The following is a 57382-nucleotide window of genomic DNA, read 5'->3' as shown; positions in this document are numbered from 1 at the left end:
TACATCGCCAGAACCCTCTACCGCCAACTCAACGCCCTTTACGCCGCTGCGGAACCCCCCATTCCACGTTGTTGGAATGGTCGGCCTTTGGGGACCGGACCCTCCGAACTTTCAGGCTTTGCTTTGAGAGGACCGGGCGCGCCTGCCTGAAAGTTATGCATGGTCCTCAGAAACGTGGTGGGCCTTTCCGCAGGTTTGTCTAAGGTTTTGATCAAGATCCTTGCAGGTAAACGACAGGGAGGTCTAAGGTCGGCGCATCACTCGTTGGGGGTTCGGGCTTTCGGCAACTGGGAATTGCCGCGGATCATTTTCGTAGAAAGTTCTTGGGGGATGTCTACTGCTCGGAGTCTGGTTCGGTCTGCCCTTTTCACCCTGTCCCTGTGCTGAGGCTGTGGCTTAGCGTACTGCTGGTCCTGGCGGTGGGGCCTGTCGGTCTTCTGGGCATTGCTGGCCCTCTACCGTCTGCGCATGCTGCCGGTACGGTGATCACCAACCAGACAATTAGCGCGGACGCAGTGTGGACGGCGGCGGCATCGCCGTATTGGGTTCAGGGCACGCTGAGAATCAACGCCGGGGTGCGTTTGACCATGGAGCCCGGCGTCATCGTGAAGATCGGGAACACTTCCAGCAGTAATGGTCAGATCATCGTCGACGGGCAGCTGACCGTGCGTGGATCTTCAGCTGCCCCGGTGATCTTTGCTTCATACCGTGATGACTCTGTTGGTGGTGATACCAATGGGGACGGCGCTGCATCGTCACCCCAGCGGGGGGATTGGTATCACATTTATTTCAGCGATTCTGCGAGGTCCCAGTCGGTGATGGACCGCGCTGTCGTCCAGTATGGTGGCTACGGGTCGGGGGGCCTCTGCGGGCCCTATGCAGAACTACGGGTAGCTGCGGGTGCTGTCTTGTCATTGACGAACAGCGATGTTCGCCATTCTCAGTATGCGGGCGTTTCAGTCGAGTTCGGGGCCGGAGAGGTTCGGGTCGCCAATAACAGGTTCTCTGAGAGCAACTGTGGCATTGGCGCTCCCACCGGGGCGATCACGGATAATGTCTTTGAGGGCACAATTTCGGGCTACGCCGCAGCGTTCCTCGGATCGAATAACGTGAAGTTCTACGACAACTACGTGTCCAAAGCGGTCCTCGCGAACAGCTCGCCGGGCCCAACCCGGCAGCAGTTGGACATGCGGGGGAACGCCTTGATTGGTGGGGTGTCGAATGAGCCGTCGAACCAGGACGCACAGGACCTCGCCTATAACTGGTGGGGCCATGGTGTGGATGACCCGCCGACTGGTTGCTTTAGCTTCCAAACCACGTACATCCCGGATGTGACGTATGCCTTGGTGAACGGAAGCGCCTGCTATCAGCAGGGCAATCCGTCCATAGCGGGCTACTTTACGAAGGTCACGCCAGCACTCACGGCAGCACCGCCGATTCCTTCGATGCCGCGGGGCGGCTGACAGCACTTACTGACGGTTCGGGTCGCGGACCCGCCTACATGTATGACGGAGGCGGAAGACTGACCCAGGTCAGCGACGGCGGCAGATCGATCTCATTCACCTGGGACACCACAGCGGGCCGCATCACCGGCGCCCTGACTTCGGCGGGGCAGTCCGTGACCTATAGCTACACCGGCGGGCTGCTGACCGGGGCCACGAACGCCCTGGCCGGGACCACCACCTACACCTACGACGCCGGGCAACGTCTCTCGGAGATCAAGGCACCTTCGGGGCGCACGATCGTCAAGACCGTGTATGACAACAGCACCGGGCGGGTGGCTGAGCAGTGGGACGGGCTCGGCAACCGCAACGTCTTCACCTGGGACCCGGCGGCCTCGACGGCGACCATGACGGATTCCCGCGGCGGGCTCTGGAAGGACGTCTACCTCGGTAATGTGCTGCAGCGCCGGATTGACCCGGTCGGGAACGCCACGGAGTACGAGTACGATAGCCAGCTGCGGCTGATCGCCACGTATGGGCCGGACGGCATCCGCAACGGGTTGTCCTACACCACCGGTGGCGACGTGAAGTCCTTCCAGGGCACCACACCGATAGTCCGGTCAGAGTACAACACCCAGCACATGCCCACGACCACGGTCAACGCCCGTGGGAACAGCAGCACCCGCGGCTACGACGCGGCCAACAACCTCACCCAACTGGCCCGTCCCAATCCCGCCGGCGGGACCCAGACCAGCTCGATGGCCTATGACCCGATGGGTAACATCACCTCCGCAACGGACCCGAACGGCAACACCAGCACCTTCGAATACAGCTCCGACGGGGACCCCATCAAGACCACATCCCCGCTGGGCTCCGTGACGTCCATGGGCTACGACAACGCCGGACGGGTCGCCAGCATGGTCTCCCCCCGAGGGAACGCCGCCGGCGCGGACCCGGCCCAGTACACCTGGCGGTACGAGTACGACGCCCTTGGCCGAATGGTGAAGGCGACCAACCCGGCCGGGCAGTTCGGGACACTTGATTACGACATGGATGGCCAGATCATCAAGGCCACGGACACCTCCGGCCGTTCCACCACCTACCAGTACGACGCGGCCGGGCACGTCACCAGCGTGCAGGGGCCGGACGTGAGTGTCCCGGCTACCACTACGGCCTACGACTCCAACGGCAACATCACAGCCCTGACTGATTCAATGGGCCGGACAACGGCATTCCAATACGACGCTGCCAACCGGGCCACTACGGTGACCAACCCGCTGGGAACCTATACCCTCACCTACACCAGGCGGAACCAGATTGCGACCGTGACGGACCCGCAGAACGCGGTCACCTCGTACACGTATGACCCGGCAGGCAGGCTGACACGGGCCGATCTACCGGGCACGGACAGCGACGTCACCTATACCTACGATGCGAACGGCAACCGCGTCTCCATGGCGGATCCCAACGGCACCACCTCCTACACCTACGATTCTCTGGACCGGCTCACCGCAGTCACTCGAGGCGGGCGGACCTTCACTCTCGCCTACGACGCCGGGTCCCGGCTGACCGGCCTTACGAGTCCCGATGGGGCAGTCACCGGCTACACATACGATGCGGACGGCCGGGTCACGCAAGTCAAGAACGGCACCAGCGTCGTTGCGGACTACACCCACGACCTGGACGGCAATACCCTCACGATCGCGCGGGCCGACGGCTCAACAGCCACCCGCACCTACGACAACCTCGGGCGGCTCACCCGAATCACCGACGCCACCACCGTCGCGATACTCCTGGACGAGACGTACGCCTACGACACCGCGGGCAACCCCCTGACCATCACTCGCCCGGACGGTACAACCGACACGTTCAGCTACGACTCCCGGGACCGGCTTACAAAGGCCTGTTACACCACCGCCTGCGCCGCCAGCAGCGAAGTCCTGGAATGGACCTACGACCACGCCGGCAACGTCCTCACCGAAGTCCGCAACGGAGCAACCACAACCCACACTTACAACACCAAAGGCCAGCGCACCCAAACCACCGCCCCCGGCGGCACCACAACCTACACCTACGATCCGAAGGGTCAGGCCCTCACCGCCGGCGGCACATCCTTCACCTACACCACTGGTGGCCGCACCGCCACGGCCACCACCCCGGCAGGCACCACCACCTACCAGTACGACGGTGACGGCCGCCGCCTCAGCGCCACCCTTGGGACCGCGAAAACCAGCTTCGAATGGGACCCCTTCTACCAGCTGACCAACGAACTGGACACCAACGGCGCCCTTATCCGCCACTACACCAACGGCGACCAGCCCCTCACCGCCCACGACGCCGCCGGGACGGCTGCCTACTTCCACACTGACCGGCTCGGATCCATCCGCGCTCTCACCGACGCCACAGGGACCGTCACCTCAGTAGGGGCCTGGGAACCCTACGGCCGGCCCCGGGTCACCGGCCCGAACAACCCCAACGCCCCGCCCCTGGGCTGGCTCGGCCAATACCGAGACCCCACTGGCCTTACACACCTCCGCGCCCGCCAATACAACCCAAACGCCGGCATCTTCCTCACTACAGACCCCGCCGCAGCCACCACCACCTCCGGCACCTATACGTACGGATCTTCCAACCCCCTTCGATACATCGACATCACCGGCCTCTTCTCATGGAATGAGGCCCTCGGCAACATCCAACAAGTCAGTGGAATCGTGTCCGATGTCGCCGGAGTTATAGCCATCGCAGCAGCCGTAACCGGCGTTGGTGCACCGATAGCCGCCATGGCTGGCGGCATAGCCCTCGCCGCCAGTCCAATACACGCCGGAACCAAAGCCATCCAGGCGTACAACACCTGTAACAGCGGCAAGGGATCCTGCGGCGACGCAGTCGCCGACGTACTCCTTTCAACCGCAGCCGTAGTCCCAGGAGGGAGACTCATCAAGGGCGCGGCTTCCGGAGCGAAGGCCATGTCCAGGGTGGCAAGAGCCGGAGATGAATTAGTCGATGTCTGGCGCGTAGTAGGGTCAGATGAGGCAGCCCAAATTGCAAGGTCAGGTACCTACCGAGTCCAGCCCGGAGGAATGGGCAAATACTTCTTCCCGACCCAGGGGCAAGCCGAAAACTTGGGACAGGGGTACATAAAAATAGGCCAGGGACAACAAACGCTCACGCACGGACAAGCGCCTCGATCGGTCATTGACCGGGCTGAACCTGTTCACGCCGCAAGCGAAGGCCCCGCCTGGTTCGTTCGCACAGCAGATATTCCATCCATTTGCAACGTCATCTGCATAGGACCGATCGGCCCATGAGCCCACATACAGTCTCGGCACAGTTCTGCTTCTACGCGGCAGAAAGCGGTGGTCTAGCGGCGGAAATGACAAGCCCAACGCCGTCCTTGATCATGATCTTCCCTCCCCTGACTGAGGCTGAGGAAGAGCCAGTTCAATTCGGTGCCATCCTTGATTTGGCCGGCGAGAATGTTCGACCCGACTCGATGCCGGAAGGAAAGCTCATCTTCTGGTCAGATTTATCAAGGTTGTATGCCTCCAAAGGTGTTGCTTTCCAAATCTGGTACGACGGACGATTTGTAGGAGAGGGAAGAGTCAACGACATCGTGGAAGATGCCTGAGTTCGGGTAGCACTTCATGATTCCAGCTATTGTCTCGTAAACGTACAGCTTTTCAAGACACAGTCCCCGGGCCTCGGGAGGGGCAACGGCCGTCGCGCGAGCAGACGGAATAGCCGCGTACTCGGCGTCTCGTAAAGGCGTCTCGCCGTAAATCGTCTCGCTGCGGGCGCGTCGGCGACTTTTCGAGTCAGAATTGCTTCATGAGGCAACTGGGTTACACCCGGGTCAGTACTTCCAGCCAGGACGCCCAGCTCCAGCTGGACGCAATTGTTGCAGCTGGTGTGCAGGAACGTGATGTCTTTGCCGACGTGACCTCCGGAAGCAAGACGGCGACCGAGCGCCCCGGAATGAAGAGGCTCCTGGAGTACGCCGTCGAGGGTGACACGGTCGTTGTGTGGCGGGTGGACCGGCTGGGCCGATCATTGATAGACGTGCTCAACACTGTGGCCTTGCTGCGCGGCCGCGGTGTCCAGGTCCGGTCCATCTCCGATGGCATCGACCCGGCAACCTCGACCGGACGGCTGATGCTGAACATGCTCGCAACCCTTGCCGAGTATGAGCGCGAGCTCATCGTCGAGCGGGTCAATGCCGGCATCGCTGCCGCTCGGCAAAGCGGCACACGTTTCGGGCGGCTGCTTTCCGACCCCGCAGTCATTGCCGACAAACTCGCGATCGCCCAGGACGCTCGCGCCAAAGGCCGCACCGCCGAGGACGCCGCCCGTCTCGTTGGCTGGAGCCGCGCAACGCTCTACCGCCACCAGCAAGCCGGTGCCGCGAGCGAGAGCACCACAATCTAGCCCGAAAACCACGCGCTGCATGAAGACTCCGGTTTCCGACCTCCTTAGCCAGCGACCAGGTCTACTGCACGGACCTCGCTTCGCTCGGGCTGTAGAAGCCTTTTTCTGTTTATTGCTGCTGTCCTTATGGTGTTGTCGGGTGGTTCCGTGGCCGTTGTAGGGTCGTGGCTACCCAGGGGAGGCGGGTATTGCTTTGTTGCTGTGGCCGGACGATTCACGTCGTGACGGCTCCGTAGGATTGGCCGCCCGCCACCCCGCGATGACCCGACCGGTGATTGAGAGACGCGACATGATCGCCGGATAAGGACACGACGGCGCGGTTATCTGCCGGGTTCCACCCATCCGACAGACTGGAGGCTGTTTTGGCGAAATTGTGGGCCGGCATCGATGCCGGCAAAGCCCATCATCACTGCGTCGTGATCGACGCCGACGGAAACCGTCTGTTCTCGCAGAAAATCCCCAACGACGAACCGGCCCTGCTCGAGCTCATCGCCGCCGTTCTGAAGCTCGGGGACGGGGACGAGGTCATCTGGGCGACGGATCTGAACCACGGCGGCCCGGCGTTGCTGATCGCCCTGCTCGTCGCCCATGGCCAGAGCATCCTCTATATCCCGGGCCGGATCGTCCACCACGCCTCCAAGCTCTACCGCGGCGAGGGCAAAACGGACGCCAAAGACGCCGCCGTGATCGCGGACCAGGCCAGGATGCGCCGCGATCTGCAGCCGCTGCGGGCCGGGGATGAGATCAGCACCGGGCTGAGGATCCTGACCGCCCGCCGGGCGGACAAATCCGCGGACCGGGTCCGCGCGATCAACCGCCTGCAGGCCCAGCTGCTCGAATACTTCCCCGCTTTGGAGCGGGCCTTTGACTACAGCCGCTCCAAGGCAGCGCTGCTGCTGCTGACCAAACACCGGACCCCGGACGGGATTCGCCGTACCGGCCAGGCCAGGCTCCATGCCTGGTTGAAGAAACACGGCACCCGTTCGTCCGCCGCGGTCGCCCAGGCCGCGGTGGATGCTGCGAAATCCCAGCACACCACCGTCCCGGCCCAGCACATGGGGGAGCTGATCGTCGCCGCCCTCGCACGGGAGATCATCACCCTGAACGAGGAACTGGCAGAGCTCGATGCGCTGATCAGCGTGAAGGTCACCGAACACCGGCACACCCGGACCCTGCTCAGCGTGCCCGGCTTCGGCCCCGTCCTGGCCGCGGAGTTCCTGGGCGCTACCGGCGGGGACCTCACCGTCTTTCAGACCGCGGACCGGTTCGCCGGCGTCGCCGGACTCGCCCCCGCACCCCGGGACTCCGGCCGGATTACGGGCAACCACCACCGCCCCCGCCGCTACGACCGCCGGCTGCTGCGGGTCTTCTACCTCTCCGGGCTATCGGCGCTGAAATCCTGCCCGGCCTCCCGGGCCTACTACGACCGCAAACGCGGCGAAGGCAAAACCCACGTCCAGGCCATGCTCTCCCTGGCCCGCCGCCGACTGAACGTTCTCTGGGCCATGCTCCGCGACGGCACCACCTACACGCCAGTCCCGGCGGAGGCACAACCACTGGCCGCCTGACGAGTCGACACCGGGCCCGGACCGGAGCGCAACGTTCCGTTCAGCGATTTCAAGTGCTAAGAATTTTCCGAGCCAGTTCGACGAGAACCGCCATTTTTCGCTGTGATTCCTCTTTGAGAACCGGGTTTGTCTTTGCATCGAGGTACCAGCCGAGCCGGTCATAGGCATGAACAACCGCCTCAGTGCCCGTGGTCGTCTCCTTCAACGTGACGGTCATTCCTACCGGAATGCTCTTTCGACCCCACGGCAGCATCGTGCCCCATATACGGAGAGAAAAGTTCGATCCCTCACGCACGGAGACCGACTCGCCTTCGTTGCGCGGAATGTAGCCCGCAGCCCTCAATCCCGCCATCAGCACCGCAATCGATTCTGGCGCTGTCGTTTGAACGGGAATTGATTCGCTTAGCTCGTAGATGCTCTCCATCGGGATCCCCTTGTCTCGGCACAGTCACATGCACGGCTCGACACATCCCTGAACCGTGGTGGTACTGCGAATCCTAATGGGCCGTACAACGAAACATGCAGCTTCTGATCGGGCCAAAAAGCCGTCCGCTTAGGGTCCCACTGCTGGAACGAAAAGGGCCTCGCTGCGCTCGGGCAGCACAAGGTTTTTTCCTTTTTTGCTGCTGTCCGTTGGATCTTACGTGCCCGCTCCACCGGCTCAACCGTCCTGCGGACGGCAGCCCACCGGATGCCTTGGGTCGGCGCTGCGCTGATTTCCTCCCGCAATCCATCCGCTGCTTGCCCTTCGGGTTGCCCCGGCTCCGTCGGGCACAGCTACGCGATGCTCCGCCAGCAGGCAAAAAACATGGTGGGGGAGAGGAAGCCGGTTGTTGAGGCACCCGCCCCGCCCCAAGAAACGGAGCATCACCCCATGAACACACAAACCATGACCGGCACGGTCACGGCCGACACCGCCGAACCTGTCACTGCCCCGGCCCTTCCCGCCGACGACCGGGCAGGGGACGGGTATGACTGGATGGACACCCTCGAAGGCACCGCCTGGTCCGTGCTGGCGAACTGGGGCAGCGAGGGCTGGGACGCCGGATCCTGGCCCTACATCATCGTCGCCGTCGCCCGCACCCGTGACGGGAACGGGGAACTGTTCGGCTACGGCACCTACGTCGAAGGCGACACCGCGACTTATTGGTTCCGGTCCCAGGACGCCTGCTTCGAAGCGATCACCGCCGAGGTGTTCTTCCACTGGGCCTCCGGCCAGTCCGACGGCCCGGACAACCTCCCCGCCACCGCGGCCAGGCTGCCGGAGCAGGACCGGAAGCCCTACCCGGGCTGGGCGGACTAGAAGCACCTTGGGCGTCCCGGCCGCCACCGGCCGGGACGCCGGAGCGGCACACCAATATCCGTTGACAACATCATTGAGATTCCTTCGGATCATACGTGCCCGCTCCACCGGCTCAACCGTCCTGCGGACGGCGGCGCAGCCGATGGCTTGTGTCGGCGCTTCGCTTATTTCCTCCCACAAACCATCCACTGCTTGCCCTTCGGGTTGCCCCGGCTCCGTCGGCCACAGCTACGCGCTGCTCCGCCAGCAGGCACAGAAGCGTCGGGGGGAGAGGGKAAGCTGGCCGGTCACCAAAGCCGCCCCGCTATGGTCCGCGCCAGCACCCGATTCCAGCCGCTTGACAGACATAGAAGCGTCGCGGGGTGACTTAGCGCCGGTCCGGACCTCCGGAATGGGCGCCATTTGACCCAGCGTTGCTTGATAGGGCGTTGCGTGGTGCGGGTTAGCCTGCGTAAAACGCGCTCAGCTCGGCGATCAGCTTGTCCGGCGCCTTGTTGACACCGTCGTGGCCCATGCCCGGCAGGATCGTATAGCTGGAGCCGGAGAGGACATCGTGGATCTGGGCGCAGGCCACCCCGAAATAGGCCGGACTCTTCTCGCCCACGATGATCAGCGTTTCCAGCGGCAGTTCCAGGAAGGGTTCGGCCGGCATGTCCGCGGCGATGATCGCCTTGATCTCGCGGACGCCGGTCTGCATGAGGTCGCGCAGCTGCTTGCCGATCGGGGTGCCCGCCGAGAGCTTGTTCGCCAGCGTCAGCATGGACAGCGGCATCCGGGAGAGGGCGCTGCCGGTCTCCAGGCCCTTGAGCAGGACGGCGAGGGCGCGGTCGTCGTCGCCGGCTGCGGTCGCCCGCTCGTATTCGGGCGTCCAGTCCGCCGTGACGCTGTGGTTGACGGACACGGCGGGGTCGTACACGGCCAGCCGTTCCACCGGCAGGGTGCGGGCCGCGTGCAGGGCCACTGCCCCGCCGAAGCTGTGGCCGAAGACGTCCGTGCTGGCGGTGTGCTTCATGACGGCGTCGAGGTCGTGGATGTCCACGTCGAGGGTGTAATCCTCAGGCTGCGGGGAGGACGAGCCGCGGCCGCGACGGTTGAAGGTGTGCACCGGCCGTCCCAGTGATGCGCTGAGTTTCTGCGCGAAACGGGTGTAGTCGGCGGCCGTCACCATCGAGGCCGGCACGACGACGATGCCCGAACCCGCCGAGGCGAGCTCGGCGCCCGTGCTCAAAAGCTCGATCGTTCCGCCGTTGGGGGTTCTGATGTTCTCGCGGGTCATGCTCCGAGCCTAGCCGAGGCCACGCCCCAGTGCAGTAAGCCGCGGTGCACTACGGCACCGGTCCAGCACGGCGCAGTCCACTATGACCGCAATCCACTGTGACCGCAGTTCAGTTGTGGTCCCGTCGCAGCGGCGCTGCATGATCGCCCCGCGCTAGTTGCCCAGCCGGCCGCCGGAGACCTCGAGGTAGCAGGCGCCGCAGAGCGACTCGTACCAGACGTCCTGGCCGTCGATCGCAACCTGGTTCCCGTCGAACACCACATGGTCCCCGATCCGGCGCGTGTTGAAGATGGCCTTCCGTCCGCAGCGGCAGATGGTCTTGAGCTCTTCGAGGGTGTGCGCGATCTCCAGCAGGCGCAGGGAACCGGGGAACGCGCGGGTCCGGAAATCGGTGCGGATACCGTAGGCGAGGACGGGGACGTTGTCCAGGACCGCGATGCGGAAGAGGTCGTCCACCTGCTCCGGTTCCAGGAACTGGGCCTCGTCCACCAGCAGGCAGGCCACCGGCGGGGTGTCCACGTGCTGCAGGAGGGCGTCGGGATCGTCGCCGTGGGCCTGGGCGGTGAACAGGTCGCGGGCCGACGCGCCGGCGGGGATCAGGAAGTCCACCGAACGGGTCATGCCCAGGCGGGACACGACGTCGGAGTCGCCCTTGGTGTCCACGTCCGGCTTGGCCAGCAGGACCCGCTGGCCGCGTTCCTCATAGTTGAAGGCGGCCTGCAGAAGCCCCGTAGATTTGCCGGAGTTCATGGCGCCGTAGCGGAAGTAGAGCTTGGCCAAGGGGGTCCTTTCGAAAGGGTCGCCCCCGATTCTAGCGGTCGGTCGCGTCGCAGCCCTCAGCGGCCGGGCCCACTGCGCCGCCACCGGGCCGGCACGCCCGCGGCTGCAAGGCTGCCGGCCAGGCTGACGGGCGGCGGAGTCGCAGCTCCGGGTCCGCCGTGGAGGAACCGGGCCGTGCGGAGGGCCAGCCGGCTTCCCGGCCGGATGGGGCCTTCGTGGAGCTGCCCGGGGACCACGGCGAAGCTGACCGCGGGGACGGCGTCGGCAAGCTGGTGGCTCGTGTCGGCGAAGTAGCCGGGGCTCCAGCCGCCGCTGAGCATGAGGGTGGGGGTGGTGATGGCGGCAAAATCCTCGAGTTCGGCGTCGGCATCCAGTACGGCGCGCATCTCGGCGACGGCCGTGGGCAGCAGTTGCCGCATTTCGGCGCCGAGCCTGGTCCGGGCCGAGAGGATGCTGAGCATGCGCAGTGCGCCCAGGGGCAGCATGGACACCGGGCCGGCCGTCTCCAGGCCTTGCACCAAATGCGCCCAGGCGTGGTCGAGTTCGCCGGCAGCCACGGACCTTTCCAGTTCGGGCCGCCAGCGCTGGGTGAGGTTCCCGGAGAGGCTCACGGCGGCGTCGTAAGTCACCATCCTGCGGATCGGCAGGCGCCGGGCGGCCTCGAGGGCCACGAACCCGCCATAGCTGTGGGCCACGACGTCGCTGGCGCCGGTCTCGCGGAGCACGGTTGCCAGGTCGGCCACCTCGGTGGCGGCGGAATAGTCGGCAGGCTGGTGCGAGGAACCGGCGCGTCCGCGGCGGTTGTAGCAGTGCACCGGCTGGTCCAGCAGCCGGCAAAGTTTTCGGGCAAAGGACCGGTAGAGCGCATCGGTGATCAGGGTCCCGTGCACGACGACGACGCCGGATCCTTCGCCGCGGGACGCCACGGCGGCGTCGGACGCGGTTGTTCTGCCCGGTGCGTGCCCCGCCGGGCGGATGGTGTGCAGCTCAAGGTGTCCCTTGCCGTCGTCGGTCCTCACTGTCCATGTCTCCACAACTTCGAGTCTATTCCCGCACCCCGTCCCCCTGGCCGCCGCCCGGGCAGAACCGGGCCGGGACCTTCCCGGACGCAAATCGACGGTAAACTTGGGGATTGTGACTTCCCAAAACACCCCCACCCCGAACACCGCCGCCGAGCCGCATGATGCCAGCGAACAGACCCGCATCCGCATGGAGAAGCGCGCCAAGCTGATCGAACGCGGYGTCGAGGCATATCCGGTGGGTGTCGAACGCACGCACTCGCTCACGGAAATCCGGGAGAAATACGCCTACCTGCAGGCCGATGAAACCACCGGCGATGCCGTTGGCGTGACCGGCCGCATCGTCTTCATCCGCAACACGGGCAAACTCTGCTTCGCCACCCTCCAGGAGGGCGGCCTGGACGGCAAAGCCGTGCGGCTGCAGGTCATGCTGAGCCTGGCCAACATCGGTGAGGAGGCGCTCGCGGAGTGGAAGTCCCTCGTGGACCTCGGCGATCACGTCTTCATCAAGGGCGAGGTCATTTCCTCACGCCGCGGCGAACTCTCCGTCATGGCGGATTCCTGGACCATGGCCTCGAAGGCGCTGCGCCCGCTGCCCGTGCTGCACGCCGGGCTGAACGAAGAAACGCGTGTCCGCCAGCGCTACGTGGACCTCATTGTCCGCGACGAAGCCCGCGAGATGGTGTACACCCGCGCCGCGATCACCCGCTCCATCCGCGAAACCCTGCACCGCCAGGGCTACGTTGAGGTGGAAACCCCCATGCTGCAGCTGGTTCACGGCGGCGCCACGGCCCGTCCCTTCGAGACGCACATGAACGCCTTCGACCAGAAGATGACGCTGCGCATCGCTACCGAGCTCTACCTCAAGCGCACGGTGGTCGGCGGGATCGACCGCGTCTACGACATGGGCCGGGTCTTCCGCAACGAGGGCGTGGACTCCACGCACAGCCCCGAGTTCACCACTTTGGAGTCCTACGAGGCGTGGGCGGACCAGTTCGTCATGGCGGACCGGATCAAGGAGATCATCCTGGACGCCGCCGACGCCGCCGGTGTGGGCCGCGTGCTGCAGACCGAAGCCGGGGAGATCAACCTCGACGGCGAATGGACCTGGCTGGCTGTCTACCCCGGACTGTCCGACTTCGTGGGCCAGGAAGTAACCCCCGATACCCCGGTTGCCGAGCTGCTTGAGCTGGCTGCCAAGCACGAGGTCAAGGTCGACGCCGCCTGGGAAGCCGAGAAGCTCGTCGTCGAACTCTTCGGCGAACTGGTGGAGCCGACGTTGCTCAACCCCACGTTCGTCTACGACTATCCGCCGTCCGCGCAGCCGCTGGCCCGCCAGCACCGCGAAGACGGCCGCCTGATTGAGGCCTGGGACCTCATCATCGGCGGCATGGAGCGGGGCACGGCCTTCTCCGAACTGATCGACCCGGTCATCCAGCGCGAACGCCTCACCGAACAGTCCCGCCGTTCCGCCGCGGGTGACGTGGAGGCAATGCAGCTGGACGAAGACTTCCTCCGTGCGCTCGAGTACGGCGCGCCGCCCATGGGCGGGATCGGCCTCGGCATCGACCGGCTCGTGATGCTGTTCACCGGATCCGGCATCCGCGAAACGATCCTCTTCCCCCTGTTGAAGCCCGAAGGACACTGAGCATGGACTATATCGCCGTATTGCTGCCCCCCATCGTGGTGGGCCTGCTTTTCTGGTTTGCCATGAAATCCATATTCAATGCCGACAAATCAGAGCGGCAGGCAGAAGCCCGCGCCCATGCCGAAGCCGAAACTAGGGCCAAAGGACCGGAATCCGGGACCCTGGGAAGCTAATTACCCGAAAGAAGTAATAGTTCCCTATTGCCGCCTTCGGTTTTCCTTTGGACAGAGTTTTGCGCTTTGACTCCCTGCTGTAACGCGGAGGATACTTATTCCAGATACATCCTGCTTTTCTTAACGCTCGATCTTTGGAAAGAGAGTCCTTTATGGCACAGAAAGTAAAAATCATCCTCGTTGATGATCTGGATGGGGGATCCGCGGACGAAACTGTCCGGTTTGGCCTTGACGGCGTCAGCTACGAAATAGACCTGTCGTCAAGCAATGCATCAGAACTGCGCTCCGCGGTGGACCGATTTGTGACGCACGCGCGCAAAACGTCAAGCGGACGCGCCACGCGCACGAAAATTTCCAGCGGACGGAATCAGGACTCTGCCCAGATCCGCCAGTGGGCACGGGACAACGGCTATGCGGTAAACAGCCGCGGGCGCATCCAGGCTGAAATTCAGGAAGCTTACCAAAAGGCTAATTCCTAGCAGGGACCCGCGTCAGGGTGCAGTGCGGGGCCCGGCATGAGGGCGCAGTATCCAGCCGCAATCACGTTTCGTGGCGTCGTAATCGACCGTCTGTCAAATGCCAATGCCCCCGTTATCTGACGGGGGCATTGCCATGCCGGCGTCGGGGCGCCCGTCCAGCAGATCGGCCCGCCCGTCCGGCGATGAACAGACTCCGCCGCCCGTGTTCCTCCCCGGCAGCATTTCCAGGCAGATGTCCCGCACGAGGTGAACCATTTGCCGAAGATGGCCGCAATGGGTCCAGGCTTAGCGGCCATCTTCGGCAATTCGGGAACCTTTGCCATGCCGTCGGCGCCCGTCCGGCATTGCAACGTCCACCCTTCCGGCGGTGCGCCCGTCCGCGCGGCCGGAACGGCCCGCTTAGCGGCCGGTTTCGCCTTTCCGGATGGGCAGAATGCGCCGGTCCGGAGGGGTTCCGGGCGGTTCTTGCCCCTGGCCGGGGGACCCGGTCCGGGCGCGGTTGCGCAACCCTCCGGTTTCCCCTGTGGCGAACAAGCCCCAAATCTGGAACCCGGCCACGTAGCATCAAAGTACGTCGTAGCTAGGAGTGTGGCGAAATGTTTGAGCGATTTACGGACCGTGCCCGTCGCGTAGTTGTGCTTGCCCAAGAAGAGGCACGCATGCTGAACCACAATTACATTGGTACCGAACACATCCTCTTGGGTCTGATCCATGAGGGTGAAGGTGTTGCCGCCAAAGCCCTTGAATCCTTGAGCATTTCGCTCGACGGTGTCCGCGAGCAGGTCCAGGAGATCATCGGCCAGGGCCAGCAGGCGCCCTCCGGCCACATCCCCTTTACCCCCCGCGCCAAGAAGGTCCTGGAGCTCTCGCTGCGCGAGGCGCTGCAGCTGGGCCATAACTACATTGGTACCGAGCACATCCTCCTCGGCCTTATCCGGGAGGGCGAAGGCGTTGCCGCCCAGGTGCTCGTTAAGCTCGGCGCAGACCTGAACCGGGTCCGGTCGCAGGTTATCCAGCTGCTCTCGGGTTACCAGGGCAAGGAAGCCACGGGCGCCGGTGTAGGCCCCGGACAGGCTGAGGGGACCCCGGCCGGGTCCGTTGTCCTTGACCAGTTCGGCCGCAACCTGACCCAGGCGGCCCGCGAGAACAAACTGGACCCTGTGATCGGCCGCGAGCAGGAAATGGAACGCGTCATGCAGGTCCTTTCCCGCCGCACCAAGAACAACCCTGTGCTGATYGGTGAGCCCGGCGTCGGCAAGACCGCCGTCGTCGAGGGCCTGGCCCAGGCGATCGTCCGCGGCGATGTCCCGGAGACCATCAAGGACAAGCAGCTGTACACCTTGGACCTCGGGTCCCTCGTGGCCGGTTCCCGCTACCGCGGCGACTTCGAAGAGCGCCTGAAGAAGGTCCTCAAGGAGATCCGCACGCGCGGCGACATCATCCTGTTCATCGATGAGATCCACACCCTGGTGGGCGCCGGTGCCGCCGAAGGTGCCATCGATGCGGCCTCGATCCTGAAGCCCATGCTGGCCCGCGGCGAGCTCCAGACCATCGGTGCCACCACGCTGGACGAGTACCGCAAGCACATCGAGAAGGATGCCGCGCTGGAGCGCCGCTTCCAGCCGATCCAGGTCAAGGAACCCTCCGTCGCGCACGCGATCGAGATCCTCAAGGGCCTCCGCGACCGGTACGAGGCACACCACCGCGTCACCATCACCGACGGCGCCCTCGCCTCGGCGGCGGCCCTTTCCGAGCGCTACATCTCGGACCGCTTCCTGCCGGACAAGGCAATCGACCTGATCGACGAGGCCGGTGCACGGCTCCGCATCCGCCGCATGACTGCCCCGCCGGAGCTCAAGATCATGGACGAGAAGATCGCCGCCATGAAGCTGGAGAAGGAATCCGCGATCGACGCGCAGGACTTCGAAGGCGCCGCTTCGCTGCGCGACAAGGAGCAGAAGCTCATTGCCGAGCGCGCCGAAAAGGAACGCCAGTGGAAGACCGGCGGCATGGACGACATCTCCGAAGTTGATGAAGACCTCATCGCCGAGGTGCTGGCGAACTCCACCGGCATCCCGGTCTTCAAGCTGACCGAGGAAGAGTCCTCGCGCCTGCTGAAGATGGAAGACGAACTCCACAAGCGCGTGGTCGGCCAGAACGAGGCCATCAAGGCCTTGTCCCAGGCGATCCGGCGCACCCGAGCAGGCCTCAAGGACCCCAAGCGTCCGGGCGGCTCGTTCATCTTCGCCGGCCCCACCGGCGTCGGCAAGACCGAACTGGCCAAGGCCCTCGCCGAGTTCCTGTTCGGCGAGGAAGACGCCCTGATCACCCTGGACATGTCCGAGTACTCGGAGAAGCACACGGTGTCGCGGCTCTTCGGTGCCCCTCCGGGCTACGTGGGCTACGAGGAAGGCGGCCAGCTGACCGAGAAGGTCCGCCGTCGTCCGTTCTCCGTGGTCCTGTTCGATGAAGTGGAGAAGGCGCACGCCGATCTCTTCAACTCGCTCCTGCAGATCCTGGAAGACGGCCGCCTGACCGACTCCCAGGGCCGCGTGGTGGACTTCAAGAACACCGTGATCATCATGACCACGAACCTCGGCACCCGGGACATCTCCAAGAGCGTTGCCACCGGCTTCCAGTCCGGCACGGACACGCAGACCGGCTACAACCGGATGCGGGCCCGGGTCACGGAAGAGCTCAAGCAGCACTTCCGCCCCGAGTTCCTGAACCGTGTTGACGATGTTGTGGTCTTCCCGCAGCTGACCCAGGACGAGATCATCGAGATCGTGGACATGTTCGTCGCCCGCCTGGAGAAGCGCCTCAAGGACAAGGACATGGGCATCGAGCTCACGTCCGCGGCCAAGGTTCTCCTGGCGACCCGCGGCTATGACCCCGCCATGGGTGCCCGGCCGCTGCGCCGCACCATCCAGCGCGAGATCGAGGACCAGCTCTCCGAGAAGATCCTCTTCGGCGAACTGCACTCCGGCGACATCGTGGTGGTGGACGTGGAAGGCGAAGGCGACGACGCGAAGTTCACCTTCGCCGGCAACGCCAAGCCGCGCATCCCGGAGATCGCTCCGAGCGTCTAAGCACCATCAACAACGGCCCCGCTGCCCCGAAAGGGACGGCGGGGCCTTTGCGTTGCCCGCCGTCGTGAAGCATTTGCCGGAGATGGCCGCTATGGGAGCTGGCTTAGTGGCCATCTTCGGCGAACGGTGGCCGTGCTGAAGTGCCAGGGCCCGTCCCGCATGATAGGGGAGCCGTGTCTGAAAGCAGTGTTTCACTCTTAGTGAACGTTTTGTGATCGATACCACATACGGTGTTGAATCGGTGCATGGCTGCTAAGGACTCAGAGACCCTGAGCGAACAACCCGAGACCCCCTTCCACGATCTGGACCACTACCTCGCGATCCCCAGAGTGAGCGGTTTGACGCTGAGCCCGGACGGCGCCCGGCTGGTGACCACCGTGGCGACCCTCGGCGCGAAAGGCACCGAATACTGCACCGCGCTGTGGGAGGTGGATCCGGGCGGGGCCAAACAGGCCCGCCGGATCACACGCAGCGCCAAAGGGGAGGCCGGTGCGGTGTTTGCCGCCAACGGCGACCTGTACTTCACCTCGGCCCGTCCCGATCCGGAGAGCCCCGAGGCAGACCCGGTGAACGCCCTCTGGATCCTGCCGTCCGACGGCGGCGAAGCCCGGGTGGCCTTGTCCCGGGCCGGCGGAATCGGCGGGGTCCACGCCGCCAAGGACGCCGACACCGTGGTGGTCGCGGCCTCGGTCCTGGCCGGTTCCACGGACGAGGACAATGACGAGGAACGCCGGAAAGCGCGCAAGGACAACAAGGTCGCGGCCATCCTGCACAGCGGATACCCTGTCCGCTACTGGGATGCGGACCTGGGCCCGGCGCAGCCGCGGCTGTTCGCCGTCGAACCCGGAGACCCGTTGGAGGCCGGAAAGCCGGCCACCGTCGACGCCGCGCCGCCGCTGAAGCTGCGCAACCTGACGCCCGACGCCGGCATGCGGCTCAGGGACGCCGAATCGGTGCTCAGCCCGGACGGCACGACGATTTACAGCAGCTTCGCCAAGCCCCTCGCCAATGCCGATTCACGTTCCGTCCTGGTCGCCATCGACGTCGCCACCGGCACCCGCACGGTCCTTCTGGACACGGAAGGCCAGAGCTACTTCCCGGGCCCGGTCAGTCCGGACGGCCGGAGCCTGGTGGTGGTCAGCGAAAGCGACACCACGCCGCTGGCAGCCCCGCGGGTCTTGCTGCACCTCCTCGACGTCGCCGGCCCGGCGGCCGGGGACGGCGCCCTGACGCCGCTCGCCCATGACTGGGACCGCTGGGCCCGCCCTGCCGCATGGCTGCCGGACGGATCGGCCCTGCTGGTCATCGCCGACGAGGACGGCGCATCGCCGGTATTCCGGATCGGTGTGGCCGGAGACCCGGGCGGGGCGGCCCAAGTGCTACGCCTGACGGCCGACGCCGCGGCGTACACCGACGTCGTTGTCGCACCGGACGGACGCAGCGCCTACGCCATGCGCAGCTCCTACGAATTCCCCGCCGAACCTGTACGGATCGACCTCGCCTCCGGTGACGTCGTCCGCCTGCCCGCGCCCGCGGAACGCCCCCGCTTCACGGGCACGCTGGAGCGCGTGGAGACGACGGCGGCCGACGGGGCCCGTGTGCCCGCGTACCTGGCCCTGCCCGAGGGCGCGTCCGCCGCGGCCCCGGCCCCGCTGCTGCTCTGGATCCATGGCGGCCCGCTGGGATCCTGGAACGCCTGGACCTGGCGCTGGAACCCGTGGCTGCTGGTGGCGCGCGGCTACGCGGTGCTGCTCCCGGACCCCGCCCTCTCCACCGGCTACGGCCAGGACCACATCCAGCGTGGCTGGGGGGAATGGGGCAAGGCTCCGTTCACCGACCTGATGGCCATCACCGACGCCGTCGTGCAGCGCCCCGACATCGACCAGACGCGCACGGCCGCCATGGGCGGCTCGTTCGGCGGGTACATGGCCAACTGGGTGGCCGGGCAGACGGACCGCTTCAAGGCAATCGTCACGCACGCCAGCCTCTGGGCCCTGGACCAGTTCGGCCCCACCACCGACGCCGCGCAGTACTGGCTCAAGGAGATGACGGCCGAGATGGCGCTGGAGAACTCCCCGCACCTGCACGTGGAGAACATCCGCACTCCCATGCTGGTCATCCATGGCGACAAGGACTACCGCGTGCCGATCGGCGAGGGACTCCGGCTCTGGTACGAACTGCTCGCCAAGTCGCAGCTGGCGGCAGACGGAAACGGCGAAACGGACCACCGTTTCCTGTATTTCCCGGACGAGAACCACTGGATCCTGCAGCCGCAGCACGCCAAGGTCTGGTACGGCGTCGTGGAGCACTTCCTGGCTAGGAACCTGCTGGACAAGGACGTTCCCGTCCCCGACGAACTCGGTCTCTGACGGACCGGGCCCGTGCCGGCAGAGAGCCGGCCGGGCCCGGGGCACCCGTAAGATTGGGCTGTGACTGAGACCGTGACTGAGACCGCGACTGAGACGATCCGCATCCGCCCCGCCCGCACCGACGACGTTGGCGCCATCAAGACCCTCGTGGCGCCGCTGGCCGACCAGCGGATCCTCATGGCCAAGGAAACCGTGGCCTACTACGAAAGCCTGCAGGAGTTCCGGATCGCCGAATCCGAAGACGGCGGGGTGATCGGCTGCGGGGCGCTGCACGTCATGTGGGAGGACCTCGCGGAGGTCCGCACCCTCGCGGCCTCGGACGCCTGGCGCGGCAAAGGCGTGGGCCACGCGCTGGTGGAGCGCCTGCTGGAGGATGCCCGCGCACTGGGAGTCTCCCGGGTCTTCTGCCTGACGTTCGAAGTGGAGTTCTTCAAAAAGCACGGCTTTGAAGTCATGGCTGACCAGACCGCCGTCGACCCCGTGGTGTATTCCGAGCTCCTGCGCTCGCACGACGAAGGCGTGGCCGAGTTCCTGGACCTGGCGCGGGTCAAACCGAACACGCTGGGCAACACCAGGATGATCAAGGAGCTGTAGCCGCCGCCGGGTTGCGGCTGCGCGCGGCTGTTCGCCGGCCAGCGAAGGCGGCGCCCCGGCCAGCGAAAGTGGCTCCAGGCCGGCGCCGGCAGCCGCCAGGAACTCGACGTCCACGCAGGGCTTCCCTTCAGTAAATTTGGTGGATAAACTGATGCCGGCCCAGGGGGTGGGCCGCCATACTTCCGGAGGCAAAAAATTGCACAAAGCCGTGATTTTTCCCGATCTCTCCGCAATCCACAGCTCAATCGCCAGCGCTCCGGCAGGGCCGCCGGACCAGCCGCTGGAAGCGCTGCCGCCCGAACCCGCCAACCACTCCTCGCCCGGCACCGGCGCGCCCGTGACGGGGCAAACCGCCGAGACAGTATCTGCCGCATCGGGACCGCCGGCCACGTCCCGCGCCCGCAAGGGCCGGCTCGCCGCGCCGCCGTTCTCATGGCTGGGCGTCGATGCCTGGCCGCATTCTCCGGYGTGGGCTGACCAACAGGCCTGAAGCGCGGGGGTTCGGAACGCGCGGCCACAACCCCGCCGCCCCGGGATTCGCAGCCCGCCAGGGAGCCCGGGCCGGGGGAACGGGGAGCCTACCGCCGGCCGTGCCCCGGTAGTAGGGTCTAAGCAAGCAGCCAGGACACCATCCAGGGAGCACCGCCATGAAGAAACTCATCAATGATCCCAAAGCCGTGGTCGACGAGTCAGTGGAGGGGTTCGGGCTTGCTCACGCCGACCTCGTGACCGTCTTCCCGGACCCGAAATACATCGTGCGCAAGGACGCTCCCGTCGCAGGGAAAGTCGGGCTCGTCTCCGGCGGCGGCAGCGGACACGAACCGCTGCACGGCGGGTACGTGGGCCTGGGCATGCTCGACGCCGCCGTCCCGGGCGCCGTGTTCACCTCTCCCACTCCGGACCAGATCCTGCCGGCCACGCTGGCCGTAAGCTCCGGCGCCGGCGTCGTGCACATCGTGAAGAACTACACCGGTGACGTCCTGAACTTCGAAACCGCCGCCGAACTCGCGCAGGCCGAAGGCGTCGAGATCCGCACCGTGCTCGTCAACGACGACGTCGCAGTGCAGGATTCGCTGTACACGGCCGGGCGCCGGGGCGTCGGCGGCACCGTCCTGGTCGAGAAAATCGCCGGTGCGGCCGCCGAGCGCGGTGACAACCTGGACGCCGTCGCCGCGATCGGTGACCGCGTCAACCAGAACGTGCGCAGCATGGGCGTGGCGTTGTCTGCCTGCACCGTTCCGCATGCCGGGGTGCCCAGTTTTGAGCTCGAGGAAAACGAGATCGAGATCGGCATCGGCATCCACGGCGAACCGGGACGGCACCGCATCCCGATGGAAAACGCCGACGGCATCACCGACCGGCTCCTGGATCCGGTGGTCAGCGACCTCGGCCTTGCTTCCGGGGACCAGGTGCTCCTGTTCGTCAACGGCATGGGCGGCACCCCGCAAAGCGAGCTGTACATCGTCTACCGCAGGGCCGCGCAGAAACTGGCCGAGCAGGGCGTCACCGTGGCCCGCTCCCTGGTGGGCAACTACATCACGTCCCTCGAAATGCAGGGCTGCTCCATCACTGTCCTGCGCCTCGATGACGAGATGACAACACTCTGGGACGCTCCGGTGCACACTCCGGCCCTTCGCTGGGGCGTCTGACCGTGGGCTTGGACGTCGGCTGGGCGGTGCGGTGGCTGACGCTTTCGGCGCAGGCCATGGCGGAGCACCGGGTGGAACTGATCGAGCTGGACCGGCCCATCGGGGACTCGGACCACGGCGAGAACATGGACCGCGGCTTCAAGGCCGTGATGGACAAACTTGCCGAGACGCCGCCCGAAACCCCGGCCGCGGCCCTGAAACTGACGGCCATGACGCTGATGTCCAAGGTCGGCGGGGCGGCCGGCYCGCTGTACGGCACGGCGTTCCTGCGGGCCGCCACGGCCCTGGGTGAGGCCTCCGACGTCGACGCCGCCACCCTCGCTGCCGCGCTGCAGGCCGCCCGCGACGGGATCGTCGCCCGCGGCAAGGCCGAATCCGGCGACAAGACCATGGTGGACGCCTGGACGCCCGCGATCGAGGCGGCCGCCGCAGCAGCTGGCGACGGCGACGGCGATGTCAGGAAGGTGCTGCTAGCCGCGGCGGAGGCCGCCGAAGCCGGCGCCGTGTCCACGGATCCGATGCTCGCCCGCAAGGGCCGGGCCAGCTACCTGGGGGAGCGCAGCATCGGCCACCGCGACCCCGGAGCGGTCTCCAGCGCCCTGATTCTGCGCGCCGCGGCCGGAGCGGCCGAATGACAGTCCGGCTGGTGGTCGTCTCGCACAGCTCCAAGATCGCGGACGGCGCCGTCGAACTCGCCGCGCAGATGGCTCCCGACGTCCTGATCCTGCCCGCCGGCGGCACCGACGACGGCCGCATCGGCACGAGCCTGGACAAGGTCATGGCGGCCCTGGAGCAGGCTGCCGGTGACGGTGTGGTGGTGCTCGCCGACCTCGGCTCCGCGGTGATGACGGCCGAGTCCGCTGCGGAGTTTGCAGCCGACCCGGGCTCGGTGCTGATTGCTGACGCGCCCATCGTCGAAGGACTCGTCGCGGCCGCGGTGGCTGCCCAGGCAGGGGCCGAAGCGGCGGCGGTGAAGGACGCGGCCGAGGCCGTCTACCGGCCCCCGGCCCATCCCGCGGAGGCGGGGCATGTGCACCAGCAGCCGCCGGACGCCACCGGGGACTTTGAACTCGTCAACCAGACCGGCATGCATGCCCGGCCGGCAGCGAAGATCGCCGGAGGCCTGTCCGCCATGGACGCCGAGGTGACCGTGAACGGCGCCGATGGCGCCTCCATGACCGAACTCATGATGCTCGCCGCCAGCAAGGGAACCGTCCTGCACGTGGAGGCCAGCGGCCCGGACGCCGCCAAGGCGGTCGACTACCTGGAACGCCTGGTCGGCTCGGGGTTCGGTGAGCCGTAAGCGCTAGGGTGCCTGGCGGAGGCCGGCCGCGTCGAGCACGACGCTGGCGGTGATGAAGGTTCCGCACTGCTCACCAAACGGGTGCGCCGACCTGGGCGTGAACGCCGCGGTCCGGGCCGGCAGAGGGTTCCCGGCGGTGTCCGTGCCCGTGGCCGTCACCTCGATCCGGCTGGCGCTCAGCGTCTCCATCATCAGCATTCCGGTCAGGGTCCCGTCGGGTGAGGAAGTGGCCGAGCAGGCGCCGTCGCCGCCGTAGGGGCCCGGCTCGCAGCCTTGGTCCACGGCCGTGCTCCCGGGAACCAGTTCGAGGTCCGCCTCCTTGCAGCGGCCGTCCTGGCAGGCGGCCAGGTGGATGGTCCGCACTGACGGGGCGTACTCCCGGTCCACCGTGAGCGACACAACGGGCGCCTGGGCGATCGCCGGGCAGGCGGCCTCCGGCCGGCACGAGACAGCCAGGACTGCGGTGAGGACCAGCACGGCCGCGGCCGCCAGCTTGCGCATGCTCCAGCGTAGATCCTCAGCCCGGGAGCCGGAAGCCGCCCTGGTGCAGTTCGGCGAGGCCGTCGCCCAGCAGCCCTGCCAGCGCCCGTTCCAGCTGCTCGGGGGCCGCGTTGAGCCGGTGCAGGGCCGCGAGCGGGATGCCGATGCCCTGCGGTTCGAAGCCCAGGTCCGCTGGAGCCTGGTGGAACAGGACCGGCGCCACGGGCTCCTCGGCTGCCCGCAGGACGGCCATCACGGCGCCGCGCACCTGCCGGTCCGTGCCGTGCCAGGCCTGTCCCTTGGGCGTGTACGTCGGCGCCGGCTCCCCGGCCGCCAGCCAGGCGCAGGACTCCCGGACAGGGCACTGGCCGCACTTGGGGGTCCGAGCAGTGCAGACCAGGGCGCCGAGTTCCATGACGGCGGCGTTCCAGCGCACCGAGGCGTCGGGGCGGTCCGGGAGCAGCGATGCCGCCAGCCGCATTTCGGCGGCGGTCAGGGCYTGCGCCGGCAGGGCAGAGCCGGTGACCAGCCGCGCGTGGACCCGGCGGATGTTCGTGTCCACCACCGTTTCGCGGCGTCCGTAGGCGAACGCGGCGACGGCCGCGGCCGTGTAGCTGCCCACGCCCGGCAGGTCCAGGAGTTCGGTATGGGTGTCGGGGACGGCCCCGCCGTGGCTGTCCCTGATGGCGACGGCGGCAGCATGCAGGCGCAGGGCGCGCCGGGGATATCCCAGCCGGCCCCAGGACCGGACGGCCTCCCCGGCGGGTTCGCCGGCCAGATCTGCAGGTTCCGGCCAGCGGCGCAGCCACTCTTCCCAGACCGGCAGGACCCGGACCACCGGCGTCTGCTGGAGCATCACTTCGCTGACCAGCACACCCCAGGGCGTGCAGTCCGCGGCCCGCCACGGCAGGTCCCTGGCGTTGGACGCGAACCAGTCATCCAGGGCCGCATGGAGGGCTGGGAGATTGCCGGCGCGGCCGGGCGCCCCGGCGGGCAGGGGTTCCCGCGGTGCCGCGGCGGATACGGGGGGCGTGGGGGTTAGAGTTTCGATCCATTCAGCGTAATAGATCGGGGTAACGGATCGGGACGGCGTCCGGTCCCGCGGCGTGGTCGGGCGCCATAGCCCGCGCGGTTCTCTAGGCTAGAAGAATGGTCAGGCAAGGCACTTCAGGTACGGGCGGTTCGCGGCCGAAAGGTTCGGCCACGGGGCAATCCGGGCGCAAATCCGGACGGCCCCCGCTGCGCCGGGTCTACCGCCGCCGCCGGCTGTTTGCAGGGGTGGTCCTGCTGCTCGTCATCGCGGTGGCCTTCGGCGGCTTTGTGGCGGTCTCGAATGCCATGGGCGGGGGCCAGTCTGCCGGCGCCCAGCCGTCCGGGGCAGGAGCGTCGCCGGCGGCCAGCCCGGCTGGCTCCGCGTCGGGGAGCCCCACGGCGTCCGGGGAGGCTTCGGCCTCACCCACGGCCACATCGGGGGAGGGCTGCGAGCAGAATCTGATCACCGTTACGGCCGCCACCGACAAACAGGCTTACGCCGCCGGTGAGAAGCCGCTGCTGAGCCTCACGGTGACCAACAACAACAAGGTCCCGTGCGAGGTCAACATCGGGACGTCGCAGATGGAGTACATGATCACCAGCGGCTCGGACCGGATCTTCTCCTCCAAGGACTGCCAGGCGGAGAGCGCGGACCTGATGAAGACCATTGCTCCGGGCAAGAGTGAGACGGCGAACTTCCCGTGGCAGCGCAACCGCACGGTGCAGGGCTGCGAGCCCGTCGAGGCCACGCCCGGTGCCGGCGGCGCCTACTACGTCTTCACCGCCCGGCTGGCGAACAAGAACAGCCCCAAGGCCGTGTTCCAGCTCAGCTGACCCGTATAACTCCAGCTACCCCCGACGGGTTTGTGGAGGGGGTTAGAGGAAGCGGTCCAGCAGGCTGGCCTCGGCCATGCGGCTCAGGCCCTCCCTGACGGTCCTGGCACGCTGGTCACCGATCCCGTCGACGGTCATGAGGTCATCGATTGTTGCCGCCATCAGGAACTGCAGGCCACCGAAGTGGTCGACGAGCCGGTCGGCGACGGCCTTCGGCACGGCCTTGAGCCCGGAGAGCAGGCGGTAGCCGCGCGGCTGCACGACGGCGTCGAGGTTGGCCTCGCCGCCGGCGAAGCCGACGATCCCGGCGATCTTGCCCAAGTCGATCAGCTCGGTCGGGCCCAGGCTGACGAGGGCCTTGACCGCTTTGTCGATGTCCTCCGCTGTTGCGGCCGGACCGGAGTAGTCCCGGATGATGACGTCGCTGCCCGGGCCGCGGCCGACGGTGAGCTCGTCCAGCTGCAGCGAGAGCAGGCGGCCGTCCTCGCCCAGTTCCAGGACGTACTGGGAGATTTCCTCGGAGATCCTGCGCACCATTTCCTGGCGCTGCAGGGTGACCGCTACGTCACGGACCGTCACCATGGCCTCGATTTCCAGGGCGGAGAGTGAGCTGGTGACCTGGTCCAGGCGCGAGCGGTAGCGTTCCAGGGTTGCCAGGGCCTGGTTGGCGCGGGCCAGGACCTTCTCGGAGCCCTCCAGGACGTGGCGCAGCCCGTGCACGTACAGCGCGATGATCTGCATTGACTGGCTGACCGAAATGACCGGGACGCCCGTCTGGATGGCCACGCGTTCCGCGGTCCGGTGCCTGGTGCCCGATTCCTGCGTTTCGATGCTCGAGTCCGGGACGAGCTGGACGGCCGCGCGCAGGATGTTGCTGGCATCCTTGTCGCAGACGATGGCGCCGTCCATCTTCGCCAGTTCCCGCAGCCGGGTGGGGGAGAAGTCGATGCCGATCTCGAAGCCGCCCGAACAGATGGACTCGATGGTCCTGTCGATGCCCAGCACGATCAGCGCGCCGGTCCGGCCGCGGAGGATGCGTTCCAGGCCGTCGCGGAGGGCTGTGCCCGGTGCCACCCTGGCCAGGGTCGCCTTGAGCGCATCTTCAGGGCTCCGAGCCATAGATTTCCCTTCAAAGGTGCAGGGACGAGCCTGCAAGTGCGCCGGATTCCAGGGTCTCCCGGCAGGATCAAAGTACTCAGTTCCCCGCTCTCCCCATGATAGGGGTAAAGCACGGCCACTTCCGCACAGGCAAGCCTTAAAGTGGTCCATTGCGGCGTGCCGCCGCGGGCCTCCTGAAGGGCTAGCGCGGGCGCCGTCCGTGAGGGCATTTTGGCGCCGCAAGGCCGCAGCTTCGTGCCCGGGCCCCGCGCAGCTTCATGCGCGGTCCGGCCGCAGCTTCGTCCGCGGTCCGCGGCCTGCGATAAACTTGGATCCTTGGGTGTACCGCGGGCTCTCCGCGCCGTGACCCGTCCACTGCCGCAGCGAAAGTAGCATCGTGTCTCAAGAAGTCCTCAGCCCCGCCCGAGTCCAGGAGATTCACAAGCAGGCGGCCCGGCGCCGGACTTTCGCGGTCATTTCGCACCCCGACGCCGGCAAATCCACCCTGACGGAGGCCCTGGCGCTGCACGCAAAGGTGATCGGCACGGCCGGCGCCTCCAGCGGAAAGGCCAACCGCAAGGAGACGGTCTCGGACTGGATGCAGATGGAAAAGGACCGCGGCATCTCCATCAGCTCTGCCGCTTTGCAGTTCGCCTACCGGGACACCGTCATTAACCTCTTGGACACCCCGGGCCACGCCGACTTTTCCGAGGACACCTACCGCGTGCTCGCGGCCGTGGACTGTGCCGTCATGCTGGTCGACGCCGCGAAGGGCCTGGAAACCCAGACCATGAAGCTCTTCGAGGTCTGCAAGCAGCGCAACCTGCCCATCATCACTGTCATCAACAAGTGGGACCGGCCCGGCCTGGACGCCCTGGCSCTSATGGACGAGATCACCGARCGCACCGGCCTGCAGCCGATGCCGCTGACCTGGGCCGTTGGCATCTCCGGCGACTTCCGCGGCGTCTGGGACCTGCGCAACGACCGCTTCGCGCAGTTCAAGCGCAACAACGCCGGCGCCAACATCGCCCTCACCGACTACTTCACCCCCGACGARGCCGCCGCCAGCCAGGGCGACGACTGGTCCAACGCCGTGGACGAGGCCGGACTGGTCATCGAATCCAACCTGGCGTTCGACGTCGCGGCCTTCCACGCCGGCAAGGCGACGCCGATCCTCTTCAGCTCGGCCGCGCTGAACTTCGGCGTCAAGGAAATCCTCGACGCCCTCGTCGACTTCGCCCCGCCAGCTGCCCCGCGGCCCGACGTCGACGGCGACCCCCGCCCCGTGGATGCCCCGTTCGCCGGGTTCGTCTTCAAGGTCCAGGCCGGCATGAACAAGGCCCACCGCGACCACGTTGCCTTCATCCGTGTTTGCTCCGGCATGTTCGAGCGCGGCATGGTGGTCACCCAGACCCGGACGGGGAAATCCTTCGCCACCAAGTACGCCCAGCAGGTCTTCGGCCGCGAACGCGAGGTGATCGACGAGGCTTTCCCGGGCGACGTGGTGGGCCTCGTGAACGCCTCCTCCCTCCGGGTGGGGGACAGCCTGTTCCTGGACCAGCCCGTGGAGTTCCCGGCGATCCCGCTGTTCGCCCCGGAGCACTTCCAGGTGGCGCGCTCCAAGGACCCGAGCCGGTTCAAGCAGTTCCGCCGCGGCATCGAACAACTCGAGCACGAGGGCGTCATCCAGGTGCTCCGCTCCGACATCCGCGGCGACCAGGCGCCCGTTCTTGCCGCCGTCGGCCCCATGCAGTTCGAAGTGGTCGAGGACCGCATGGCGCACGACTTCAGCGCCCCGATGCGGCTGGAGCGGCTCCCGTATTCCATGGCCCGGATCTCGACCGCCGACGCCATGCCGGCGCTGGCCAACGTCCCCGGCGCCGAAGTCCTGTTGCGCTCCGACGGGGAATACCTGGCCCTGTTCAACGACGTCTGGGCCCTGCGCCGGATTGAAAAGAACCACCCTGACCTCACCCTGGTGCCGATCGGGACCCACAACCCCGCAAAATAGCCTAGGCGGCGGACCGGAAGACTCCCCGGAAGTCTTCCGGAATCCGGTTTCCGCGTTATGATAAGTAAGCTTGCTTATGATGCGGGTGCCGGGATTTGTCCCGGCTTTGGACTGATCCGCCCGCTTCCAGCGGCGGCCCCATTAGAGGGACCACGTAGACCTTTGACAACCATGGACCCCGGTTTCCTGCTCAGCGGGCGCTACCGGATCGAAGAACTCATTGGCCGGGGCAGCCAATCGAGCGTGTACCGTGCCACGGACGAGGTCCTGGGGCGTGAAGTGGCAGTCAAACTCTTCCGCGACGGGACAGTGGACGAAGAACGGACCCGCAGGCAAGCCGATGAAGTGCGGATCCTGGCGGGGATGGCCCACCACGCCCTCGTGACATTGTTCGACGCCGGCACGGACCTCAGTGACCCGACCCGCCGGCTCAGTTATCTGGTGATGGAACTCGTCCGCGGCCCCGACCTGCGCCGCCGCTCGGCCGAGGGCCCGCTGTCGGCGGCCCACATGGCGCTGATCGGACACGATCTCGCCGACGGTCTTGCGCACATCCACCACCACGGCATCATCCACCGGGACGTCAAGCCGGCCAACATCCTGCTCGTGGACTACAGCGTCGAGGACCGGCGCGCCCGCGCCAAACTCAGTGACTTCGGCGTGGCCATCACCATCCGCGAAGGCCACCACGGCGACCCCGATGACAGCTCCGGCACCCCGGCCTACCTCAGCCCCGAACAGGCTGCCGGCGAACCGGCGGGCCCCGCCAGCGACGTCTATTCGCTGGGGCTGGTCCTGCTGGAAGGCCTGACCGGGAAAATGGCCTATCCCGGCGCGCCGGTGCAGTCCGCCCTGGCCCGGCTGCTCCACGACCCGGACGTCCCTGAAGACATCGCGCCCATGTGGGCGGCCCTGCTGACCTCCATGCTGGACAGGGATCCGGCCGCCCGCCCGCCGGCCCGGGAAGTGTCCCTGGCCCTGCGCCAGGAAGTCATCAACGGCACAGGACGCCGCCGCCGGGACCGGGCCGCGCTGTTGACCGACGAAGAAGGGCGCATGCAGGCGGTCGAGCGGTACCGGATCCTGGACACTCCCGCGGACGGCGTCTTTGACCGGATCGCGGCGCTGGCCGCACGCATGTTCTCGGTGCCCGTGGCGATTGTCAGTGTTGTGGACCATGACCGGATCTGGTTCAAGTCCCACCACGGCACGGATGTCACGGAAATCGGCCGGGACCCCGGATTGTGCGCCTCCGCCGTCCTGCAGGGCGATGCCTGGATTGTCCAGGACGCCGTCAACGATCCCCGGACGCTGGCCAACCCCCTCGTGGCAGGCGAGTTCGGCCTGCAGTTCTATGCCGGGGTGCCGCTGCGCACTCCGGACGGCTACAACCTGGGCACCTTCTGCATCCTGGACCGTGAGCCCCGCGAGTTCAGCGATGAGGACACGGCTGCGCTGGAGGACCTGGCGGCGCTCGTGATGCACGACCTGGAGTTGCGGCTCCACAGCCGGCGGGCGCTCGCCGGGTAACCCGCGGTCCGCCTGACGGGCTGGCCTACCGCCGGCCGGCGTGAAGGGCCAGTTCGAGTTCGAAGCGCGCCGTTGGGTCCTCGAGGGCGTCGCCAAAGAGCTCGCGCAGCTGCGCTGCCCGGTAGCCCACGGTCTGCGGGTGAATCCCGAGCTCGGCGGCCACGGGCGCCCGCTGGCCCCAGTGGCGCAACCAGGAGAGCAGGGTTTCGGCGAGCCGGTCGCGCTGTGCGGGCCGGAGCCCTTCCAGCGGCGCGAGCCGGCGGTTGGCGAGTTCCGTGATCGCTGAGGGTTCTGCACCGAGAATCACCTGCGCCAGGTGCTCGTCGGCCCAGATCGGGGGATCATCCGGTCCCTCCCGCGGAGGCAGTGCTGCGGCCGCCAGCACGGCCAGCCGCAGCGAATCCGGAACCCTCTCCCAGCCCCCGGCCGGTCCCACGGAAGCGCCGCGCCCCTTCAGGGCACGGTCCAGGTCGTCCCGGGCGGAGCGCGACATCCGCGCCGGCACCAAGGCGACAACATCGGTCTCGCGCTCAATCACAAGGGTGCCCGGGCCCAGGCGCAGCCGCAGCCCGGCCGCCCGGTCCAGCGGCAGCGTCACCACCGCCATGCGCTGGGGCAGGGACCAGTCCGCCATCGCCGCCGTCTGGCGCAGGGCCGCCTCGTCGGCCTGGCCTAGCAGGAGCAGGTCCAGCAGTTCGGTGCGCCGCCGGTCCACTGCTCCGGCCCGTTCGGACTGCTCAAAGGCGTAGGCCTCGGCGCTGACCGCCGACAGCTCATCGATGTACGCGAGGATCGATTCGCCCAGGTCCACCACGACGCCCTGGCCCAGATGGTGTTCCACTGAGACTTTGGACATCTCCCGGAACGTCACGCGGGCGCCCATCCGGTAGGCGCTCAGGAGCGCGTCCATGCTCCGCCCCTGCCGGAACTCGCCGCTGCCCAGCCCGGCCACCAGTTCCCGGCTTTCCTCGGACAGCGCCGGCAGCCGGGTCCCGGGCAGTTGCAGGAAGCGGTCCAGCGCCGCGGCCACGCCCCTGCGCAGCCCCCTGCCAAAGCGCCCCTCGATCGGCCTGGCGTACGCCGGGACGAGCTGCGGGACGGYCTCGATGATGGCCTCGACAATGCCGGGCATCCGCGGCCGCAGCATGTCGCTGACCTCCCGCGGCAGGGCCAGCCAGGGAGGATCGTAGGCGGGGGTGGGGTCGGCAGGCTCCCGGGCAGGGGATGTGTTCATGGAAAGTCCGATGAGTTGTTGCGGCGGGATAGTTTTCTCAAGTCGATCGTATGCCTTGGGTGAAGAAGTATGGCGCAATCTGACATAAGCTTGATGAATGATCCGGCTCCGTAAGCTGGCGCGCGCCGCATCTCTACTGACCACCCCACTAGCTCCAGAAGACATTCTGTCGCTGTTCAATCCCGTGTTTTCCGCCCGCCAATTGCGCGGCGTGGTCACCAGGGTGGTTCCAGAAACGGCCGATTCCGCCACCATTTTCTTCCGTCCCGGCCGCGGCTGGCAAGCACATCTTGCCGGCCAGTGGGCCCGTATTGGCGTCGAGCTCGACGGTGTCCGCCACTGGCGGTCCTACTCGCTCAGCGCCCCCGCCGGACAGGACCCGGCAATCACCGTGACCGACATGGGCGCCGTGTCCGGGGCCCTCGTGCGCGGCACCAAGCCCGGCGACGTCCTGTTCCTGGCGCCCCCGCAGGGCGATTTCGTCCTTCCCGAGCATCCGCGGCCGCTGCTCATGCTCACGGCCGGCAGCGGGATCACCCCGGTGATGTCGATGATCCGCACGCTCGTTCCGCACCGCCCGGATTCGGACGTCGTCCTGATCCACACCGCCCGCACCGCCGCGGACACCATCTTCCGTGAAGAACTCGCCGAGCTCGCCGACCAGTTCCCCAACCTGCGCGTCACGCACTGGTTCACTGGTGAGAGCGGACGGCTGGACTTCACCTCGGCCGCCGACCTGGACCGGCTCTGCCCGGACTGGCGCCAGCGCGCCGCCTACGCATGCGGTCCGGAAGGGTACCTCAACGACGCCGAGGCGTTGTGGGAGGCCGAAGCGGAGGACGCCCAGCAGGCCGCGGCCAGCTCGGGCACCCTGACCATCGAACGCTTCAGCACCAGCCTCGCCGGCGGCGCAGGGCACGACGGCGGCCTGGTCACCTTCGAGGCCTCCGACCGTGAAGTCGAGGCCGATGGCGACACCCCGCTGCTCGATGTCGGCGAGGACGCCGGCATCCTCATGCCCAGCGGCTGCCGGATGGGTATCTGCCACAGCTGCCTCATCCCGCTGCGGGCCGGCCACGTCCGTGACCTGCGCACCAACGAAGTGCACGGCGAGCCCGGCCAACTAATCCAGACGTGCGTGTCGGCAGCCGCCGGCCCCGTTAACCTCGACCTCTGAGGAGTATCACCGCATGACGATTGTTTCCAACAAACCGGACCTTTCCGACGCCGACACCCCCGCCACCAGCGGTTCAGCGGACACAGCAAAGGTCGTCACGGTCGCGAAGACGCGGCCCGGAGCCCTCGCCGAAACCGGCAGCCCGCTGCTGCGCCCTCCCGCGGCCGCCCACCTCTCCGACGAGCAGGTGGCGGAGCTGGGGCGCGAACTCGACGCCATCAAGGATGACATCCTCGCCAAGCGCGGGTCCGCCGATGCCGCCTACATCCGCCGCATGATCAAGATCCAGCGCGGCCTGGAGCTCTCCGGCCGTGCCCTGCTCCTTGTCAGCAAGAAGAAGCCCGCCTGGTTCGCCGGCACCGCGCTGCTGAGCTTCGCCAAGATCCTGGAAAACATGGAACTTGGGCACAACATCCTGCACGGGCAGTGGGACTGGATGCGGGACCCGGACATCCACTCCACCACCTGGGAATGGGACTTCGTCACCCCCGCGCGCTCCTGGCAGCACACCCACAACGATCTCCACCACCGCTGGACAAATGTGGTCGGCAAGGACAACGACATCGGATACAACCTGCTGCGGATGGATCCGGACCAGAAATGGACTCCCTTCAACCTGGGCAACCCGCTGTACAACGCGCTGCTGGCACCGGTCTTCGAGTGGGGCATCGCGATCTACGACCTCGAACTGGTGGACTACAAAGAGGGCCGGAAGTCCAAGGAAGCCCTGACCAAGGACCTGAAGGCCCTCGGCCGCAAGGCACTGACGCAGTTCACCAAGGACTACGCCGCCACTCCCGCCGTCGCCATGCTGACCGGTTCCGGCAAGCAGGCCCTCTACGGCACGCTGACCGCCAACGCCGTCCGCAACGTGTGGGCGCACGCAGTGATCTTCTGCGGCCACTTCCCCGAAGGCACTGACACCTTCACCGAGGAAATGGTGGAGGGCGAGACCCGCGGTGACTGGTATGTGCGGCAGATGATCGGCTCGGCCAACATCTCCGGCTCCAAGTTCATGCACCTCATGACCGGCAACCTCTCGCACCAGATTGAGCACCACCTGTTCCCGGACCTTCCCTCGAACCGCTATGCGGAAGTGCAGCCGAAGGTGCAGGAGATCTGCAAGCGCTACGGACTGCCGTACACCACGGGCCCGCTGCTGAAGCAGGTCGGCTCCACGTGGGCGAAGATCTTCAAGCTGGCCCTGCCGCCCAAGAAGGCCTAGCAAACCCAGGCCGGCTCAGCCGGAGTGAAATCAGGAGAGGGGCGTCTGCCATCGCGGCAGGCGCCCCCTTTTCGTTGTGCCGGAACGTGCTCAGGATTTGCCCGCCACACCGAGGACGTGGGCCAGCCGCGGATTGCCGGGAAGCACCGAAAAGCCGAAGCGCTCGATGCCCTGCACGCTCAGGCCTGCCGCGGCGATCATGGCGGCGGTGTCACGGTTCGGGTGGCATCCGCCTGCCAGCCGGCCCCACAGCGGTGTGAGCAGGTCTTCGGCGGCCCCCAGCAGGCGGTGCGCTGAGCGGACGTGTTCGTAGAACAGCAGCAGGCCGCCGGGGCGCAGGACCCGGACCACCTCCGCCAGGGCGAGGGACGGGTCCGGCACGCTGCACAGCACCAAGCTGGAAACAACGACGTCGGCCGAGGCATCCGCCGCCGGCAGCGCTTCCGCCACGCCGTCCCTCACCGTGACGGGCACAGGCGCCCTGCCGGCGGCGGCGAGGGCCAGCGCACGGAGCGTGGGGTCCGGTTCGAGGGCCAGCACACCGGACACCGCGGAAGGGTAGAACGGGAAGGTGGCCCCGTAGCCCGCCCCGATTTCGATGACGAAGCCGTGCGCCGGCGCCACGAGCCGGCGGCGGTGCTCTGCTGCGCCGCGGGCGTCCATCCGCGGACCCACCCGGGCATACGATCTCCCGAATGATGACTCACGGCGGGTGGTTTCCGGCATCGGGGCCTCCAACAGGTCAGCTGACCGCGGCCGGGTTGAGCTTAAGCCTGCGCAGCAACTGGGCGTTCAGGGCAACCACAATGGTCGACGCCGACATCATCACGGCGCCCGCGGCGGGGGACAGGACAATTCCGGCGAAGGCGAGGACACCGGCAGCCAGCGGCACCGAGATGACGTTGTATCCGGTGGCCCACACGAGGTTTTGCCACATCTTCCGGTAGCTCGCCCTGGAAAGATCGAGCATTGACAGCACAGCCCGCGGATCGTTGCCGGCCAGGACCACACCGGCGGATTCCGCGGCCACATCCGTGCCGCCGCCAATCGCGATCCCCACCTCCGCCCGTGCCAGCGCGGGGGAGTCGTTGACGCCGTCGCCCACCATGGCCACCTTCAGCCCGCGGCCCTGGAGCTCCGCCACTTTCTTGTCCTTGTCGGCCGGGAGTACCTCGGCGAACACTTCGTCGATGCCGAGCTCGGCGGCGACGGCGTGCGCCACCTGCCGGGCGTCGCCGGTGACCATGGCCACCTTGATGCCGCGTGCCTGCAGGGCCCGGACGGCCTGGCGGGACTCGGGCCGCACGGCATCCTCGAGGCTGACAGCACCCAGGACCCTGCCGCCGTCCACGACATGAAGCACCGCCGCGCCGCGCTCCAGCCAGGCGCCGGTCGTGGCGGCCAAATCCGACGGCTCCGGCAGACCCAGCTCCCGGAGCAGGGCCGGGCCRCCCACCTGGACCGTGCGGCCGTCGACCGTGGCGCGGACTCCGCGGCCAGTCAGCGACGTGAACCCGTCCGCCGTCGGAAGCTTCAGTCCCCGTTCACGGGCCGCGGCAACGATTGAGCGAGCCAGGGGATGCTCGCTGTCAGCCTCCACGGCGGCCGCGAGTGCCAGCACCGTATCCTGCGCAGCGTCTTTGCCGGTTGTTCCCGCGTCTGCGGCGGCGACTTCCTTGAGTTCCGGTTCGCCCCTGGTCAGGGTTCCGGTCTTGTCGAACAGCACGACATCGACTGTCCGCATGCGCTCCAGCGCCATCCGGTTCTTGATCAGGACGCCCGCCCGGGCGGCGCGCTCGGTGGAAATGGCGATGACGAGCGGGATGGCAAGGCCGAGGGCGTGGGGGCAGGCGATGACCAGGACAGTGACGGTGCGGGTGACCGCGTCTCCTAGGCTGCCCATCAGGGTCCAGAAGATGAACGTCAGGACGCCGGTGCCGGCCGCGAAGTAGAAGAGGAAGGCCGCAGCCCGGTCGGCCAGGGCCTGGGCCCGGGAGGAGGAGGCCTGTGCCTCGGCCACGAGGCGCCGGATCCCGGCGAGGGCCGTGTCCTCGCCGATGGCCGACACCCGGACCCTCACGGAGTTGTCAGTGGCGATGGTGCCGGCCACCACGGGATCCCCCGGGGCCCGCAGGACGGTTTTTGATTCGCCCGTGATCATGGATTCGTCGAATTCGGCCTGCCCGCCGCTGACGGTGCCGTCGGCCGGCATCCGGCCGCCGGGGCGGACCAGGATGGTGTCCCCGGCACGGAGTTCGGCGAGGCTGACGGTCTCCGTGCCGGCGGTCGTGACGCGTTCCGCTTCGTCGGGCAGCAGCGCCGCCAGGGCATCCAGCGCACCCTGCGCCGAGCCGAGGGCGCGCATCTCGATCCAGTGGCCCAGCAGCATGATGGGGACCAGCAGCGCCAGCTCCCACCAGAAGTCGAGATCGAAACCGCCGATGCCGAGGCTGGTCACCCAGGAGGCGATAAAGGCGACGCTGATGGCCATGGCAATCAGCAGCATCATCCCCGGTTTTCGCGTCTTCAGTTCATTGAGTCCGCCCTGGAGGAACGGACGGCCGCCGTAGAGGTAGATCGCCGTGCCGAAGACCGGCGGGATCCATGCTGAGCCGGGGAAGGCGGGAGGAGCGTAGCCCAGGAGTTCCGCGAACATGGGGCTGAAGAAGACCACCGGCACGGCCAGGGCCAGTGACAGCCAGAACCTGTCCCTGAACATCGCGACGCTGTGCCCGGCATGCTGGCCGTGAGTGTGTACCGTGTGCTCGTCCGCGGCGGAGCTCACAGCATGGTTGCCGTGCGGCGTCCCGCCCGGGCTGTGGTTTCGGAGGCCCTGGTCCGCGCCGGGGCTGCTGTGCCGGTGTTCCATGGTGTGTGCTCCTGACGGATGCTCAGTCATCTGCGGCTACGCCCAACATACCCCCGGGGGGTATCTTTGGCAAGAGGGCATTTCCAGCCTCAGCGGACCTCGATAAGGCCCATCATCCCGAGGTCCCAGACCACCGGACCACCCGGCTTCCGCGGCGTCAGCTGATCAGCAGTCCCAGGGCCTCGGCCAGGTGGCCGACCTCGCGGACCGAGAAGCCCGCCGGAACCGGTCCGTGCCCGTTGGGGCTGGCCGGTACCACGGCATGGGTGAAGCCGAGCCGGTGCGCCTCCTGGATGCGCTGGTTGATGCCGGGCACCGGGCGGACTTCGCCCGCCAGGCCCACCTCGCCGAAGGCTATGAGCCGCTGGGGGAGCGGCTTCCTGGCCTTGGCCGAAGCCACCGCCAGGGCCACGGCGAGGTCCGTGGCGGGTTCGCTGAGCTTGACCCCGCCGACCGTTGCCACGTACGAGTCGTCCTTGTTCAGCAGGCAGCCGGCGCGCTGCTGCAGGACGGCCAGCAGCATCGCGACGCGCGAGCTGTCGAGCCCGCTGGTGGCGCGGCGGGGCTGGGAGCTGGCACTCTCGGCGAGCAGCGCCTGCACCTCGGCCAGCAGCGGCCGGCGGCCCTCCAGCGTGACCGTGATGCAGGTTCCCGAAACGGGCTCCTTGGTCCGGGAGACGAACAGCCCACTGGGATCGGCGAGGCCCTCGATGCCGTCCTCGTTCAGATCGAAGCAGCCGACGTCATCGGTGGGTCCGTAGCGGTTCTTGACCGCGCGCAGCAGCCGCAGCCGCGAGTGCCGTTCGCCTTCGAACTGGCAGACGACGTCCACGAGGTGTTCCAGCAGCCGGGGCCCGGCGATGGAGCCGTCCTTGGTCACGTGCCCGACCAGCAGCGTGGTCATGTTGCGGCGCTTGGCCGCGGCGATCAGGGACGCCGCCACCTCGCGCACCTGGGACACGCCGCCGGCGCTGCCCTCGACGTCGGCGCTGCTGAGGGTCTGCACGGAGTCCACCACCAGCAGGCGTGGCTCCAGCTTCTCCACCTGCCCCAGGGCCTGCCCCAGGTCAGTTTCGGCAGACAGGTACAGGGATTCGGCGACGGCGTCGATCCGGTCCGCGCGGAGCTTGACCTGGGCCGCGGATTCCTCGCCGGTGATGTAGAGGACGTCCTGCGCCGTGCGGGCGAACTTGGCCGCAACGTCCAGCAGCAGCGTCGACTTGCCCACCCCGGGCTCGCCCGCCAGCAGGATCACGGCGCCTGGCACCAGCCCGCCGCCGAGCACACGGTCGAGTTCATCCACGCCGGTGGGCAGGAACGCGGCGGTAGTGGCGTCGACGTCGGCGATCCGGCGGGCCGGTTCCAGGACCGTCGTGGCCGCCGTCGTCCGGGCGACGGCGGTGCCGGTCTCCTCCACGCTGCCCCACGCCTGGCACTCGCCGCAGCGGCCCACCCACTTGGCCGTCGTCCAGCCGCATTCGGCGCATTTATAGCCGGGCGCCTTCGGCCCCCGGGAAGTCTTCGTAGCCATTGGTCCACACTATCGGGGGCCAGCGACAACAAGTGCGCCGGCGGCGGGGTCAGCAGGCCCGTGCCCCCAGCTGCAGCAGCTACAGCGGGGGCAGGATGTCCCGGGCTTCCTTGGAATCCAGCCCGGCGGCCTCGAGCAGGTCCACCATGAGCGGGCGGAACAACATGACCACCGTTTCGCCCTCCAGCCGCTGGACGTCCAGTATCCGCGGATGCAGCCGGCCTGCGATCTCCCGCAGCTCCGAGCGTGCTGTCCGCAGGTGGGCGCGGCGGGCGCCGTCGTGGACTTCCGCCAGGCCGAGCGAGAGCTCGTCGACGGCGGCGGCCGTCTCCTGCAGGACCTCGGCGATGTTCTGGGTGGCCTCGTCCGAGAGCGCCGCATGGTTGATGGCGCTGGTCAGTCGGCGCGCAAAGACCCGGCTGTTGCGCAGCGCGAGATCGATGTAGTCCAGCGACTGCTCCATCTGGTCCAGTTCGTCCCGGTGCCGCCGGTAGGCTGGGGCCAAGGTTGCCACTTCGCCGGAGGCACGCAGCGACTGGCGCATGGCGTCGACGAGCGGCTGGCAGTTCCGGCCCCGGATGAGGGCGTGCCAGGCCTGGGTGGAATCGCTGTAGCTCAGCGCCGAGGCGCATTCCCGCAGCACCTCGGCGAGCTCGTGCAGGAGCTTCTTGACGTCGCTGCGGGGTTCACGCCGCGGATCCTTGGGAACGAGGACGGTCATCAGCAGCGCGAACACTCCGCCCACCACGGCGTCGATGCTGCGGGTGAACGGGCCCCCGATCGGTGCGGGCAGGAGCACCACGAGCACCGACTGCAGGCCCAGTTGCGTCGTGAAAATCGTCCCGCTGTCCAGGAACCTGGCCAGCAGGATGGAGAAAAGGAGCACGACGGCGGCCTGCCAGATTCCGGAGCCCAGCCAGTGCAGCAGCAGGTCTCCGACCACGATTCCGAGCGTGCAGCCCAAGCCCACCTCGATGACGCGGCGCAGCCGGGGGTCGCGGGAAAAACCGAGCGCAATAAGGGATGACGTGGCCGCAAACAACGGCCCGCTGTGACCCAGGACGTATTCTGCGAAAGCGTAAGCGCCCACGGCGCAAGTGGTCATCTGGATGGCCGGGCCCAGGGAGTTCCGGCTCCGGACAAWGCCGGTGCGGACCCGGCCGCGCAGGAATCGTGCGCTTGCGGAGAGTCCAGTCGCGGMGGCCATGCCCTCCAGTCTATTTGCTGCGCCGGGACGGCCGGCACGGCAGGACACGGCACGGGCCGCGGGCACTGTGCGGCTGATACGACTGTGACGCACAGAACACAATGGCGGCCCGGCATATGTAAGCCAATAGTCCCGCGTCGTTCACCGGCCGTTCACTTTGGTCCGCAATTCTCTTCACCTGGGCCACTTACGGTCGGTAAAGGTACAAACCCGTACGCATCCCTGCGGGCCTTCTCCGGGCCCGGCACTCACAGCCCTGGAAGGGGTACAACTCAGTGAAGGCTCTCCGCTTCGGCCGCAACGCGGCTATCGCTGTAATCGCCGTCGGCGCACTTGCGCTGACCGCCTGCGGTTCGGACAACGCAACCAACACGGCCCAGACCGCCGCGCCGTCCGCCTCGGGTCCCGCGGTCACCGGCACCCTGACCGGCATCGGTTCTTCCGCCCAGGGCGCAGCCATGGATGTCTGGAAGACCAACTTCGCTACCGCGAACCAGGGCGCAACTGTGCAGTACTCCCCGGACGGTTCCGGCGCCGGACGCAAGGCGATCCTCGACGGCTCGGCCCAGTTCGCCGGCTCCGATGCCTACCTCAAGGATGACGAACTCGCCAGCTCCAAGGAAAAGTGTGGTCCCGACGGGGCCATTGACATTCCGGTCTACATTTCCCCGATCGCCGTCGCCTTCAACGTCCCTGGCATCACGGACCTGAAGCTCGACGCCGCCACCGTCGCAAAGATCTTCCGCGGCGAGGTCGCCAACTGGAATGACCCCGCCATCGCGGCCATGAACCCGGGCGTCCAGCTTCCGGACCTCAAGGTCACCCCGGTGAACCGCTCCGATGACTCGGGCACCACCACCAACTTCACCGACTACCTGTCCGCCGTAGCCCCCACCGTGTGGACCGACAAGGCAGCCGGCGTCTGGCCCGCCAGCCTGAAGGGCGAGAACGCCAAGGGCACCTCCGGCGTCGTCAAGACTGTCACCGACACCCCCGGCGCCGTGACCTACGCCGACGACTCCGCTGTCAGCGGCAAGCTCGGCACCGCGCAGATCAAGGTCGGCGACTCCTTCACGAAGATCTCCGCCGAGGCAGCTTCCAAGGCAGTCGACCAGGGCAAGCCGGTCGAGGGCCGCAACGCCAACGACCTCGCCATCAAGCTGGACCGCACCACCACGGCCGCGGGCGCCTACCCGATCGTCCTGGTGTCCTACCACATCGTCTGCACCACCTACGACACGCAGGCCACCGCTGACCTGGTCAAGGCCTTCGTCAAGTACGCCGCCTCCGACGCGGGCCAGCAGGCCGCCGCCGACGCCGCCAAGTCGGCGCCGCTGTCCAAGACCCTCCAGGACAAGGCAATGGCTGCCGTCGACTCCGTCAAGGCCAAGGCCAAGGCCTAGGAATACGCTGCGCCGCGAGGCGAAGTGGAAAAGGGCATAGTGGAAACACGGGCCTGATCAAGGTTCCCTGCATCATGGCGGCCGTCACCGGCGGCCGCCATGGAGCAGGGAACTGACGCGTTTGTTCCATACATCAAGATTTGCCGGGCACCGGCCGCGGAGGCCTCCGCACCCGGCGCCCGGATCCCATCCAAACCGAAGGACCGTGAAGTGACCACCACCTCCCTGACCAAGTCCCGGGGCGCAGGCCACGCCGGTGACAAAGTCTTTTCCGCAGCCACCTTGGCAGCAGGGTGTTTGATCCTCGTCGTGCTCTTCGGCGTGGCACTGTTTCTCGTGATCCAGGCGCTCCCCGCCCTCGTGGCTCCGGCGGACAAGATCCAGGGCGGCGAAGGATTCTTCACCTACATCTGGCCGCTCGTCATCGGCACCCTCATCGCCTCGGTGATCGCTCTCGTGATCGCGACGCCGATCGCGATCGGAGTCGCGCTGTTCATTTCGCACTTCGCGCCGCGCCAGCTCGCCTCCGGCCTGGGTTACGTGATTGACCTCCTCGCCGCCATCCCGTCCGTGGTCTACGGCGCCTGGGGCGTCGCGTTCCTGGCCAAGGAAATCTCGCCGTCGTACAACTGGCTGGCCGAGAACATGGGCTGGCTGCCGATCTTCCAGGGCCCCGCCTCCGCCACCGGCAAGACCATCCTGACGGCCGGAATCGTGCTCGCCGTCATGGTCCTGCCGATCATCACCTCCCTGACCCGCGAAATCTTCCTGCAGACCCCCAAGCTGCACGAAGAGGCCGCGCTGGCGCTCGGGGCCACCCGCTGGGAGATGATCCGGATGACCGTGCTGCCGTTCGGCCGGCCGGGAATCATCAGCGCCGTGATGCTGGGACTGGGCCGGGCCCTCGGCGAGACCATGGCCGTCGCGCTGGTGCTGTCCTCCGGAGCCCTGACCGCCAGCCTGATCCAGACCGGCAACCAGACCATCGCCGCCGAAATCGCCCTGAACTTCCCCGAGGCCAGCGGGATCAAGGTCAACACGCTGATCGCCGCGGGCCTGGTGCTGTTCGTCATTACCCTCGGAGTAAACATGATTGCCCGGGGAATCATCAGCCGGCACAAAGAATTCTCGGGAGCCAACTAAATGACCTCCACCCTGACTCCGGTACGCAAGCGCTCGGCGCTGACCAGGGGCCAACTGCCCAAGGCCGCGCCGTACATCGTCCTGGCCGTTGCCTTGATCCTCGGCGCGGCGATCCTCGCGCTGATCGGCTTCAATGCCTTCGGCTGGGGCATCGTCTCCGCCATCCTCTTTGCCGCCGGCCTGGTGGGCTGGAGCCTTGTTGTGGAAGGCGCCCGCAAAGCCAAGGACAAGCTGGCCACCTGCCTGGTTGTGGGGGCCTTCCTGGTTGCCCTGCTGCCCCTGTTCTCGGTGATCTGGACCGTGCTGATCAATGGGCTCCCCGGGCTCCTGGATCCCGGGTTCCTCACCACCTCCATGAACGGGGTCACCGGCGCCTTCGACAACAAGACGGTCGAGGAAGGCGCCCCCCTGCTGGGCGGCATCTACCACGCGCTCATGGGCACCTTGCTGATCACGGTGCTCGCCACCCTCATCTCGGTCCCCGTGGGCCTGCTGACCGCGATCTACCTCGTGGAATACGGCGAGGACCGCGCACTGGCCCGGGCCATCACCTTCTTCGTGGACGTCATGACCGGCATTCCCTCGATTGTCGCCGGCCTGTTCGCCGCCGCCGCGTTCTTCGCGGTGGTCGGCCCGGGCACCAAGACCGGCGCCGTAGCCGCCGTCGCACTGTCGGTGCTGATGATCCCGGTGGTGGTCCGCTCCAGCGAGGAAATGCTCAAGATCGTGCCCAACGAACTCCGCGAGGCCGCCTACGCCCTCGGCGTCCGCAAGTGGCGGACCATCCTCAAGGTGGTCCTCCCGACGGCGATCTCCGGCATCGCGTCCGGCATCACCCTGGCGATCGCCCGCGTGATCGGCGAAACCGCGCCGATTCTGGTCACCGCCGGATTCGCGACCACCATCAACACCAACGTGTTCAGCGGCTGGATGGCCTCCCTGCCGACCTTCATCTACACCCAGATCCTGAACCCAACCTCGCCGTCGAACCCGGATCCGTCCTCCCAGCGGGCCTGGGGCGCGGCCCTGGTGCTCATCATCCTGGTGATGCTGCTCAACCTCGGCGCCCGCCTGATTGCCCGCATCTTCGCCCCCAAGACAGGCCGCTAGGCCATCCGCGCCCGCCGCCCCTACCTCCAGCAAGTGAAGGAACACCATGTCTAAGCGCATCGACGTCAAGGACCTGAACGTCTACTACAGCAAATTCCTGGCCGTCGAAGGCGTCAACATCAACATCGACGCCAAGTCCGTCACGGCCTTCATCGGCCCCTCGGGTTGCGGCAAGTCCACCTTCCTGCGCACCCTGAACCGCATGCACGAGGTCATTCCCGGTGCGAGGGTTGAAGGCGAAGTGCTGCTGGACGGGGACAACCTGTACGGCCCCGGCGTCGATCCGGTCACCGTGCGGTCCCAGATCGGCATGGTGTTCCAGCGCCCCAACCCGTTCCCCACCATGTCCATCCGGGACAACGTGCTGGCCGGCGTGAAGCTGAACAACACGAAGATCTCCAAGGGCGAGGCCGATGTCCTGGTGGAGCGGTCCCTGCAGGGTGCCAACCTCTGGAACGAGGTCAAGGACCGTCTGGCCAAGCCCGGCTCCGGGCTCTCCGGCGGCCAGCAGCAGCGCCTGTGCATTGCGCGCGCGATTGCCGTTGAACCCCAGGTGATCCTCATGGACGAGCCCTGCTCCGCCCTGGACCCGATTTCGACGCTGGCCATTGAGGACCTCATCAATGAGCTCAAGGACCAGTACACGGTGGTGATCGTGACGCACAACATGCAGCAGGCGGCCCGCGTGTCGGACAAGACGGCCTTCTTCAACATTGCCGGCACCGGCAAGCCGGGCAAGCTGATCGAGTTCGGCGACACCCCGACGATCTTCAGCAACCCGACCGAGAAGGCCACCGAGGACTACGTCTCCGGCCGCTTCGGATAACCAGGCTGCTACAGGCCGGCCACCGTCGAGAGCGCCAACTGCAGGACGAACGCGGCGGCAGCGGTGACAACCGGGGTCGCTACCCAGAACACCAGGATGCGGATCACCAGCCGCCGGTCGGTGCCCGGGAAACACTGGTTGGCGCCGGCGCCAAGGGTTGCCGCCGTCACCGTGTGCGTGGTGGAGACGGGCCAGTGCAGCCCGATCGCGCCCACCAACAGCATCACGGCGCTGTACATCTGCGCGACGAATCCGCGCAGGGGATCGACCCGGGTCAGCCGGTAGCCGATGGTGTAGGAAATCCGCCACCCGCCCGCGAGGGTTCCCGCCGACAGCAAGACGGCCGTCAGCAGGGCCACCCACACCGGCACTGAACCGCCGTCGGAGAGCCCGGCCGCCAGCAGCGCCAGGATCACCACCGCGCTGGTGCGTTGGCCGTCCTGCAGCCCGTGCCCGAAGGCGACGGCGCCCGCGGCAATGGCCTGGGCCCGCCGGGAGCGGGTGTTGACGACATTGGGCGGCGTGTACCGGGCCGCCCAGCCCGCGGGCCAGACCAGCAGGAACGACCCCGCATAGGCGATCACCGGTGAGATCAGCAGCGGGAGCACCACCTGGGACAGGAGCGAGGCGTCAACGCCCATGACGGGGTTTCCGCCGACGGCGACGCTGGCGACCCCCGCCCCGGCGAGCCCGCCGACCAGGGCATGGGTGGAGGACGAGGGGATGCCGCGCCACCACAAGTAGACGCCCCAGAGGATGGCACTCAGCAGCGCGGCCAGCAGAATCGTCAGGCCGTTTGTGCCCGGCGGCAGCGACAGCCACGCCTGGCTGACGGCCAGAGCCAGGGCGGCGCTCAGCCCGGCACCGATGAAGTTGAACAGGCTGGCCAGAATCACCGCCACTGTTGGGGTCAGCGCGCGCGTCCGCACGGCCAGCGCCACCGACGAGGACGCGTCCCTGAACCCGTTGAGGAATGCAAAGGCCCCGGCGCAGAGCAGCACCAGGGCAAGGAAGAAGAGCACCACGTCAGGATTCCTTGACGATGATGCTGCCCACCTGGGTGGCGATCCGGCGCATGTCCTTCGTGACTTCCACGAGCTGGTTCGCGACATCGCGGTTGCGCGCGTACTGCATGGCCTTCATCTCGTGGAGCATGTCCGCGACCCAGACCCGGTGCGTGCGCTCGGCACGCTTGGCCAGGCGCAGGATCTCGATCCAGTAGTCCTCGAGGTCGTCCAGATTGTTCAGCCGCCGCATCGCATCGACCGTTAGTTCGGCCTGGCGGCTGATGATTTCCAGCTGGTCGGCGGCCCGTCTGGGCAGCCGTTCGAGCTTGTAAAGGGAGACGAGCTCGGCGGCGGCGTCGAGCTTCTCCATGGCCTCGTTGAGGAACCGGGACAGCGTGTACATGTCCTCGCGCGGCAGCGGGTTCACGAAGCTGGTGCGCATGTGGGTCAGGAGGGCAAAGTGCAGCTCCGCGGATTTGGCCTCGTGGTTGTGCATGTCCTCCACCAGCCGGGCATGCTCGCTGGCCGGGGCGCCGAGGATCTCCGAGAGCGTTCCGGTCCCCAGCACGATCTGGCGCGCCATTTGGGAGAGCAGGTTCAGTCCGGCGGACTCCTGGGGGAACAGGCGCAGCTTCACGTGGTGTCACCGGTCTTCCGGGAGGAGGTTCGCGGGTGGAGTCGGCCGGCCGTGTGACTTGACGGTGACCAGTGCATACGCATCACTTTACCGTCCGCGGCGGGTCCGGCCCGGCCCGACGCGGCGTGTGACGGCGCAGGTGAAAACCGGGCGAACATCAGGGTAAGAAGGCATGAAAATGGTGCCGAACCGGATACGCCTCTCGGCGGTAGGCCGCTCTAGGCGGCTAAATGTTGAAGCCCGGGGGTTTCGCGGTTCGGCACCGCTTTTAGTTTTCTACGTAGGTTCATGCAAGTCAACATTGACAGCCTGCCCGAGCCGTGCGTGTCCTGGGTGCTGCGGGCCCGTCATCCGGGCGCCTGCCGCCCGGCCCGGCTGGCCCCTCAGTCCAGTTCGCCCAGCCGCCACGCGTTGGCGGCGTGCTCGAGGTCCTCGGCCGTCTTGACGAGCAGATGCGAGTTGCGGGTGAGTTTGCTGGCGTGGTTTTCGTTGCTGTGCTCGGCGTTGTCCGCAAGCGTTGCCTGGCCCAGGGCCACCACGCGGCAGAACGCTGCGGAGCGTTCCAGGGCGACGTCGAATTCGCCGTCGAACGCCCCGGAGAGGATGGCGTCCGCCATGGATTTCATCTCATCGGCGCCGGGCGGTTCGGCCGCGCCGGCGACCACATGCGAAACCTGGGCCGTGTCCTTGCCCGCCTTGAAGTAGACGGAGATCCGCTCGGGATCCTGGATGGTGGCGGCCCGCAGGGCGTACAGGCGCCACAGCGCGCCGGGGAGGGACCGGGCGGGGCTTTCGGCCCACATTTCGGCGATTGCTTCCAGGCCCTGCTCATCGGCGAGTTTGACGAGCCGTTTGGTGACTTTAGGATCGTCGCTGTCCCGGCCGCGGCGCACGAGAGCCTGCGCGGCCAGATGGGCCGCCTCCGAGACGCGGGCAGGATCGGCCCCTCCGGCGAAAGGCTCAAAGTCGATCGGTGCGAAGGGTTTCGGCTTGTGGTGCCGCGGGCCGGGGGCGCTTGATCCTGCTTGCTCGCTCATGCCCCCACGCTACTCCAGTGCCGCAAGGGAATCGAGGATCGGTGCGCGCTGCTGCCATAGACGCCGGGGGCCGACGACGCCGGTGCGGCCAACGTGAAAAAAGCTGGCCCGGGTCTGGGGTACAGTGTTAACGTCCAGAAATGGACTGGGCCGAAACGCGCTGCAGCAGCGGATTTATCCGCTGGTTCGGGGCTCTCGGCTGGGGCCTTTAGCTCAGTTGGTAGAGCATCGGACTTTTAATCCGTGGGTCGTGGGTTCGATCCCCACAGGGCCCACTCTTTTAGCGAAGAGTGGAAAAACCCCGGTTTCCTGGCAACAGGAAGCCGGGGTTTTTTGTGCCCGCCACCGGGGTCCTGTCCTGGCGGGCCGGGGCCCCAGCCCCCAGGGCTCCGGGGCCCTGGGGCCCTGTGGCTGCAGCCCCCCGGATTGTACGGCTGGCTAGTTACCAGTTCCGCTAGGCTTGGCGAATGGACTCCCACGGCGCCTCCGGATACTGGTATGGCCCCGATGACAGCCTGGATCCTCCGGCGGCGATCCTGCAGGCCCTCCGCGACTATCGGATCTCGGAGGTGGCGACCAGGCGGTCCACCCGCGATTCGATGGGGATGGGTGAGACCGACCTGCTGGCTTTGCGCTACCTGCTGCGGGCCAAAGCGACAGGCGAACGGGTTGGCCCGAAGGATCTCAGCCGCGTCCTGGGCATCACCACCGCTTCCACAACGTCCCTGATCGACCGGCTGGCAGCAAGCGGGCACGTCCGGCGGGAGCCGCACCCGACGGACCGGCGCTCCCTTGTGATCGTGCCGACGGTGGCGACGGATTCCGAAGTCCGCGCCACGCTTGGACACATGCACCGGCGCATGATGGCGGTGGCAGAGTCCATGAGCGCGGAGGACGCCCGCGTGGTTATCACTTTCCTCCGCCGGATGAGCGCAGCCATCGGCGCCGAGCGGCATGACTAGCTCGTTTAACTAGTTATATGTATGCTTACTACTTGTTTTTTAGATCTCAACGAGAGTAGGCGCCGTGGCTGAATCCGCAACCCTGACCGGGGACCCCGCGACAGAGCTCCCGCCCGGTGCCCCGCTGCACTGCGGCGCACCCATGCAGTGGACCTCGCCGGAGCCGGCGATGCCCTCCTACTCGTTCGGGCCCGCGGACCCGTCCCTCGATCTCCCGGCCCTGTGGCGCTGTCCGTGTGGCTTCCAGCTCGACGGCGGTATCCAGCTGGGGGACGGACTCCACTTCGCCGACGGGTTCCAGGCGGAGAGCGTGTTCCAGCCGGAGAGCGGGTACCGGTTGGGCGGGATCCAGCTGGATGGTGGCGAACAGGGCGCCGATCAGGCTGCTGCGGAGCTTGCCGCGGCCTGCTGACCCAGCCGCCCGCTTCTCACCAGGCTGCTCTTCACCGCAGCACCGCGTCAGCCGGGAACCGGCTCCTCACCCCCGGGGTACCGGCCGGGGCCGGGCCGGCACCAGCGCGGTGGGGGAGGCCACCTGCAGCCGGTCCGCAGGGAGACCCGGCAACCCGGATGCCGCGTCCAGACGAAACGTTACGACGTCGCCGGAGCGTTCGTGGGCGACGTGCAGCAAACCGTCGCGGATCAGATGGTGCCGGGGCCAGTTGCCGCCGCTGGGGACGTCGGCCACCGGACGCAGCGCCGCGCCCCCGGCCTCCACCTCCAGCACGCAGATCCGGTTCGAACCGCGGACGCCCACATAGGCGTACCTGCCGTCGGCCGCCAACGCGATCTCTGCCGCCGAATCATCCGGCTGCGCCCCGCCGGCGGCGGCGGGCCCGACGAAAGCGAGCCGGAAGTCCCCGGAGTCCGGCGACAACCCGGCCACAGCCACCTCGATTGAATACTCGGTCACCACAAAGACGTGGCCGCCCGGATGCTGGACCAGGTGCCGGGGGCCGCTGCCCCGCGGCAGGACCACCTCGTGGTCCAGGACCGGGCCCAGAGCCCGCTCCGGTCCGGAGCCGACACTCCAGATCCGCAGCAGGTCGTGGCCGAGGTCGGTGGTCATCACCCTGCCGTCGGCCAGCATGAGTGCCGCGTGAGCGCGGCTCGGCCGTTTTTCCCGTTCGCCGGGGCCGCCGCCGGGAGCCTCGCCGTACGGGTCTCGCGATTCGACGCCGGCCGTCCGGTCAACGATGCCGCCGTCGGCGTCGAGCTCATAGAACAGCACCTGGCCGTCGCCCCAGCAGCAGACAACGAGGAAACGGCCGGAAGGCTCGACGGCGACATGGCAGGCCGCGTCACCGGCCGGCCACGCCGGGCCCGCGGGCTCCAGGCCAAACGCGCCGGCCCGGCGGTAGGCCCGGACGGTCCGGGCCTGCTCGGCCACGGCATAGAGCACGGGGAGAGAAGGGTGGACCGCCAGGAAGGACGGCGAGTCGGCCGGCGCCGCAACACCCAGCCACCGCATTGTGCCGTCCGCCGCCGCGGCAACCGCGCCGATCCCCGTGCCGCGGCCGCCGGAATCTGCCGTGTAGGAGCCGGTCCAGACGAGATCGTGTGCAGGCAGGGAGTCCATGCTGCCATCCTGCCAGCCGCCGCCGCCAAGGCATCCTAAGCAGGCATCCCAAGCAGGCGGCACAATCCGCCGCCGCAACCCGCCGCCGCAAAACCCCGACCAATCACAGCAGACCCAATCACAGCTGGCCGCGGGCGGCTTCGGTAGCATGGGGCAATCGAGCAACTGCAGCAAAGGAGGTGGGTCCCGTCCACGCAAGTCCAGCAAGGATGCCCGCCCAGCAGTGCCGGCCGCGGCCAGCTCACGGTGAGGGCGTCTGACACCCGACCGAAAGGCGCTCCCATGCCAGTAGTCCGCCATCTTTCCCCGCACGAGATACTCACGGCCAGGCTCCGCTCAGCCGGCTGCGTGTTTGCCGAAGACGAGGCCCGTCTGCTGATCGACGCGGCCCCGACGCCGGAGGCGCTCGAACGGATGGCCGGCCGGAGGGTCGCAGGCCTTCCCCTTGAACACATTCTCGGTTGGGCGGAATTCTGCGGACTCCGCATCGCGGTCGACACCGGAGTCTTCGTGCCCCGCCGCCGGACGGAATTCCTTGTCCGGCAGGCCGCTGCGCTGCTGGACGCAAGCCGCATGGCGCGGGGGGACGCCCCGGCGCCGGTCGTTGTCGATTTGTGCTGCGGGTCCGGCGCTGTCGGTACGGCGCTCGCGGCCCTCGCCGGCCCCGCCGAACTCCACTGCGCCGATATTGACCCCGCGGCTGTGTCCTGTGCACGCACCAACGTCCTGCCCCTGGGCGGGGAGGTCCACGAGGGTGATCTCTATGCTCCCCTCCCGCCAGGCCTCCGGGGCCGGGTCCGGCTGCTGGCCGTCAACGCCCCCTACGTTCCCTCGGCAGACATCGAAACCATGCCGCAGGAAGCGCGCGTCCACGAGCCGCGGGCCTGCCTCGACGGCGGCGCCGACGGGCTTCAGGTGCAGCGGCGGGTCGCCGCCGGCGCACGTCAGTGGCTGGCGCCCGGCGGCCACGTGCTGATAGAGACCAGCCGCCGGCAGTCCGCGCAGACGGCCGGAATCCTTCGCGGGCACGGGTTGGCGGCCCGGGTGCTGCGCTCGGAGGAACTGGGGGCCACCGTGGTGGCCGGCGAGCTGCTGCCCTCCGGCGGGCGGTAGCCGGCAGAGGCGGCGACGGTGGCCCCTCAAAGAACCCTAGGGCAGTTTGTCCTCGTTCACGTTGGTGGCCGGGCCCGCCGGGGTGGCACCGCCCTCGTCCGACCAGTCCTGGCCGGTCTGGTCGGTGAGCGCAGGGTCGGAATGGACATCGCTGGCCGCGGGTGCCGGCGTTCCGGGCGTGGCTGCTCCCTGTTTTCCGGGCGTGGCCGTTCCGGGCGTGGCCGCGGACGTGCTTCCGTGGCCGGCATCGCGGTGGACAGCGGAGCTTATGACGGTACCGGCGCGGCGGGCGGCTTCGCCGAGATGCTCGGAGACCTCGGGGGCTTTGTCTTTGACCGTTTCTGCTGCCGCGGCCACCTTGTCCTGGACCGGCTTGCTGTGCCAGAGCTCTGCCGACCTGGCCTTGAGCTTGTCATAGGCTGCGCGGCCTGACCGCGATCCCAAGACGTACCCTGCTGCCAGTCCGGTGGCGAAAAGAAATTTGCCCTTCATGCTGTGCTCCTGCTCCCTGACGTAGGTGAAAAGTAGACGTTGTTGAACAGTTCCTGGACGGTGGGTGGCAGTGCCGGCCCATGCGGCCGGCAGGCCGCCTTGCTGTCAAAATAGTGCAAAAAACCGGCCCCGGGAATAACCCAGAGCCGGTTTCCGGTCAGCTTCCGTGTTAACGGGCTGAGCGCTTGCTGATCATGCCGTAAACGAGCAGGACGATGATCGCACCGCCGATGGCCAGCAGCCAGGTCGACAGCGAGAAGAACTCGTTGATGCCCACGCCGAACAGTGCGCTGCCAATGAATCCGCCGAGCAGGGCGCCGACGACGCCCAGGATCAGAGTGATGATGATGCCACCGCCCTGACGTCCCGGGAGGATGGCCTTAGCGATTGCGCCGGCGATGAGGCCCAGAATCAGAAATGCGAGAAAACCCATTTTTCGTTCCTTCTTCTTTCATAGAGGAGGCACCCGGATTGCCGGGTGCGCTACATCCTTCTGCCCTAATACTAATCATGCTTAGTATCAAAGAGCCACCCGACACCCGTGGGTTCGGCGGGCGGGGTGCCAAAACAGCCGACTGCGCCCTACCATGCGTAGTCTTCCGGAGCCGTCCTGTGGCCCGGGAAAATCTCGTCGAGGCGCTTGAGCGCATCGGTGTCGAGCTTCAATTTGTGCGCCCTGACGGAGGCTTCGAGCTGCTCGAGGGTACGCGGGCCGATGATCGGAGCGGTGACTGCCGGCTGGTGGAGCAGCCACGCGAGTGCCACGTCCGCGGGTTCCTGACCCAGTTCGGCGGCGAATTCCTCGTATCGCCGGATCTGTTTCTGGTGCGACTTGAGCGCATCGAGGGCCCGGCCCGCRATGCGCCGGACGCCGTCGTTCTCCTTCTTCAGCACTCCGCCKAGCAGGCCGCCGTGCAACGGCGACCATGGCAGGATCCCCAGGCCATACTGCTGGGCGGCCGGGATGACCTCCAGTTCCACGTCCCGGGTCAGCAGGTTGTAAATCGACTGCTCGCTGACCAGCCCGTTGTAGTTGCGGCGGCCGGCGGTTTCCTGGGCCCGGGCGATGTGCCAGCCGGCGAAGTTGCTGCTGCCGGAGTATAGGATCTTGCCTTGCTGGACGGCGACCTCGATAGCCTGCCAGATCTCATCCCAAGGCGTGTTCCGGTCCACGTGATGGAACTGGTACAGATCGATGTAGTCCGTCTGCAGCCGTTTCAGGCTGGCGTCGAGCGCCCGGCGGATGTGCAGTGCCGAGAGTTTGGACTCGTTGGGCCGGTCGGTCATGGTGCCGAACAACTTGGTGGCAAGCACCGTGCGCTCGCGGCGCTCGCCCCCCTGGGCGAACCAGCGGCCGACTATCTCCTCCGTCCAGCCGCGGTGGCTGGACCCGCCATACACATTGGCCGTGTCGACGAAGTTGATGCCGGCGGCCTGCGCGGTGTCCAGGATGGCGAAGGCCTGCGTCTCCTCGGTCTGCGGGCCAAAGTTCATGGTGCCCAGGCAAAGGCGCGAGACTGTCAGGCCGGAGCGGCCCAGATGCGTATAGCGCATGAAGTTTTCCTCTCCGCCCTGGCCTCCTCTGCCCTGACGGGTTGCGGGTTTCTCCGGAGCGGGGCGGTGCGTGCCGGCCCGCTCCGGAGTCTGGCGTCAACGCTCCAGGCGGAACCCCAGCTTGATGGTGACCTGCCAGTCGGCGACCTGCCCGTTTTCAAGGTGGCCGCGGATCTCCTTGACTTCGAACCAGTCAAGGTTCCGGAGGGTCTTGGCGGCCTCGGCGATGCCGTTCCGGACGGCCGCATCGACGCCCTCGCTCGAGGTTCCGACAATTTCAGAAATGCTGTAAGTGTGATTAGACAACTTCGCTCCTCGTGATCGCCATCGATGCCCGGCTGTGGGCCGTTCCTGCAGACTAGCCGACCGAACCCGGCCGGACTAGGGGTTTGTGCCCGGAGTCCGGGACCCCGGGAGGCGGTCCGGGCAGCGGGCGTTTGGCCTGCCGGGGCGGGGCGTCTGCGCGCGGCCTGATCCGGCTCACCATCCAGGGCAGCATGTAGTGCGCCATCCAAGCCAGGTCACCGGCCCGGGTCTCCCGCCAGTTGCCTGGCGGCATCGGCTTCGGCTCCAGCGGCCGCAGGCGGTGTGGCACGCTGAGCGTGTCCAGGACCATGGCCGCAATGGTGTGGTGTCCCAGCGGCGAGAAGTGCAGGCGGTCCGGATCCCACATCCGCGGATCGCTCAGTTGCCGCAGGGCCCACAAGTCGGCGATGACGACATCATGCCGGGCGGCGATGACACGGATGTTCTCGTTGAATACCGCGACCTTCCCCCGGATGTGTCCGAACACAGCGGTCTCGCCCCAGTCCGGCCCGGTGAAGAGGACCACCGTGGCCCCGGTGGCGGAGAGGGCTGCCACGGCGTCGTCCAGGGCGGCGGCCATCCGGTCCGGATCGCCGCGATGAAACACGAGATCGTTCCCGCCGGCGGAGAGCGAGACGAGGTCAGGCTTCAGGTTCAGGGCCGGTCCGAGTTGCTGGTCGAGGATTTCGCGCAGGACCAGGCCGCTGATGGCAAGGTTTGCGTACCCGAACTCGCGGCGGCCCTCGCCGAGTTCCTCGGCGATGCGGTCCGCCCACCCCCGAATGCCCCCGGGGCTCAGCGGTTCCGGGTCGCCGACGCCTGCCGTGAACGAGTCGCCCAAGGCGACATACCGGCTCCACGGCCGGGAACGCAGGTCACCGGCAGGCCCGCGTGCGGAGCCCTGATCCCCTGGATGCCACGGCCCCGCGGCGGGGAGGTTGACGCCGGTACCGCCGGCGTCCGGCTCTAGGAACCTGGCGGCGTTCACATCACCAGCAATACGCCGATATTCCATGCCTCGCTAGGTACTTATGCCCCTAGCGGGGCGGCATGAGGCCGCGGCGGCCACCCCTGGCCGTCCGCCACCCGGGAGCGAAATACTCAGGGGGGTATAATGGGGAGCCTGACGCATCGAACCGGAGGAACCAATGGAACTCGATCCCACTGACATGAAGCCTGTTATTAACCGGCTTCGCCGCGCCCAGGGCCAGCTCGCGGCCGTCACCAGGATGATCGAGGAGGGCCGTGACTGCAAGAGCGTCGTGACCCAGCTGGCGGCCGTGTCGAGTGCCCTGGACAAGGCTGGATTCTCCATCATTGCCACGGGCCTGCAGCAGTGCATGCAGCAGGAAGACCCCAGCCTGGACCGCGCCGAACTCGAGAAGCTCTTCCTCTCACTCGCCTGAGCTCATCATCCGGGCAAAGCGCGGGACCGCGTCAGGCGGGGCCGCCGGCCAGCACGAAGGTCTTCAGGTCGTCAAGGGTCTGCTGCATGTGGGCGTCCATGGCGTCGCGGGCGCGGTGCGGGTCGCGGGAGGCCAGGGCGTCAGCGATGTTCTGATGGTGCCCGATGGCGTGCTCCTGGATCTCCGGCACCTTGGAAGTTTCCGTCCGCCGTTTTTCCAGCACGCGGTGCAAGGGTTCGAATAACACGGCGACGAAGACGTTTTCCGAGGCCTGCAGGATGAGGTCGTGGAAAGCGAGGTCTTCCTCCACGAATGCCGCGAGATCATTCCTCTCGTGGGCCAGCCGCATCCTGTCGACGTGCGCGCGGAGGGCCTCGATGTCCGTGTCCGACATCCGCCCGGCAGCCAGTTCGCAGGCGCCCGTCTCCAGCATCCGCCGGAGCTCGATGAGCTGGATGGCGGCCGAGGCGTCATTTGTGCCCTCCGAGGCTGCCCGCAGTACGGCGTCCAGGGATCCCCAGCGGTTCACCGGGTTCACGAACGTGCCCCGGCCGCGTTCCACGCTGAGGATCCGCTGGGCTTCAAGGGTCTTCATGGCCTCGCGCACGGTCATGCGGCTGACTTCGTGCCGGGAGCTGAGCTCCAGTTCGCCGGGGACGCTCGCGCCGGGCGGAAACTCGCCGCCAATAATCCGGTCCAGCAGTTCGTCGGCCACAACGCCGACCAGCGATTTCCTAGCCAATTCTCCCCGTCCAGCGACTTGTTGCCTGATGGCGTGCTCCGTGATGGCCAAGTCTACTTGCGCGTCGTTGTGCCATATGCCACACTAGCATTCATATGCAAGATGTCTGACATCTTACATTTTGTTCCTGCTGCGGCTCGCGGAGAACCGCAGTTTTCCACTGACAGATCCACACACAATGGAGTGCATAGTGCCCCTCGAAGCAGACGTGCTGGCCGCTTTCCCCGCGGAAGTACAGATCCCCGCCCGGCTGGTGGCAGACAGCGTGGCCGCCTCCTCCGAGGCATCCCCCCGTGTCCTGGTCGTACTCGACGACGACCCCACCGGCACCCAGTCCGTGGCGAACCTGCCGGTCCTCACCCGCTGGGAAGTGGCGGACTTTGCCTGGGCGTTCGCCTACGAAGTCAACGGCCAGCGCCAGCGCGCGGTCTACGTGCTGACCAACACCCGCAGCCTTGACCCTGCCGAGGCGGCTGCCCGCAACGAGGAGATCGTCCGCAACGCACTCGCGGCCGCAGCGTCCGCTGAACCCGCGCTTCGGCTCAGCTTTGTCAGCCGCAGCGACTCCACCCTCCGCGGACACTACCCGCTCGAACCGGACGTCATCGCCGCCACCGTCACCGCCGTCAACGGCGAGAAGACGGACGGCGTCGTGATCGTTCCCGCGTTCCCCGACGCCGGCCGCGTGACGGTCGGCGGCGTGCACTTCACCCGCGGCACAGGCAAGGACGCCGGGCAGCTCACCCCCGTGGCCGAGACCGAATTCGCCCGCGACGCCAGCTTCGGCTTCGCCAACTCGGAGATGGCCAAGTACGTCGAGGAGAAGTCGAACGGCCGGTTCCCCGCGGATTCGGTGATCGTGCTGGATCTGGACATCATCCGGGCGTCCGCCGATCCGATGATCTCCGCCAAAGCCATTGCCGATGCCATCGATGCCGCCACGGATTCGACTCCGATCGTGGCGGACATCGTCACCGAAAACGACTTACGGGCCCTGGCCCTGGGCCTGGAAGAAGCGGAAAGCCGCGGCAAGAAGCTGCTCTACCGCGTGGGCCCGCCGTTTGTCCGGGCACGGATCGGCCAGGAAATCCGCACCGAACTCAGCGGCGAGGAAGCCTATGCGGGCAATACCCCCTCGGAAGCCGGCGGCCTGATCGTGGTCGGCTCGCACGTCGGTGTCACCACCCGCCAGCTCAACGCCCTCACCGAGCAGCACAGCGCGGCCCGGATCGTGGAGATCGACGTCGAGAAGCTCCTCGGCGACAACGCGGGGGAGTACCTGGACGAAACCGTGGACACGGTGGTCGCTGCACTCCGCGGCGGCGACGTGATCGTGCACACGAGCCGGCTCCTGATCAAGACCTCCGACGCCGCCGAAAGCCTGCGAATCGCCCGCACCGTCTCCGCCGCCGTCGTCGCGGTGGTGAACCGCACGCTGAAGACTTTCCCGCCCAGCTTCGTGATCGCCAAGGGCGGCATCACGTCCTCGGACGTGGCCGCACACGGCCTGGAAATCCGGCACGCGATAGTCCGCGGGCCCATGCTGCCGGGCATCGTCAGCCTGTGGGAACCGGTGGACGGACCTGCCAAGGGCATCCCGTACATCGTCTTCGCCGGCAACGTGGGCGACGACCAGTCCCTCGCCGATGTCACGCGCAAGCTCAGCAACACCTTCTAATCCCCGCCGGCTCCCAGCCTTCACAACCTCAGGCAGGGCCCCCGCCGGTATGGGCCCAGCACCACACGTCATTCGATGGAGAACACCATGACCAGCAACTACACCATCACCGTCCTTGGCCTTGGCGCCATGGGCCTGCCCATGGCCACGCGCCTGGCAAGCSAGCTCACCGTCCACGGCTTCGACATCGCCGARCCCCGCCTGAAGCTAGCYGAAGAGGCCGGGATCCGCACCTTCGCCTCCGCACGGGAAGCCTCGAAAGGCGCCGACGCGATGCTGCTGGCAGTGCGCAACGGTGAACAGCTGGGCGATGTCCTGTTCGGCGAGAACGGCGTGGCCTCCGTGCTCAAGCCGGGCGCCGTCGTGATCCTGGGCAGCACCGTGGGCACCGAGGCCATCCCGGCCACCGTCGACCGCCTGGCCGAATACGGCGTCGAACTGGTTGATGCCCCGCTGTCCGGCGGCCCCAAGCGTGCCGGCGAGGGCGACCTCCTGATCGTGGTGGGCGCCTCGCCCGAGGCCCGGAAAAAGGCCCGCCCGGCCCTTGAGCTGCTGGCCTCCACCCTGACCGTGGTCGGCGACAAGCCCGGCGACGGCCAGGCCCTCAAGACCGTCAACCAGCTGCTCTGCGGCATCCACATCGCCGCCGCCGCCGAGGCGATGGCCCTGGCCGACGCCCTCGGCCTGGACCAGGCCAAGACCCTCGCCGCCCTCGAAGCCGGCGCAGCGGGCTCCTTCATGCTCTCCAACCGCGGACCGCGCATCCTGGAGGCCTACACCGAGGACGGCGCCGAAGTCCTCAGCCGGCTGGACATCTTCGTCAAGGACATGGGGATCGTCGGCAAGGCCACCCGCGCCGCCGGCCTCGCCGCCCCGGTGGCCGCCGCCGCCGAGCAGCTCTACCTCCTCGGCCAGGCCCAGGGCCTCGCCGCCGCCGACGACTCCGCCGTCATCAAGGTCGTCGCGCCCACCAGGCGCACCGCCTAGCCAGCCATCCCATCCCCGACGACGGCGGTCCCCCCTCCGCCGGTCCCCCCTCCGC

At 67.3% G+C, this 57382-nt stretch carries 53 protein-coding genes, 1 tRNA gene and 1 pseudogene (1 of these 55 cut by a window edge); 33 read left to right on the top strand and 22 right to left on the bottom strand.

Going from position 1 to position 57382, the window contains the following annotated elements:
- From AC1D1S_RS02955 to AC1D1S_RS02930, 6 genes and pseudogenes are all read left to right on the top strand, one after another.
- Window positions 1-36: pseudogene (locus AC1D1S_RS02955) on the top strand (transposase) (its annotated part extends 708 nt beyond the left edge of the window); the annotation flags it as partial.
- A gap of 344 nt (window positions 37-380) precedes the next feature.
- Window positions 381-1463 (top strand): hypothetical protein, encoded by a 1083-nt coding sequence (locus AC1D1S_RS02950; RefSeq protein WP_476993682.1) that lies wholly within the window; start codon window positions 381-383, stop codon window positions 1461-1463.
- Window positions 1464-1501: 38 nt separating this feature from the next.
- The gene (locus AC1D1S_RS02945; RefSeq protein ID WP_476993681.1) at window positions 1502-4750 is read left to right on the top strand and encodes an RHS repeat-associated core domain-containing protein; all 3249 of its coding nucleotides are present in this window, start codon (window positions 1502-1504) and stop codon (window positions 4748-4750) included.
- Entirely contained in the window at window positions 4747-5070 is a 324-nt protein-coding gene (locus tag AC1D1S_RS02940) for a hypothetical protein (RefSeq protein WP_243178311.1), read from the top strand. Before AC1D1S_RS02945 ends, AC1D1S_RS02940 begins: the two co-directional genes overlap by 4 nt.
- Window positions 5071-5270: 200 nt before the next feature.
- Window positions 5271-5867 (top strand): recombinase family protein, encoded by a 597-nt coding sequence (locus tag AC1D1S_RS02935; protein WP_243178312.1) that lies wholly within the window; start codon window positions 5271-5273, stop codon window positions 5865-5867.
- Between the two features lie 362 nt (window positions 5868-6229).
- Window positions 6230-7435: an IS110 family RNA-guided transposase gene (locus AC1D1S_RS02930; protein ID WP_243178313.1), complete on the top strand. Its 1206-nt coding sequence runs from the start codon at window positions 6230-6232 to the stop codon at window positions 7433-7435.
- Window positions 7436-7484: 49 nt separating this feature from the next.
- Here AC1D1S_RS02930 and AC1D1S_RS02925 read toward each other — a convergent pair whose 3' ends face one another.
- On the bottom strand, window positions 7485-7859 hold the full coding sequence (locus AC1D1S_RS02925) for a hypothetical protein (RefSeq protein ID WP_476942690.1): 375 nt from the start codon (window positions 7857-7859) through the stop codon (window positions 7485-7487).
- Between the two features lie 450 nt (window positions 7860-8309).
- Here AC1D1S_RS02925 and AC1D1S_RS02920 point away from each other — a divergent pair, with 450 nt between their 5' ends.
- Window positions 8310-8738, top strand: coding sequence for a hypothetical protein (locus AC1D1S_RS02920; RefSeq protein ID WP_243178315.1), 429 nt, complete (start codon window positions 8310-8312; stop codon window positions 8736-8738).
- Between the two features lie 442 nt (window positions 8739-9180).
- Here the strand turns inward: AC1D1S_RS02920 and AC1D1S_RS02915 are convergent, their stop codons facing one another.
- The 3 genes from AC1D1S_RS02915 to AC1D1S_RS02905 all read right to left on the bottom strand — a co-directional run bounded on the left by AC1D1S_RS02915 (window position 9181) and on the right by AC1D1S_RS02905 (window position 11828).
- Window positions 9181-10014: an alpha/beta fold hydrolase gene (locus AC1D1S_RS02915; protein WP_028276921.1), complete on the bottom strand. Its 834-nt coding sequence runs from the start codon at window positions 10012-10014 to the stop codon at window positions 9181-9183.
- 153 nt (window positions 10015-10167) lie between these two features.
- Window positions 10168-10794, bottom strand: coding sequence for a thymidine kinase (locus tag AC1D1S_RS02910; protein WP_028276920.1), 627 nt, complete (start codon window positions 10792-10794; stop codon window positions 10168-10170).
- Between the two features lie 56 nt (window positions 10795-10850).
- Window positions 10851-11828: an alpha/beta fold hydrolase gene (locus AC1D1S_RS02905; protein WP_243178316.1), complete on the bottom strand. Its 978-nt coding sequence runs from the start codon at window positions 11826-11828 to the stop codon at window positions 10851-10853.
- A gap of 100 nt (window positions 11829-11928) precedes the next feature.
- Between AC1D1S_RS02905 and lysS the strand changes: the two genes are divergently transcribed.
- The 10 genes from lysS to dhaM all read left to right on the top strand — a co-directional run bounded on the left by lysS (window position 11929) and on the right by dhaM (window position 23117).
- Window positions 11929-13461, top strand: a complete 1533-nt coding sequence (gene lysS, locus AC1D1S_RS02900; protein WP_243178317.1) for a lysine--tRNA ligase — start codon at window positions 11929-11931, stop codon at window positions 13459-13461.
- 2 nt (window positions 13462-13463) lie between these two features.
- Window positions 13464-13634, top strand: coding sequence for a hypothetical protein (locus AC1D1S_RS02895; protein WP_223914693.1), 171 nt, complete (start codon window positions 13464-13466; stop codon window positions 13632-13634).
- A gap of 152 nt (window positions 13635-13786) precedes the next feature.
- Window positions 13787-14113: a histone-like nucleoid-structuring protein Lsr2 gene (locus AC1D1S_RS02890; protein ID WP_028276918.1), complete on the top strand. Its 327-nt coding sequence runs from the start codon at window positions 13787-13789 to the stop codon at window positions 14111-14113.
- 596 nt (window positions 14114-14709) lie between these two features.
- The gene (locus AC1D1S_RS02885) at window positions 14710-17202 is read left to right on the top strand and encodes an ATP-dependent Clp protease ATP-binding subunit (RefSeq protein ID WP_028276917.1); all 2493 of its coding nucleotides are present in this window, start codon (window positions 14710-14712) and stop codon (window positions 17200-17202) included.
- Window positions 17203-17447: 245 nt separating this feature from the next.
- A complete protein-coding gene (locus tag AC1D1S_RS02880; RefSeq protein ID WP_476993680.1) occupies window positions 17448-19571 on the top strand; it encodes a S9 family peptidase in 2124 nt (707 codons plus the stop codon).
- Window positions 19572-19631: 60 nt separating this feature from the next.
- Window positions 19632-20165 (top strand): amino-acid N-acetyltransferase, encoded by a 534-nt coding sequence (locus AC1D1S_RS02875; RefSeq protein ID WP_173403079.1) that lies wholly within the window; start codon window positions 19632-19634, stop codon window positions 20163-20165.
- 208 nt (window positions 20166-20373) lie between these two features.
- A complete protein-coding gene (locus tag AC1D1S_RS02870) occupies window positions 20374-20655 on the top strand; it encodes a hypothetical protein (protein ID WP_476993679.1) in 282 nt (93 codons plus the stop codon).
- A 157-nt stretch (window positions 20656-20812) separates the two neighbouring features.
- Window positions 20813-21814, top strand: a complete 1002-nt coding sequence (gene dhaK, locus AC1D1S_RS02865) for a dihydroxyacetone kinase subunit DhaK (protein ID WP_223914689.1) — start codon at window positions 20813-20815, stop codon at window positions 21812-21814.
- A 2-nt stretch (window positions 21815-21816) separates the two neighbouring features.
- Window positions 21817-22449 carry a dihydroxyacetone kinase subunit DhaL gene (gene dhaL, locus AC1D1S_RS02860; protein ID WP_476993678.1) on the top strand — a complete coding sequence of 211 codons (633 nt, stop codon included), beginning with the start codon at window positions 21817-21819 and terminating at the stop codon, window positions 22447-22449.
- Complete coding sequence (dhaM, locus tag AC1D1S_RS02855) at window positions 22446-23117, top strand: dihydroxyacetone kinase phosphoryl donor subunit DhaM (RefSeq protein WP_476993677.1); 672 nt, start codon at window positions 22446-22448, stop codon at window positions 23115-23117. The genes dhaL and dhaM overlap by 4 nt, the downstream gene beginning before the upstream one ends.
- Before the next feature lie 3 nt (window positions 23118-23120).
- Here the strand turns inward: dhaM and AC1D1S_RS02850 are convergent, their stop codons facing one another.
- Window positions 23121-23618, bottom strand: a complete 498-nt coding sequence (locus AC1D1S_RS02850; protein WP_476993676.1) for a hypothetical protein — start codon at window positions 23616-23618, stop codon at window positions 23121-23123.
- 16 nt (window positions 23619-23634) lie between these two features.
- The gene (locus AC1D1S_RS02845) at window positions 23635-24471 is read right to left on the bottom strand and encodes an HhH-GPD family protein (RefSeq protein WP_308197224.1); all 837 of its coding nucleotides are present in this window, start codon (window positions 24469-24471) and stop codon (window positions 23635-23637) included.
- Between the two features lie 275 nt (window positions 24472-24746).
- Between AC1D1S_RS02845 and AC1D1S_RS02840 the strand changes: the two genes are divergently transcribed.
- Window positions 24747-25463, top strand: coding sequence for a hypothetical protein (locus AC1D1S_RS02840; RefSeq protein ID WP_028276910.1), 717 nt, complete (start codon window positions 24747-24749; stop codon window positions 25461-25463).
- Between the two features lie 42 nt (window positions 25464-25505).
- Here AC1D1S_RS02840 and disA read toward each other — a convergent pair whose 3' ends face one another.
- Complete coding sequence (gene disA / locus AC1D1S_RS02835; protein ID WP_018774911.1) at window positions 25506-26582, bottom strand: DNA integrity scanning diadenylate cyclase DisA; 1077 nt, start codon at window positions 26580-26582, stop codon at window positions 25506-25508.
- 376 nt (window positions 26583-26958) lie between these two features.
- Here disA and AC1D1S_RS02830 point away from each other — a divergent pair, with 376 nt between their 5' ends.
- Complete coding sequence (locus AC1D1S_RS02830) at window positions 26959-28572, top strand: peptide chain release factor 3 (RefSeq protein ID WP_476993675.1); 1614 nt, start codon at window positions 26959-26961, stop codon at window positions 28570-28572.
- A gap of 171 nt (window positions 28573-28743) precedes the next feature.
- Window positions 28744-30102 carry a protein kinase domain-containing protein gene (locus tag AC1D1S_RS02825; protein ID WP_243178325.1) on the top strand — a complete coding sequence of 453 codons (1359 nt, stop codon included), beginning with the start codon at window positions 28744-28746 and terminating at the stop codon, window positions 30100-30102.
- A gap of 25 nt (window positions 30103-30127) precedes the next feature.
- On the opposite strand, the gene AC1D1S_RS02820 is transcribed toward AC1D1S_RS02825, so the two are convergent.
- On the bottom strand, window positions 30128-31336 hold the full coding sequence (locus tag AC1D1S_RS02820; protein WP_476993674.1) for a PucR family transcriptional regulator: 1209 nt from the start codon (window positions 31334-31336) through the stop codon (window positions 30128-30130).
- A 97-nt stretch (window positions 31337-31433) separates the two neighbouring features.
- Here AC1D1S_RS02820 and AC1D1S_RS02815 point away from each other — a divergent pair, with 97 nt between their 5' ends.
- Both AC1D1S_RS02815 and AC1D1S_RS02810 read left to right on the top strand, forming a co-directional pair.
- The gene (locus AC1D1S_RS02815) at window positions 31434-32513 is read left to right on the top strand and encodes a ferredoxin reductase (RefSeq protein ID WP_243178327.1); all 1080 of its coding nucleotides are present in this window, start codon (window positions 31434-31436) and stop codon (window positions 32511-32513) included.
- Between the two features lie 13 nt (window positions 32514-32526).
- Window positions 32527-33738: a fatty acid desaturase family protein gene (locus AC1D1S_RS02810; protein WP_243178328.1), complete on the top strand. Its 1212-nt coding sequence runs from the start codon at window positions 32527-32529 to the stop codon at window positions 33736-33738.
- Between the two features lie 90 nt (window positions 33739-33828).
- Here the strand turns inward: AC1D1S_RS02810 and AC1D1S_RS02805 are convergent, their stop codons facing one another.
- From AC1D1S_RS02805 to AC1D1S_RS02790, 4 genes are all read right to left on the bottom strand, one after another.
- Window positions 33829-34464, bottom strand: a complete 636-nt coding sequence (locus tag AC1D1S_RS02805; RefSeq protein ID WP_243178329.1) for a class I SAM-dependent methyltransferase — start codon at window positions 34462-34464, stop codon at window positions 33829-33831.
- Window positions 34465-34480: 16 nt separating this feature from the next.
- The gene (locus AC1D1S_RS02800; RefSeq protein WP_476993673.1) at window positions 34481-36607 is read right to left on the bottom strand and encodes a copper-translocating P-type ATPase; all 2127 of its coding nucleotides are present in this window, start codon (window positions 36605-36607) and stop codon (window positions 34481-34483) included.
- A 157-nt stretch (window positions 36608-36764) separates the two neighbouring features.
- On the bottom strand, window positions 36765-38138 hold the full coding sequence (gene radA / locus AC1D1S_RS02795; protein WP_223914678.1) for a DNA repair protein RadA: 1374 nt from the start codon (window positions 38136-38138) through the stop codon (window positions 36765-36767).
- A gap of 79 nt (window positions 38139-38217) precedes the next feature.
- Window positions 38218-39345, bottom strand: a complete 1128-nt coding sequence (locus AC1D1S_RS02790; protein WP_476993672.1) for an FUSC family protein — start codon at window positions 39343-39345, stop codon at window positions 38218-38220.
- 275 nt (window positions 39346-39620) lie between these two features.
- On the opposite strand from AC1D1S_RS02790, the gene pstS reads away from it, so the two are divergent.
- The 4 genes from pstS (at window position 39621) to pstB (ending at window position 43827) form a co-directional block, all read left to right on the top strand.
- Window positions 39621-40748: a phosphate ABC transporter substrate-binding protein PstS gene (gene pstS / locus AC1D1S_RS02785; protein ID WP_476993671.1), complete on the top strand. Its 1128-nt coding sequence runs from the start codon at window positions 39621-39623 to the stop codon at window positions 40746-40748.
- Between the two features lie 210 nt (window positions 40749-40958).
- Window positions 40959-41891 carry a phosphate ABC transporter permease subunit PstC gene (gene pstC, locus AC1D1S_RS02780; RefSeq protein ID WP_243178331.1) on the top strand — a complete coding sequence of 311 codons (933 nt, stop codon included), beginning with the start codon at window positions 40959-40961 and terminating at the stop codon, window positions 41889-41891.
- Window positions 41892-43001 (top strand): phosphate ABC transporter permease PstA, encoded by a 1110-nt coding sequence (pstA, locus tag AC1D1S_RS02775; protein WP_459383616.1) that lies wholly within the window; start codon window positions 41892-41894, stop codon window positions 42999-43001. It abuts the gene before it with no gap.
- A gap of 46 nt (window positions 43002-43047) precedes the next feature.
- Window positions 43048-43827 (top strand): phosphate ABC transporter ATP-binding protein PstB, encoded by a 780-nt coding sequence (gene pstB / locus AC1D1S_RS02770; RefSeq protein ID WP_018774898.1) that lies wholly within the window; start codon window positions 43048-43050, stop codon window positions 43825-43827.
- Window positions 43828-43835: 8 nt separating this feature from the next.
- On the opposite strand, the gene AC1D1S_RS02765 is transcribed toward pstB, so the two are convergent.
- The 3 genes from AC1D1S_RS02765 to AC1D1S_RS02755 form a co-directional block, all read right to left on the bottom strand.
- Window positions 43836-44852 carry an inorganic phosphate transporter gene (locus tag AC1D1S_RS02765; protein WP_459383617.1) on the bottom strand — a complete coding sequence of 339 codons (1017 nt, stop codon included), beginning with the start codon at window positions 44850-44852 and terminating at the stop codon, window positions 43836-43838.
- Between the two features lies 1 nt (window position 44853).
- Entirely contained in the window at window positions 44854-45471 is a 618-nt protein-coding gene (locus AC1D1S_RS02760) for a DUF47 domain-containing protein (protein ID WP_028276610.1), read from the bottom strand.
- 383 nt (window positions 45472-45854) lie between these two features.
- Entirely contained in the window at window positions 45855-46508 is a 654-nt protein-coding gene (locus AC1D1S_RS02755; RefSeq protein ID WP_018774895.1) for a hypothetical protein, read from the bottom strand.
- Between the two features lie 202 nt (window positions 46509-46710).
- Between AC1D1S_RS02755 and AC1D1S_RS02750 the strand changes: the two genes are divergently transcribed.
- The 3 genes from AC1D1S_RS02750 (at window position 46711) to AC1D1S_RS02740 (ending at window position 47882) form a co-directional block, all read left to right on the top strand.
- Window positions 46711-46783: transfer RNA gene (locus AC1D1S_RS02750), tRNA-Lys, on the top strand.
- 192 nt (window positions 46784-46975) lie between these two features.
- On the top strand, window positions 46976-47470 hold the full coding sequence (locus AC1D1S_RS02745; RefSeq protein ID WP_476993670.1) for a MarR family winged helix-turn-helix transcriptional regulator: 495 nt from the start codon (window positions 46976-46978) through the stop codon (window positions 47468-47470).
- A gap of 64 nt (window positions 47471-47534) precedes the next feature.
- Window positions 47535-47882, top strand: a complete 348-nt coding sequence (locus AC1D1S_RS02740) for a hypothetical protein (RefSeq protein WP_476993669.1) — start codon at window positions 47535-47537, stop codon at window positions 47880-47882.
- Between the two features lie 66 nt (window positions 47883-47948).
- Here the strand turns inward: AC1D1S_RS02740 and AC1D1S_RS02735 are convergent, their stop codons facing one another.
- Entirely contained in the window at window positions 47949-49049 is a 1101-nt protein-coding gene (locus tag AC1D1S_RS02735) for a lactonase family protein (RefSeq protein WP_476993668.1), read from the bottom strand.
- 282 nt (window positions 49050-49331) lie between these two features.
- On the opposite strand from AC1D1S_RS02735, the gene AC1D1S_RS02730 reads away from it, so the two are divergent.
- The gene (locus AC1D1S_RS02730; RefSeq protein ID WP_476942681.1) at window positions 49332-50162 is read left to right on the top strand and encodes a putative protein N(5)-glutamine methyltransferase; all 831 of its coding nucleotides are present in this window, start codon (window positions 49332-49334) and stop codon (window positions 50160-50162) included.
- Between the two features lie 36 nt (window positions 50163-50198).
- Here the strand turns inward: AC1D1S_RS02730 and AC1D1S_RS02725 are convergent, their stop codons facing one another.
- The 5 genes from AC1D1S_RS02725 to AC1D1S_RS02705 form a co-directional block, all read right to left on the bottom strand.
- Window positions 50199-50654 carry a hypothetical protein gene (locus AC1D1S_RS02725; RefSeq protein ID WP_243178338.1) on the bottom strand — a complete coding sequence of 152 codons (456 nt, stop codon included), beginning with the start codon at window positions 50652-50654 and terminating at the stop codon, window positions 50199-50201.
- A 169-nt stretch (window positions 50655-50823) separates the two neighbouring features.
- Window positions 50824-51087: a GlsB/YeaQ/YmgE family stress response membrane protein gene (locus AC1D1S_RS02720; RefSeq protein ID WP_018774889.1), complete on the bottom strand. Its 264-nt coding sequence runs from the start codon at window positions 51085-51087 to the stop codon at window positions 50824-50826.
- A 149-nt stretch (window positions 51088-51236) separates the two neighbouring features.
- The gene (locus AC1D1S_RS02715) at window positions 51237-52208 is read right to left on the bottom strand and encodes an aldo/keto reductase (protein ID WP_243178339.1); all 972 of its coding nucleotides are present in this window, start codon (window positions 52206-52208) and stop codon (window positions 51237-51239) included.
- A gap of 96 nt (window positions 52209-52304) precedes the next feature.
- Window positions 52305-52514 carry a dodecin gene (locus AC1D1S_RS02710; protein ID WP_243178340.1) on the bottom strand — a complete coding sequence of 70 codons (210 nt, stop codon included), beginning with the start codon at window positions 52512-52514 and terminating at the stop codon, window positions 52305-52307.
- Window positions 52515-52566: 52 nt separating this feature from the next.
- On the bottom strand, window positions 52567-53529 hold the full coding sequence (locus tag AC1D1S_RS02705; RefSeq protein ID WP_476993667.1) for an SGNH/GDSL hydrolase family protein: 963 nt from the start codon (window positions 53527-53529) through the stop codon (window positions 52567-52569).
- Between the two features lie 133 nt (window positions 53530-53662).
- Between AC1D1S_RS02705 and AC1D1S_RS02700 the strand changes: the two genes are divergently transcribed.
- Window positions 53663-53920, top strand: coding sequence for a metal-sensitive transcriptional regulator (locus AC1D1S_RS02700; RefSeq protein WP_018774886.1), 258 nt, complete (start codon window positions 53663-53665; stop codon window positions 53918-53920).
- Between the two features lie 31 nt (window positions 53921-53951).
- Here AC1D1S_RS02700 and AC1D1S_RS02695 read toward each other — a convergent pair whose 3' ends face one another.
- Complete coding sequence (locus AC1D1S_RS02695; protein ID WP_028276604.1) at window positions 53952-54662, bottom strand: FadR/GntR family transcriptional regulator; 711 nt, start codon at window positions 54660-54662, stop codon at window positions 53952-53954.
- A gap of 190 nt (window positions 54663-54852) precedes the next feature.
- Between AC1D1S_RS02695 and AC1D1S_RS02690 the strand changes: the two genes are divergently transcribed.
- Both AC1D1S_RS02690 and AC1D1S_RS02685 read left to right on the top strand, forming a co-directional pair.
- Window positions 54853-56340 carry a four-carbon acid sugar kinase family protein gene (locus AC1D1S_RS02690; RefSeq protein WP_476993666.1) on the top strand — a complete coding sequence of 496 codons (1488 nt, stop codon included), beginning with the start codon at window positions 54853-54855 and terminating at the stop codon, window positions 56338-56340.
- Window positions 56341-56427: 87 nt separating this feature from the next.
- A complete protein-coding gene (locus tag AC1D1S_RS02685) occupies window positions 56428-57327 on the top strand; it encodes an NAD(P)-dependent oxidoreductase (protein WP_476993665.1) in 900 nt (299 codons plus the stop codon).
- Window positions 57328-57382: the final 55 nt, after the last annotated feature.

The organism is Arthrobacter sp. P1_A5, assembly GCF_056406825.1.
The sequence above is the reverse complement of the archived record's forward strand: the minus strand, read 5'-3'. Positions and strand labels throughout refer to the sequence as shown.

Excerpts from the sequence above, each read along its gene's own strand:
- AC1D1S_RS02945 (WP_476993681.1), top strand. The coding sequence starts at position 1,502 with ATGTATGACGGAGGCGGAAGACTGACCCAGGTCAGCGACGGCGGCAGA.
- AC1D1S_RS02940 (WP_243178311.1), top strand. The coding sequence starts at position 4,747 with ATGAGCCCACATACAGTCTCGGCACAGTTCTGCTTCTACGCGGCAGAA.
- AC1D1S_RS02935 (WP_243178312.1), top strand. The coding sequence starts at position 5,271 with ATGAGGCAACTGGGTTACACCCGGGTCAGTACTTCCAGCCAGGACGCC.
- AC1D1S_RS02925 (WP_476942690.1), bottom strand. The coding sequence starts at position 7,859 with ATGGAGAGCATCTACGAGCTAAGCGAATCAATTCCCGTTCAAACGACA.
- AC1D1S_RS02920 (WP_243178315.1), top strand. The coding sequence starts at position 8,310 with ATGAACACACAAACCATGACCGGCACGGTCACGGCCGACACCGCCGAA.
- AC1D1S_RS02915 (WP_028276921.1), bottom strand. The coding sequence starts at position 10,014 with ATGACCCGCGAGAACATCAGAACCCCCAACGGCGGAACGATCGAGCTT.
- AC1D1S_RS02895 (WP_223914693.1), top strand. The coding sequence starts at position 13,464 with ATGGACTATATCGCCGTATTGCTGCCCCCCATCGTGGTGGGCCTGCTT.
- AC1D1S_RS02890 (WP_028276918.1), top strand. The coding sequence starts at position 13,787 with ATGGCACAGAAAGTAAAAATCATCCTCGTTGATGATCTGGATGGGGGA.
- AC1D1S_RS02880 (WP_476993680.1), top strand. The coding sequence starts at position 17,448 with ATGGCTGCTAAGGACTCAGAGACCCTGAGCGAACAACCCGAGACCCCC.
- dhaK (WP_223914689.1), top strand. The coding sequence starts at position 20,813 with ATGAAGAAACTCATCAATGATCCCAAAGCCGTGGTCGACGAGTCAGTG.
- dhaM (WP_476993677.1), top strand. The coding sequence starts at position 22,446 with ATGACAGTCCGGCTGGTGGTCGTCTCGCACAGCTCCAAGATCGCGGAC.
- AC1D1S_RS02850 (WP_476993676.1), bottom strand. The coding sequence starts at position 23,618 with ATGCGCAAGCTGGCGGCCGCGGCCGTGCTGGTCCTCACCGCAGTCCTG.
- AC1D1S_RS02840 (WP_028276910.1), top strand. The coding sequence starts at position 24,747 with ATGGTCAGGCAAGGCACTTCAGGTACGGGCGGTTCGCGGCCGAAAGGT.
- disA (WP_018774911.1), bottom strand. The coding sequence starts at position 26,582 with ATGGCTCGGAGCCCTGAAGATGCGCTCAAGGCGACCCTGGCCAGGGTG.
- AC1D1S_RS02825 (WP_243178325.1), top strand. The coding sequence starts at position 28,744 with ATGGACCCCGGTTTCCTGCTCAGCGGGCGCTACCGGATCGAAGAACTC.
- AC1D1S_RS02815 (WP_243178327.1), top strand. The coding sequence starts at position 31,434 with ATGATCCGGCTCCGTAAGCTGGCGCGCGCCGCATCTCTACTGACCACC.
- AC1D1S_RS02810 (WP_243178328.1), top strand. The coding sequence starts at position 32,527 with ATGACGATTGTTTCCAACAAACCGGACCTTTCCGACGCCGACACCCCC.
- AC1D1S_RS02805 (WP_243178329.1), bottom strand. The coding sequence starts at position 34,464 with ATGCCGGAAACCACCCGCCGTGAGTCATCATTCGGGAGATCGTATGCC.
- radA (WP_223914678.1), bottom strand. The coding sequence starts at position 38,138 with ATGGCTACGAAGACTTCCCGGGGGCCGAAGGCGCCCGGCTATAAATGC.
- pstA (WP_459383616.1), top strand. The coding sequence starts at position 41,892 with ATGACCTCCACCCTGACTCCGGTACGCAAGCGCTCGGCGCTGACCAGG.
- pstB (WP_018774898.1), top strand. The coding sequence starts at position 43,048 with ATGTCTAAGCGCATCGACGTCAAGGACCTGAACGTCTACTACAGCAAA.
- AC1D1S_RS02755 (WP_018774895.1), bottom strand. The coding sequence starts at position 46,508 with ATGAGCGAGCAAGCAGGATCAAGCGCCCCCGGCCCGCGGCACCACAAG.
- AC1D1S_RS02745 (WP_476993670.1), top strand. The coding sequence starts at position 46,976 with ATGGACTCCCACGGCGCCTCCGGATACTGGTATGGCCCCGATGACAGC.
- AC1D1S_RS02735 (WP_476993668.1), bottom strand. The coding sequence starts at position 49,049 with ATGGACTCCCTGCCTGCACACGATCTCGTCTGGACCGGCTCCTACACG.
- AC1D1S_RS02730 (WP_476942681.1), top strand. The coding sequence starts at position 49,332 with ATGCCAGTAGTCCGCCATCTTTCCCCGCACGAGATACTCACGGCCAGG.
- AC1D1S_RS02725 (WP_243178338.1), bottom strand. The coding sequence starts at position 50,654 with ATGAAGGGCAAATTTCTTTTCGCCACCGGACTGGCAGCAGGGTACGTC.
- AC1D1S_RS02720 (WP_018774889.1), bottom strand. The coding sequence starts at position 51,087 with ATGGGTTTTCTCGCATTTCTGATTCTGGGCCTCATCGCCGGCGCAATC.
- AC1D1S_RS02705 (WP_476993667.1), bottom strand. The coding sequence starts at position 53,529 with ATGGAATATCGGCGTATTGCTGGTGATGTGAACGCCGCCAGGTTCCTA.
- AC1D1S_RS02700 (WP_018774886.1), top strand. The coding sequence starts at position 53,663 with ATGGAACTCGATCCCACTGACATGAAGCCTGTTATTAACCGGCTTCGC.